42 protein-coding genes and 1 riboswitch (1 of these 43 running past the window's edge) are annotated in these 57,671 nt (G+C 62.7%); of the genes, 18 read left to right on the forward strand and 24 right to left on the reverse strand.

Annotated elements, in window-relative coordinates; genetic code table 11:
- Positions 1-993: hypothetical protein (locus tag HY962_07595; GenBank protein ID MBI5646781.1), on the reverse strand; the 993-nt coding region annotated here is incomplete at its 3' end.
- A 195-nt stretch (positions 994-1,188) separates the two neighbouring features.
- Between HY962_07595 and HY962_07600 the strand changes: the two genes are divergently transcribed.
- On the forward strand, positions 1,189-3,111 hold the full coding sequence (locus HY962_07600) for a PBP1A family penicillin-binding protein (GenBank protein MBI5646782.1): 1,923 nt from the start codon (positions 1,189-1,191) through the stop codon (positions 3,109-3,111).
- 61 nt (positions 3,112-3,172) lie between these two features.
- On the opposite strand, the gene HY962_07605 is transcribed toward HY962_07600, so the two are convergent.
- The 5 genes from HY962_07605 to HY962_07625 all read right to left on the reverse strand — a co-directional run bounded on the left by HY962_07605 (position 3,173) and on the right by HY962_07625 (position 9,717).
- The gene (locus HY962_07605) at positions 3,173-4,285 is read right to left on the reverse strand and encodes an alpha/beta fold hydrolase (GenBank protein MBI5646783.1); all 1,113 of its coding nucleotides are present in this window, start codon (positions 4,283-4,285) and stop codon (positions 3,173-3,175) included.
- A gap of 93 nt (positions 4,286-4,378) precedes the next feature.
- Entirely contained in the window at positions 4,379-5,443 is a 1,065-nt protein-coding gene (locus tag HY962_07610; protein ID MBI5646784.1) for a YncE family protein, read from the reverse strand.
- Positions 5,440-7,380, reverse strand: a complete 1,941-nt coding sequence (locus tag HY962_07615) for a TonB-dependent receptor (GenBank protein MBI5646785.1) — start codon at positions 7,378-7,380, stop codon at positions 5,440-5,442. The genes HY962_07610 and HY962_07615 overlap by 4 nt, the downstream gene beginning before the upstream one ends.
- Before the next feature lie 131 nt (positions 7,381-7,511).
- A riboswitch (cobalamin riboswitch) is annotated at positions 7,512-7,698 on the reverse strand.
- 171 nt (positions 7,699-7,869) lie between these two features.
- Positions 7,870-9,192 (reverse strand): HlyC/CorC family transporter, encoded by a 1,323-nt coding sequence (locus HY962_07620; GenBank protein MBI5646786.1) that lies wholly within the window; start codon positions 9,190-9,192, stop codon positions 7,870-7,872.
- A 279-nt stretch (positions 9,193-9,471) separates the two neighbouring features.
- Positions 9,472-9,717, reverse strand: a complete 246-nt coding sequence (locus HY962_07625) for an RNA-binding protein (GenBank protein ID MBI5646787.1) — start codon at positions 9,715-9,717, stop codon at positions 9,472-9,474.
- 252 nt (positions 9,718-9,969) lie between these two features.
- Between HY962_07625 and HY962_07630 the strand changes: the two genes are divergently transcribed.
- On the forward strand, positions 9,970-12,510 hold the full coding sequence (locus tag HY962_07630) for a DUF2339 domain-containing protein (GenBank protein MBI5646788.1): 2,541 nt from the start codon (positions 9,970-9,972) through the stop codon (positions 12,508-12,510).
- On the opposite strand, the gene HY962_07635 is transcribed toward HY962_07630, so the two are convergent.
- Both HY962_07635 and HY962_07640 read right to left on the reverse strand, forming a co-directional pair.
- Positions 12,511-13,476: a glycosyltransferase family 2 protein gene (locus tag HY962_07635; protein MBI5646789.1), complete on the reverse strand. Its 966-nt coding sequence runs from the start codon at positions 13,474-13,476 to the stop codon at positions 12,511-12,513.
- Positions 13,473-15,557, reverse strand: a complete 2,085-nt coding sequence (locus HY962_07640) for an Omp28-related outer membrane protein (GenBank protein ID MBI5646790.1) — start codon at positions 15,555-15,557, stop codon at positions 13,473-13,475. The genes HY962_07635 and HY962_07640 overlap by 4 nt, the downstream gene beginning before the upstream one ends.
- Before the next feature lie 406 nt (positions 15,558-15,963).
- Here HY962_07640 and HY962_07645 point away from each other — a divergent pair, with 406 nt between their 5' ends.
- The 3 genes from HY962_07645 (at position 15,964) to HY962_07655 (ending at position 21,793) form a co-directional block, all read left to right on the forward strand.
- Positions 15,964-16,752, forward strand: coding sequence for a C40 family peptidase (locus HY962_07645; GenBank protein MBI5646791.1), 789 nt, complete (start codon positions 15,964-15,966; stop codon positions 16,750-16,752).
- A gap of 303 nt (positions 16,753-17,055) precedes the next feature.
- Positions 17,056-17,841 carry a DUF4382 domain-containing protein gene (locus HY962_07650; protein MBI5646792.1) on the forward strand — a complete coding sequence of 262 codons (786 nt, stop codon included), beginning with the start codon at positions 17,056-17,058 and terminating at the stop codon, positions 17,839-17,841.
- A gap of 223 nt (positions 17,842-18,064) precedes the next feature.
- Positions 18,065-21,793, forward strand: a complete 3,729-nt coding sequence (locus HY962_07655) for a hypothetical protein (GenBank protein ID MBI5646793.1) — start codon at positions 18,065-18,067, stop codon at positions 21,791-21,793.
- A 277-nt stretch (positions 21,794-22,070) separates the two neighbouring features.
- On the opposite strand, the gene HY962_07660 is transcribed toward HY962_07655, so the two are convergent.
- Both HY962_07660 and HY962_07665 read right to left on the reverse strand, forming a co-directional pair.
- Positions 22,071-22,565 (reverse strand): DinB family protein, encoded by a 495-nt coding sequence (locus tag HY962_07660; GenBank protein MBI5646794.1) that lies wholly within the window; start codon positions 22,563-22,565, stop codon positions 22,071-22,073.
- A 704-nt stretch (positions 22,566-23,269) separates the two neighbouring features.
- Positions 23,270-23,956 carry a hypothetical protein gene (locus HY962_07665; GenBank protein MBI5646795.1) on the reverse strand — a complete coding sequence of 229 codons (687 nt, stop codon included), beginning with the start codon at positions 23,954-23,956 and terminating at the stop codon, positions 23,270-23,272.
- Positions 23,957-24,234: 278 nt separating this feature from the next.
- Between HY962_07665 and HY962_07670 the strand changes: the two genes are divergently transcribed.
- On the forward strand, positions 24,235-27,972 hold the full coding sequence (locus HY962_07670) for a T9SS type A sorting domain-containing protein (GenBank protein ID MBI5646796.1): 3,738 nt from the start codon (positions 24,235-24,237) through the stop codon (positions 27,970-27,972).
- A gap of 20 nt (positions 27,973-27,992) precedes the next feature.
- Positions 27,993-28,913, forward strand: a complete 921-nt coding sequence (locus HY962_07675; protein MBI5646797.1) for a hypothetical protein — start codon at positions 27,993-27,995, stop codon at positions 28,911-28,913.
- Between the two features lie 277 nt (positions 28,914-29,190).
- On the opposite strand, the gene HY962_07680 is transcribed toward HY962_07675, so the two are convergent.
- Positions 29,191-29,805, reverse strand: coding sequence for a hypothetical protein (locus HY962_07680; GenBank protein ID MBI5646798.1), 615 nt, complete (start codon positions 29,803-29,805; stop codon positions 29,191-29,193).
- 142 nt (positions 29,806-29,947) lie between these two features.
- Here HY962_07680 and HY962_07685 point away from each other — a divergent pair, with 142 nt between their 5' ends.
- Positions 29,948-30,970, forward strand: a complete 1,023-nt coding sequence (locus tag HY962_07685; GenBank protein ID MBI5646799.1) for a mechanosensitive ion channel family protein — start codon at positions 29,948-29,950, stop codon at positions 30,968-30,970.
- A gap of 57 nt (positions 30,971-31,027) precedes the next feature.
- Positions 31,028-31,843, forward strand: a complete 816-nt coding sequence (locus HY962_07690; GenBank protein MBI5646800.1) for a diaminopimelate epimerase — start codon at positions 31,028-31,030, stop codon at positions 31,841-31,843.
- A gap of 490 nt (positions 31,844-32,333) precedes the next feature.
- Here HY962_07690 and HY962_07695 read toward each other — a convergent pair whose 3' ends face one another.
- The 3 genes from HY962_07695 to HY962_07705 form a co-directional block, all read right to left on the reverse strand.
- A complete protein-coding gene (locus tag HY962_07695) occupies positions 32,334-32,867 on the reverse strand; it encodes a hypothetical protein (GenBank protein MBI5646801.1) in 534 nt (177 codons plus the stop codon).
- Positions 32,868-33,070: 203 nt separating this feature from the next.
- Positions 33,071-34,885: a hypothetical protein gene (locus HY962_07700; GenBank protein MBI5646802.1), complete on the reverse strand. Its 1,815-nt coding sequence runs from the start codon at positions 34,883-34,885 to the stop codon at positions 33,071-33,073.
- 70 nt (positions 34,886-34,955) lie between these two features.
- Positions 34,956-36,089, reverse strand: coding sequence for an ATP-dependent 6-phosphofructokinase (locus HY962_07705; protein ID MBI5646803.1), 1,134 nt, complete (start codon positions 36,087-36,089; stop codon positions 34,956-34,958).
- Positions 36,090-36,143: 54 nt separating this feature from the next.
- Here HY962_07705 and HY962_07710 point away from each other — a divergent pair, with 54 nt between their 5' ends.
- Both HY962_07710 and HY962_07715 read left to right on the forward strand, forming a co-directional pair.
- Positions 36,144-36,485, forward strand: a complete 342-nt coding sequence (locus tag HY962_07710; GenBank protein ID MBI5646804.1) for a hypothetical protein — start codon at positions 36,144-36,146, stop codon at positions 36,483-36,485.
- Positions 36,436-37,203: a hypothetical protein gene (locus HY962_07715; protein MBI5646805.1), complete on the forward strand. Its 768-nt coding sequence runs from the start codon at positions 36,436-36,438 to the stop codon at positions 37,201-37,203. The genes HY962_07710 and HY962_07715 overlap by 50 nt, the downstream gene beginning before the upstream one ends.
- 58 nt (positions 37,204-37,261) lie before the next feature.
- Here HY962_07715 and HY962_07720 read toward each other — a convergent pair whose 3' ends face one another.
- From HY962_07720 to HY962_07740, 5 genes are read right to left on the reverse strand one after another with little or no spacing between them, the layout of a single operon-like run.
- Positions 37,262-37,723, reverse strand: a complete 462-nt coding sequence (locus tag HY962_07720; GenBank protein ID MBI5646806.1) for a DUF1905 domain-containing protein — start codon at positions 37,721-37,723, stop codon at positions 37,262-37,264.
- Positions 37,724-37,746: 23 nt separating this feature from the next.
- Positions 37,747-38,994 (reverse strand): class I SAM-dependent RNA methyltransferase, encoded by a 1,248-nt coding sequence (locus HY962_07725; GenBank protein ID MBI5646807.1) that lies wholly within the window; start codon positions 38,992-38,994, stop codon positions 37,747-37,749.
- Between the two features lie 42 nt (positions 38,995-39,036).
- Complete coding sequence (locus HY962_07730) at positions 39,037-41,316, reverse strand: hypothetical protein (protein ID MBI5646808.1); 2,280 nt, start codon at positions 41,314-41,316, stop codon at positions 39,037-39,039.
- Positions 41,317-41,320: 4 nt separating this feature from the next.
- Positions 41,321-42,343, reverse strand: coding sequence for a chorismate synthase (gene aroC / locus HY962_07735; protein ID MBI5646809.1), 1,023 nt, complete (start codon positions 42,341-42,343; stop codon positions 41,321-41,323).
- On the reverse strand, positions 42,343-44,172 hold the full coding sequence (locus HY962_07740; GenBank protein MBI5646810.1) for a hypothetical protein: 1,830 nt from the start codon (positions 44,170-44,172) through the stop codon (positions 42,343-42,345). Before HY962_07740 ends, aroC begins: the two co-directional genes overlap by 1 nt.
- Before the next feature lie 122 nt (positions 44,173-44,294).
- Between HY962_07740 and HY962_07745 the strand changes: the two genes are divergently transcribed.
- From HY962_07745 to menE, 6 genes are read left to right on the forward strand one after another with little or no spacing between them, the layout of a single operon-like run.
- Complete coding sequence (locus HY962_07745; protein ID MBI5646811.1) at positions 44,295-45,608, forward strand: isochorismate synthase; 1,314 nt, start codon at positions 44,295-44,297, stop codon at positions 45,606-45,608.
- The gene (gene menD, locus HY962_07750) at positions 45,605-48,298 is read left to right on the forward strand and encodes a 2-succinyl-5-enolpyruvyl-6-hydroxy-3-cyclohexene-1-carboxylic-acid synthase (protein ID MBI5646812.1); all 2,694 of its coding nucleotides are present in this window, start codon (positions 45,605-45,607) and stop codon (positions 48,296-48,298) included. Before HY962_07745 ends, menD begins: the two co-directional genes overlap by 4 nt.
- 25 nt (positions 48,299-48,323) lie before the next feature.
- Complete coding sequence (gene menB, locus HY962_07755; protein ID MBI5646813.1) at positions 48,324-49,169, forward strand: 1,4-dihydroxy-2-naphthoyl-CoA synthase; 846 nt, start codon at positions 48,324-48,326, stop codon at positions 49,167-49,169.
- A gap of 54 nt (positions 49,170-49,223) precedes the next feature.
- Positions 49,224-50,144 carry a 1,4-dihydroxy-2-naphthoate polyprenyltransferase gene (locus HY962_07760; protein ID MBI5646814.1) on the forward strand — a complete coding sequence of 307 codons (921 nt, stop codon included), beginning with the start codon at positions 49,224-49,226 and terminating at the stop codon, positions 50,142-50,144.
- 11 nt (positions 50,145-50,155) lie between these two features.
- Positions 50,156-51,262: an o-succinylbenzoate synthase gene (gene menC, locus HY962_07765; GenBank protein ID MBI5646815.1), complete on the forward strand. Its 1,107-nt coding sequence runs from the start codon at positions 50,156-50,158 to the stop codon at positions 51,260-51,262.
- A 10-nt stretch (positions 51,263-51,272) separates the two neighbouring features.
- Positions 51,273-52,799 (forward strand): o-succinylbenzoate--CoA ligase, encoded by a 1,527-nt coding sequence (menE, locus tag HY962_07770; protein ID MBI5646816.1) that lies wholly within the window; start codon positions 51,273-51,275, stop codon positions 52,797-52,799.
- Positions 52,800-52,860: 61 nt separating this feature from the next.
- Here the strand turns inward: menE and HY962_07775 are convergent, their stop codons facing one another.
- Positions 52,861-53,550 carry a ubiquinone/menaquinone biosynthesis methyltransferase gene (locus HY962_07775; protein MBI5646817.1) on the reverse strand — a complete coding sequence of 230 codons (690 nt, stop codon included), beginning with the start codon at positions 53,548-53,550 and terminating at the stop codon, positions 52,861-52,863.
- Positions 53,551-53,608: 58 nt separating this feature from the next.
- Entirely contained in the window at positions 53,609-54,475 is an 867-nt protein-coding gene (gene aroF, locus HY962_07780; protein MBI5646818.1) for a 3-deoxy-7-phosphoheptulonate synthase, read from the reverse strand.
- 304 nt (positions 54,476-54,779) lie between these two features.
- On the opposite strand from aroF, the gene HY962_07785 reads away from it, so the two are divergent.
- Positions 54,780-55,313 (forward strand): YHS domain-containing protein, encoded by a 534-nt coding sequence (locus HY962_07785; GenBank protein ID MBI5646819.1) that lies wholly within the window; start codon positions 54,780-54,782, stop codon positions 55,311-55,313.
- Positions 55,314-55,367: 54 nt separating this feature from the next.
- On the opposite strand, the gene HY962_07790 is transcribed toward HY962_07785, so the two are convergent.
- The 3 genes in view from HY962_07790 to HY962_07800 are tightly spaced (at most 31 nt apart) and all read right to left on the reverse strand, a layout consistent with a single transcriptional unit that may run on beyond the window.
- On the reverse strand, positions 55,368-55,757 hold the full coding sequence (locus HY962_07790; GenBank protein ID MBI5646820.1) for a DUF3037 domain-containing protein: 390 nt from the start codon (positions 55,755-55,757) through the stop codon (positions 55,368-55,370).
- Positions 55,735-56,517 (reverse strand): aminotransferase class I and II, encoded by a 783-nt coding sequence (locus HY962_07795; GenBank protein MBI5646821.1) that lies wholly within the window; start codon positions 56,515-56,517, stop codon positions 55,735-55,737. Before HY962_07795 ends, HY962_07790 begins: the two co-directional genes overlap by 23 nt.
- Positions 56,518-56,548: 31 nt before the next feature.
- On the reverse strand, positions 56,549-57,671 hold the 3' portion of the coding sequence (locus HY962_07800) for an aminotransferase class V-fold PLP-dependent enzyme (GenBank protein MBI5646822.1). The gene runs 347 nt beyond the window's last position; only the last 1,123 of its 1,470 coding nucleotides appear in the window; its start codon lies off the right edge, out of view — the gene reads right to left on this strand; the stop codon is at positions 56,549-56,551.

Below are 57,671 nucleotides of genomic sequence, written 5' to 3' on the forward strand. Positions count from 1 at the left end.
AGTGCCGTCGAAGTCGGTTTGCCGGAGCCGGTACAGCGCCGATTCTGCGCCGGCGGGAATATCGGAATCGAGGAGTTTGTCGGAAAACGAATACCAGCGCGGCTGCATGGTCGTGCCGTGTCCTGCCACCGTCCCGCGTGTTTCCCAGGGACCGTCGGCCGACCAGGCGCGTTGCACCTCGAAACCGAAGTTGTTCGTTTCGGCCTCGGTTTTCCAAGCAAGATCGACCTTGCCGCCGACACGTTCACCGCGAAACACCGAAAGTTCCACCGGCGCGTTGAAGTTGCAACAGACACGCGCGCTCGCGATCCAGTCGACGGATTGTCCGACAACATTGGAAGCCGCCGTAAACGCGGTGTTCGATGTAAACGCAACAGAGCGAACCGGGGAGGTAAAATTCGAGGGTGTCGCAAAAGTCCAGTCGACCGTATGTGTTGCATCACCCCGGATGTAATAGCCGATGTACAGGTCGCGTTTCGGCTGCTGCATGATCGGTTTGGGGTCCGAAGGTGAGACCGGGGGCGGGTCGATTTCGATATAGCCGTTGTTCACTCCAGGCCGGGCCAGGATGTACGTTGTATAGAGCTGGTTATACGGAGCGGACACTTCCTTGATGAAAAACTGAATCGTATCACGGGCCGAGGAACTTGCGCCATTCAGCGTGAACTCCGCATAGACCGTCCACACCGTGCAAGGAGGAGCCACCGTGCTGACGCCCGGCGGGGTGTATCTGAACGCAAAGCGCGATGTGGGAACATTTTGCTGGAAGGTGATTCGTGTTGCGGTGGTATCGAAGTACTGGTAGATCGGGCAGATATGATGCATCTCCGTAGGTTGCTGCGGATCCGCCTGCAACGCGTCGACCATGCTTGCAAACGGGGAGTACACCGACATCACAGGATGTTCCGGATCCGGGCGCTGCTGCGCCACAAGCATTCCCGAGAGGAGAAGCACAAACACAAAGCCATCACGGAGTGTGGAGGAAGTACGCATAGGTTGTCCCACGATCAGAGGTCAGTAGCGCCCAAAATCGAATATGAAAAATACGAGTTGCATGGGAGGGTCGCAATGATGTTGGACGTATACAAGTCCATACACATTTTCGAGGGTGGAAAGGTGTGGTCGGAGTGATACGACCGCGGCGAGACGTTGCGCCCGTGCGCGGATGCGTGTAGATTGGCATGTACTATGCGTCGCGGTTTTGGAATACAGGGTTATGTGTTACTCGTTCTGCTGTTGAGCAGTATCGATGCCTCCGCGCAGGCGCTGCCGCCCATCGTGTTGAAGTACTCGCCCTGTATATTCAGCGCGGACGGGCAGGTGCTCGGGTACATCGGCGAAGAGCACCGCGTGGAAGTTCTGTCGCTCGCGCATGTCTCACGGCACGTGGTCGACGCGTTGATCGCGACAGAAGACCGGGATTTCTACGAACACGACGGCGTGTCGCTGTCGGGCCTCGGCCGCGCGATCCTCAACACGCTCACCGGGAAGACGCAAGGCGGGAGCACGATCACCATGCAGCTCGCGCGGAATCTCTTTTTGACGAAGGAGAAAACGCTGTCGAGGAAACTCGCCGAGATCGACCTCGCGCGTGATATCGAGAAGAAATATTCGAAGCAGCAGATACTCGTCCTGTACCTCAACACCGTGTACTTCGGCCGCGGGGCACACGGGATCTGGGCCGCCGCGCACGAGTACTTCGGGAAGGCCCCCGACAAGCTCACACTGAGCGAGAGCGCCATGATCGTGGGCTTGCTTCAGGCGCCCTCGGCATACGATCCGTCGCGCCATGCGGACAAGGCGTTACGACGACGCAACGAGGTGTTACACAATCTCGTCGAGACGCAGAAACTGACTGCGTCCGAATACGAGCGGGTGCGGCGCACCCCGCTCGGTCTCGCTCTGCGCGACAATCGGGGTCGTCAGGCCGTCGAATTTATCCGGCGCGAGGCGGCGGACATTCTCGCGTCGATGGGACGCTCGTTGCAGAGCGAAGATTACCGTATCACCAGCACAATCGATTTCATGGCGCAGCAGGCAGCAGAGCGCGCACTTGCGGCACAATGGGACCAATTCCCGAAGGCCATGCGCGAGGCGCAGGCCGGTATCGCGAGCGTCGAGGCGGCCACAGGGGCGATTCGTGTGATGATCGGCGGTAATCCGACGGCGAATCCGGCCGGACTCAATCGTGCCGCACAGATCCGCCGGCAGCCGGGCTCTTCCTTCAAACCCTTTCTGTACGGCGCGGTGCTCGAAGCCGGCCATACACTTGCGACACCCATTCTCGACGCCCCCGTCGTGACCGACAGCGGAACGGCGTGGGAATGGCGACCCGAAAACGACGACGGTACATACACAGGCGCCGTTGTACCGCTGCGCTACGCCGTGCGCCGTTCGTTGAATCTCGTGGCGGCGCGCGCGGCGACGGAACTCACGACACCAGCCGCGGTGGCCGCGTTTGCGCAACGCTGCGGCATCACCTCGACACTGCACCAATATCCATCCATCGCGCTTGGCACAGCCGAGGTGTCGCCTCTGGAAATGGCCGCGTCGATGGCCACCTTCGCATCCTTCGGAACACGCGCGCGACCGTACGCCGTGGTCTCGATCAGCGACAAAAACGGACGCCTCCTCTACTCGGCAAAACCGGACACCGCCATGGTACTCGATTCGGCTACGGCATTTCTGGTGACCGATGCGCTGGAAGCCGCCGTCGACAGCGGGACCGCCTCCTCGATACGGGCGCAGTATCGCGGACCCGCCGCCGGCAAAACCGGCACAACGCAGCGTTCGGCTGATGCGTGGTTTGTCGGGTACACTCCCGTGCTCAGCACTGCTGTATGGATCGGTTTCGACAACCCCGCGCGAGTTCTGACAGGCGAATACAGGTATGGCGGCAGCGCCTGTGCGCCGGTCTGGGCACGCTTCATGGCCGAACTGCAGAAACAGAGCCGCTACGGCACAGCGACACAATTCCGGAAACCGTCAACAATCTCCTACATCGATCTGTGCGTCGATAGCGGAGAACTTGCGGTGGAGGACTGCCCTCACCGCGTCCTCACACCCATCGACGGCATGCGCCCGCCGAACGTCTGTCACATACACGATTGACCATTCCGGGAAAAAATCCGCGCCGCGCGATATCCGCGTGACCACGTACGGATTGTCGCAGTCAGTCGGCGGGCGTGATGAATTGATCGAGCCAGCGGACAAGCTCCCCGCTCAGACCGTCCACAAATTCGGATTTCAGAGTCCGATATTCTGACGGTGCGCCGCTGCGCGCCCGCTGGAAGAGGTGGTTGGCAGAGGGCAGCGTGCGCACCGAGGTGCGGGAATCCGCGCAGAGGGCGGCGGCATGGGTGAGCAGCGGCGCGTTGAGAACGGCGGGCACCTGCAGATCGCGGTCGCCGAAGAGCGCGAGGAGAGGGCACGATACCAACGGGAGCAGGCGCGAGGGATCAAAGGCCGCGAGCGAGCGGAACCAGGGCGTGTCCATCATGGACTTCTGTTGCGTGAACAACAGATCGGCATGTGCATCAACATCGGTGAGGGCGCGCCTCATTGCGGCGGGCATTTCGGCGATATCCGCGGCCGCCTTCACACGGAAATCCGGCCGCACGACTTCAAAGGGCAGGCCGGCGGCGAGCGTTTCGAAAATGCGCCGAAGCAGGGACACTTCGCGTGCAATCTGTGTTTCTGGCAGACCGTTTGCACGGTGAATCAACTCGGTCTGCGCGAGGACATTTTCCCGGACGGGCGCTATCGGTCCGGCCAGCAGAATCAGAAACGGCACACCCGGATCGCGGGCTGCCGCGAGCAGCGCCACCGCGCCGCCTTCACTGTGTCCGAGTATGCCGGTCGGCACACCGGGGAAACGCGCGGCGAGCAGCGACCGCGCCACGAGCGCGTCCGAGGCAAACGTCTCGAGAGTCGCATCACTCATTTTTCCCTGCGAGCCCCCCACGCCGCGGTCATCCAAGCGGAGTGTCGCAATGCCGTCGAGCGCCAGTGCGTGCGCAAGCACACGGAAGGTCGCGAAGCCGCCTATCGTATTGTCGCGGGACTGTGCTCCGCTTCCGGTGAGCATCACACAGGCGCAACGCGGAGTGCCTGTTCCGGGCAGCGTGATCGTGCCCGCAAGAGTCACACCATCCGCGGAAAATACGATCTCCTCCTCCAGCGGCACGGAGGCGGACGAGTCGGTTTGGGCTTCGGACGCTGGGATCATTGTGAGAAGGAAGGCGAGTGAGATGAAGCAGGAGAACCAGGCACGGAATCGTGTCACGGATGTATCCGGGCGAGCCGCACACGGCATGAAGTCGCGCGAGGGAATCGGTTCCGGGTGATATGGATAGGCGGGCGGAATCACAACGCCATGTCAATCCACGATCACGATGTGGCCGGGAATGATTCCGACAGCATGCTCCGATTTTTTGCTGCCGCTCAGGTCGTACACGAGCAGCTTGCCCGGCTGCACAAAATCGAGAGGATCGGTCGCGTAGAGGACGCGGCGCCGGGCATCGAAGGCAAGCGAGTAGAACGTGCCGGGAATGAAGGCATCGGTCACCGCTTTCGTGGCGAGATTCACACGCTGGATGCCCGCACTTTGAACGGTGTAGAGATACCCCGCGTCGTCGAGGGCGATGCGCTGCGGGTGCCCGCCGAGCGTCACACTGTCGGTGACACTCATACGTTCCAGGTCGAGAAAAAAGAGCTTCCCGGGCGTGTCGTCATTTGGATCGTTGAAGTCGTTGTACGCACCCGTGCACAGCACCACCGCGGTGGCCGCGCCCAGCCGTGCAATATGGACGGGATAGTCGCCCACGGGAATAACCGCCCGGATCGAGTCGGATGGCAGCGCTACCACCGACACGGTGTTGTCGGCGCCAAAACCGCTATTCGCGACAAAAAGGCGGTTGCCGTGCAGCAGCATCCCCTCCGGATTTTTCCCCACACCGATGTTGCGCACCACAAGGTTCGACACCATGTCGTACAGCGAAACGCTGTTGCTGTACAGGTTCGTGATGTACCCCCAGCCGTCGTTTCCCAACACGATGTGGCGAGGACTCGCCACGAGCGGCGAGGTGATGGTTTTGGCCAGCGCTCCGGTGTTGAGATTCAGCACTTCGACCTTGTTGGATCCGTTCACCACCAGATACAACATGCCGTTGTGTACCGTGAGCGAATTGCCCGTGTCTCCGAGGTCCTTCCCGGTAAGCGCCTTGAAATAATCGTTCCGCACCGTGCCGGAATCGGGATTGAACAGACTCAGCGAGGCGTTCCCGCGCTGAAAGTTTCCCTCATTGAGCACGAGTACGCCTTTCACCTTCACGTCCGGCTGCGGCGGCGCCGTGCTTTCGTCGTCGGAGCAGCCGAGGATCAACAGCGAAAGAAGCAGTGAAGGCAAAACACGGAGTAGCGGGGATCCGAAGAATCGTATCATGGAATATCCAGTGAAAGTGTGAGACGGAAGGCGCGCGGTGGCATGGGATAGAAGGCAACCAACTGGTACTGCGCGTCGAGCAGGTTCAGCACCTCGGTCTTGACAATGAGGCGCGCAGGGGAGAGTGTAAACGCATACGATGCCGCCGCGTCCAGCGTGGCGGTGGATTCGAGGCGCGATTCCGGGGCGTTGGTTTCGAGCGTGTAGCGCGGACCAACCACATGCAGCGTCACTGCGAGACCCAGGCCGCCGAAAGCACCTTCGAACGCCGCACCGCCCGAATACGCGGGCGTGTAGGGAAGCTCGCGGCCTTCGGTCGCATCACCGATAAAGGACCGGTTCATCTTTTTTGTCGAGAGGATCTGCGCATGCGCGCGATATCGGAAGAGCCCGCCGGGAACCATGCCGTGCATGCGCAGCTCGAATCCACGCGAGAGCACGTGCTGTATGTTCTTCGGCGACCAGAACACACCGGCACCCGGCATCCAGACGATTTTGTCGGTGATGTCGTGCAGGAAATAGGACGCCTCGACATGCAGCACGCGGTCCAGCACGGAGGCCCCGAGGCCTGCATCGTAGGCCGCAGAAAATTCGGGGCGCAGATCGGGATTGCCGCCCTGCAGCCAATACCGCTGATTAAAGGTCGGGGCGCGGAAGCCGCGCGAGTAACGTGCGCGCAGAAAAAGCCGCTCGCCGTCGAGCGCGAGATTGGCGCCGAGACCGGGCGACCATACGGAGAGGCGGCGCGGACCCGGAGAGTCGGCAAGAACGTCGTACCGGAGTGAAGGGAACAGCCGCAGCGAAGGCAGGGAGGGCAGCAGGACCTCGGCGCTCGCAAAAGCTCCGGCGGCGCTGCGTGAAGGCACTCCGCGCACATCAAGGGATCGAAGCTGCGCGGCCACAAGATCGAAGCCCGCGAGGAAACGGAGCGACGGTCCGCTTTCGTGCTGTACCGACGCAGAAAGTGATGTGGCGGTGTTCTCGTATTTGCTGTCGATTGCGCGGCCGCCGAATTGCACCGCGGGATCGACGTAGTGCTGCGAATTGCGGGTGAAACCGGGCGCAAAACGGATGACCGTTTCCTGTGACATCTCGAACGCGGCCTGCAGTGTCACCGAAGCGTCGAGGTCCCGCTGCCGTGCCTGCGCGGGCGTGGTGGTGAGGAAGGCGCCCGGGGCGCCGGCGTCGTTGTCGCTTACCCGCGCATGGAGCGAGAGACGCGCGGAGGGCGCGACGTAGTCGGCATCGGCGGTCAACAGGCGGCGCGTATAGTCGGCATTCGCGCGTGTGAACTCGCCCGCGGGTTCGTGCGCTGAAGTGAAGGGGAAGTTATTGCGCGCATGCTCGGCGCTGCCCGCAAGTGCGAGACGCAGCGGGCCGATATCGGTGCGGCCGCTCAGGGATGCGGCGGTCCACCCGAAGGATCCTCCGCCCGCGCGCAGCGAGACGCGCGGCGCGGCGGCGGAGCCGCTGCTGATGTTCACCACACCGCCCAGCGCATCGGATCCGTACAACGCGCCGTATCCGCCGGCAGCCACCTCGAGCCGGTCCAGGCCAAGAAGTGGAAGGCGGCCCAAGTCCACCGTGCCGTTCTGCGCGTCGTTCAGCCGCACGCCATTGTAATACACCACGGTGTACTCCGGTCCGAGTCCGCGGAAAGAGAGCATCCGGAGCCCGTTCCCGTAGGAGCGCAACTGGGCGCCCGGTGTGGATTCCAGCACATCGGCGAGGGTCGTTGCCGGCAGCGCGTTCATCTCCGCGCGGTCGTAGCGTTCGACGGCCGAAGGTGCGCCGGCCGCCGCGAGCGGGAGACGCGTGGCCGTGACCACCACTTCCCGTCCCAGGAAAAACAGGAGCGAGTCGTCCGGTCCTCCCGCGAGGACCGACGGGCCCAGCGCGAGGCAGAGGAACATGAATATGGCGAAGCGACGGAGCATTGGCTGTGTATGCGGGCCATCGCTCGGGGAAGCGGCAACAAAAATCCCCGCGCATACAATGCGACGGGGGTGGGGACGACTAATCGTGCACACATGTGCAGATCGGTCTCACCAGTCCTCACCCGCGAAGGCCCTGTGTGAAGCGCCATGGCAGGTCTCCTGACTTGCAGCGACTCGCGTGGCAGCGCGCCTTCCCGGTGCGACCCAGTGGCATGTGCGCTGCCTCTCTACTGCTTACAGTTGCGGGGCAGTTGCCGATTTTCACGGCATTCCCGGTTTCATCCCCCGGCGGGGGGAACCATGGCGGCGATGGAAAAGAACAAGAACGCAGAACGAACGTACGCGCTCGGAGGGACAAAGGCAAATGTGCGCTGCGGAACCGCGTACGATCAATGTGAGGGATTCATCGAGCGACAGGGCCGTGTCGTTGCGTCCGTGCGATGTTCAGGTATGCCGTGAGGGAGCTGCAGCCGTGAGGGAGATGTTCGTCTATTCGTCGTCGTCGCTGCCGGACTCCGCATCGTCGTGCTGACTGACAACGCGCACGAGAATGATGGCGCTGCGGTTCATCTTCGTGATGGTGAACGTGTACCCGTCGGCTACCACCGTGTCGTTTGTCATGGGGACGCGGCCGAGTTTGTGCAGGAGATATCCCGCCAGCGATTCGTACTGGCCTTCCTTGAGGAGAGGATGGGGCAGTTCCTTGTTCAGGTCGTTAAGCGACGTCGAGGCGTGAATCGTGAACGTCTTCTCGTCGATGCGCTCAACCGCCTTCGATTCGAAATCGTGTTCATCCTGAATTTCGCCGACGATTTCCTCGAGGATGTCTTCCATGGTGATGATGCCCTGTGTGCCGCCGAATTCGCTCACCACCACTGCGAGCTGTTCACGTTTCACCTGGAAATCCTTCAGCAATTCCCCGATCCGTTTTGTTTCGGGTACAAACATCACCGGCCGCACAACCTCGCGGATATCGGTGAAGGGATCCGTGCGCAGAAAGATGAGCAGATCCTTCAGGTGCATCACTCCGACGATATTGTCGTGATTGCCCTCGTAACACGGGATGCGCGAGTAGCGCTCCGCGATCACCGATTCGAGCGAGGCCTCGTCGAAACTGTTGAGGTCGATGGCCACCACGCGCGAACGGGGAATCATGATCTGCCTGACCGTCCGTTCGGAGAAATCAAACGCATTGCGGATGATCGTGTAGTTTTCCGATTCGATCATGCCGCTCTCGTTGCCCTGCTGCACGAGGAATTTCAATTCGTCGCTGCTGTGCACTTCGGATCCGTGCAGAGGCCTGATGCCGAAGACGCCGAGCAGCACATTTGCGAGGCCGTTGAGCAGCCAAATCAAGGGACGGAACAGCACATAGAAGAAGTGCAGGGGATAGACCACGGCGAGCGTCGTCATTTCGGACCGTTGGATCGCGATGGATTTTGGAGCGAGTTCACCAAAGACGATATGCAGCACCGTGATTGTAAAAAAGGCGAACGGCAACGCGATGGCGTGCGCGGTGTCGGGGTGAATCGTCATTCCCACGAGACCCATGAGATCGAGAATGATGTTCGAGACAACCGACTCGCCGATCCATCCCAGGCCGAGACTCGCCAGCGTGATGCCGAGCTGTGTGGCGGCCAGATACCCGTCGAGATGCGAGACGATGTGTTTCCCCAGGACGGCGAAACGATTGCCCGTTTGCGCCTTCACCTCGAGCTGCGAATTCCGGACCTTGACAATGGCAAACTCGGCCGCAACAAAGAAGCCGTTTGCGGAGACGAGCAGAATGGTTATCAGGATGTCAAGAATCATAGTTCATCGAATCGGCGGCGTGGTCCTTTGCGCGATTGCGGGACCGCTTCGGATGCGCGGTGTTGAAGGATTCGGCCGCCCGATAATAGGGATGGTACCATGCAAGAGGCAAATGTACCGGAATTCGAAAAAAGAACCTTCCACCAAAATGCGCGGGAGAGGAAAGCCGTACAATGCACCGGGCCGGCACATCACGGTAGTGATGGCCGGCCCGAGTGGAAAGAGAGCGAGGAGCGCGCGCAATCTGCGAAGGGTGCGCCCCTTGAAGCCGAGAAAACGTTATGCGCGGGGACGCGCTTCGTTCACCGTCATGGTGCGGCCCTGGAGCGTCTTCCCGTGAAGGTTCGAGATCGCCGCCCTGGCCTGGCTTCCGTCATGCATCTCGACAAAGCCGAAGCCTTTGGATTCGCCGCTTATACGGTCTTTGATGATGGCGGCAGAGTCCACCGTACCGTATTCCTCAAAAGCGGAACGCAGTGCGGCTTCGGTGAGATCGCGTGACAGATTGCCAACGTAGATGTTCATTGAGTCCTTTGGTCTAAAAATGCGGGTGCGAGTGTTCACCGTGAACACCCAGCATCACATAGTGCACTTATTCCCACCGGGAAACAAGGTATTTCAACGTTTTGCGAAAATATAATTGTGTATGGCGAAATTGGGCGGAATACGCGGGAATCCGGCGCGTGTTTGCACCGCTCAGGCGCACGCAGTTTGATTTGGCCGTTTATCGCCGTAGGTTGGCGCACACGTTTCCCCATATGCCGGATCTGTTTTCCCATGGATGACATCGCCATTGCGTTTCTGCTCGGCCTGTTATTGCTGAGCCCGTTGGTCGTGCTGATCATACTCATCGTCAAGGTCAGTCAGGTCGGCACACGCATGAAACACGCAGAAACACGCCTGGACGAGCTGCGTGCCCGGCTTGACGCGTTGCAGGCCGGAAGCGCAGGCAGTGCTGCGCCCGCCGCGACAGAGAAAAAGATGGTGGTGTCTGATATTCCCGCGTCCGCCACGGCAGCGGCCGCCGGGACAACGGCATCTCCGACGATCTCCGTTGACGCAACACGCAGCGAGGCGGTTTCGACGGCAGCGGCGCAGCCGGCAGTCCCGGCAGAATCGCCGTCGACAACGCCTGCGGCAACACCAGAGGGCGCGCCGCCAACAGCGCCGGCCGGATTGCGGCCTCCGCCCCGCGTCGACAAGGCGCCGCTGCCGACCCGTCCGCCCAAAGCCGCGCCCGCTCCTGCAAAAACCAAGGCCGAGTGGGAGTCGCTGATAGGCGGTCGCTGGCTGAACCGCATCGGCGCGGTGGCCCTTATTATCGCGGTGGGATTCTTCCTCAACTACGCTTTCGACCGGAACTGGATATCGGAAACCGTGCGTGTACTGCTGGGTGGTGCGGCCGGACTCGGCCTGCTCGCCGCAGGCTGGCGCTTCGAGAAACGCGGGTACCAGGTGTTTGCGCAGGGACTGCTCGGATCGGGTATAGCGATTCTCTACCTCTCGGTGTACGCATCCTTCAACTTCTATCATCTCGTTCCGCAAATCGGCGCCTTCGTGCTCATGTCGCTCGTCACAGCGCTGACATTGTATCTGGCCGTACACTACGATTCGCTGGCCGTCTCGCTGCTCGGACTCGCGGGCGGCTTCCTGACACCGGTGATGCTGAACACGGGTGTTGCCAACGAAGTGGGGCTCTTCACCTACATCGCGCTCCTCAACGCGGGTGTCATAGCCGTGCTGCTGCGCAAGGACGCGTGGATCGTGCTCGAGCCGATTTCGCTGCTCGCGACATATCTGACCTACATCGCGTGGTACGACACGTATTACACACATCCGGACTTCGGAGCGACACTGTTTTTCCTCGTGCTGTTCTGGGGACTGTTCTTTGTCATGGAAACCGTCACCGCAACACGTCCGCCTACAAAGGACACGCCCATTCGGCATTTCATCGCTGCAACCAACGCCGGATTCTTTGCGGCCCTGCTTCATACACTGACAAGCACCACGTATGATGCATGGAGCGGTCTTGCATTACTTCTGGCGGGACTCTGTTATCTCGCCGCGTTTTTTGCGGTGCGCGAGAGGGTGCCGGAACAGGCGGACACACATGCGCGCATCCTCGTCACGGGCGCAGCGTTTATCGTCCTCGCGACGGGAACACAGTTCGATTCGTTCCGCCTCATCACCGCATGGTCTGTCGAGGCATGGGCTTTGACATGGATAGGTCTGCGCTTTCAGCGGCGCCACCTGTGGGTGGGCGGACTCGCGCTATACGCGGTTGCGTTCTTCACTCTGCTCGGCACAAATGGCAGCATGATCTGGACCGATATGCCGAAGTACACGTTCCTTATCAACGAGCGGACCATGGCCTTCACCGCGCTGGCGGCAGCACTCTGCCTCTCGTATCTCGGCTGGAGACAGTCGCCCGAGAAGGCGTCGCGCCATGCGGCTCCGGCCATGCTCTACGGCTTCAGTCTGGTGGTATTTCTACTGCTCACTTCCGAACTGTCGGATCTCTTCCGTTCCTACATGGAAGCGAGGGAGTGGGCGATGATACAGGGCATTGCCTACCAGCTCACGGTGAGCATCGCAGCGCTGTGGGCGGTACTGGCAGTGCTCTACGCCGCGGCCGCGCGGTACGCGCGAGCACCGCAGCTTCTTCATGCGGGTCTCATCGCGATGGTTCTGTCGCTGTGTATTGCATTCACCCGCGGCATCGCCTACGATCCTGTTTCCTGGCACACACCGCTCTTTAATCCCCGGCTCGCAGCCATGCTCGTGGTGCTCCTGGCTGTCGCGGCACTGCCGCGTCTGCTTCCCGCCGCCGATCGTGCGCGCTGGATCGAACAGACACACACCAGTCTGCGCGTTGTTTTTGTGCTGCTGCTCCTCACACTTATCACGGCCGAAGTGCGCGACTTCTTTGAACTCCGGCTTTTCACGCTGGCGGCGCAGGGTCCCGGCGCGGAGGTGACACGGATGATCGAGCAACTGGGGAACGAGAAGCAGCTTTCGCTCTCGGGCGTGTGGCTGTTCTTTTCGATTGTGCTCATGACGTTCGGACTGCTCCGAGGCCGGCGCGTGATGCGTGTGGTCGCGTTTGTCCTCTTCGGCATCTCCATACTCAAGATCTTCATCTACGATCTATCCTATCTCGAGACACTCTACCGTATCATCTCGTTCGCGGCCCTCGGTCTGATTCTGCTGCTCGTGTCGTTCCTGTTTCAGAGATACAAGGACGTGATCTTCGGCGAGGAGGAAGCACGAAGTGAGAAGAGGGAAGAGGGAAAAGAGAAGGTGGAAGAGGCGAGCTGACTACACCTGCGTTCTCAGGTGACGCGCGAGGGGCGTCCAGATACGGAGGAAAACAAAAAGACCCAGACGCGCCCAGGCGCGTGAGAGAGGTCCGGCCCGTCGATACGTGCGGTAATAGTACATGTCGCTCTCAAAACGCATGCGCAGGCGGCGCGCATTGTCGTGAAGCGTTGAGATTGTTTCACCCGCCTCGTGACGCACAACAACGGCTGCATCGAAGTACACGGATTTTTTCTGCGACCTGAGGCGCTCGGCCATGATGGCCTCTTCCGCGTACAGGAAGGTGCCCGCGTCGAATCCTCCGACACCGGCAAAATCGACGGATCGGAAAAGCATACAACAGCCCATGATCCGGTACACGGGACCGTGTTCGATCCCGTGCATGATTTCATCCGCAAAATATCGGCGCCGGCGTATATAGGTGAGAGGCGCCCAGAGCAAAGAACCGTAGCGCCGCCCCGCTCCCTGAAAGCGGTACGGACCCTGCGGCACGCCGCGGCTGTCGAGCACGCGTGGACCGACGCAGCCCGCCTCGGGATGCGCATCGAGCGTTTCGACGAGCCGTCGCAAGCCGCCGCGGGTTTCAAGATGGACATCCGGTGTGGCGATGAGGAGGTAGGGCACGGCTGCGCCGCCGCCGAGGCGGAATCCGAGATTATTGCCGCGAGCGTAGCCGAGATTCTCGTTGGTGAAATAGTAGGAAAAACGCGCGTCGGGTGGGATGGCGGGCGGCGTTGCTCCGGGGATCAGATCCACACAAAGTGCAGACGCGGGCGCCGCGATCCACTCCGCCCGGATGCGTTGTTTGTCGTCATGAGAATACCGCTCGAAGTTGTCCACCACCACCGCCCGCGCCTCGAGACCGTCGGCTTCGGCGTGTGCGAGCAGCTCGAGCGCGGTGTTGCGCGCGCGCGTGTCGCCTCCGTAGGCAACAAGGACAAGCAGGAGGGATGGCGATCCCGTCATCGTCCTGTGATAAGCAGCGTCCGCGCGGCGATGGTACCGCCCGCCGTTGCACGGAGCTGATACGAGCCGGGTGCCAGCGTGTGCACCGGGACGGTGATGACATGTCCACCCGCGGAGAAACGCGCATCGCAGGCGGTCAGCACCACGCGGCCAAGCGCATCAACAACGTCGACGCGAAGCGATTCGGACGCGGGCAGTTCGACGCGGAGAACCGCGCTCGACGCCGCCGGATTCGGATACGGTGCTCCGATGTTGAGGCGCGCGGGGATGATGGTTTCGACATCGGCCGGCATAAGCGGCGCGTGTCCCGCGTTTACGACGCTCCGCTGCGGCAGGTCGACGCCGTGCCGTGTCACAAAGGCCACAATTTCGACATCGCCCGTCTTCACATGTTCGGGCAGCGTGAAGGAGAACAGGCGTTCGTGATAGTCTCCGGCGGGCACGGATGTGGGAAGATCCTCGCCCCAGGTGCCGGTGAGAAAAGCGCGCGGCACATGCCGGTGTACAAAACCGAGAATCGGATTCGATTCTCCGTAATAGGGGTGATTCGGGTAGCTTGCGTTGCCGGAGTAGTAGTTGGACTGATCGTAGCCGCGTCCCGCCCCGGTCACACGATCCTCCACCACCACCACATTCAGGCGGTACGGATCGGGCGGCAGATAATCGATGAAATTCACGCGCACCTTCGCGGTGAGCAGCCGCGTCGTATTGTCGTACGATGGCGTGACCACAATATCCACCGGCGTTTCGAGCTGCGCCTGCTGCAGCGCACGATTCAGCCAGGCGGAGTTCGAACGGTTGATCGGCACCGTCGTCTGACCCGGAAACATCGTGCGGTCGATCATCGCCTGCGGATACGAGGGTTTGAAAAACGACGACAGCGCTGCCCCTTCGTCCACAATCATCGAATCGGTGCCGCCCGCATGGATGGCCATCAACACCGCCTCGGGAATCTGCGCCTCGATGGTGGCCATCTGCAATCCGCCGTCGGGGCACCATCCGCACCAGGCGCCCGTAAACTCCTCCACAAGCACACGTTTTGTACCGCTTCTGCCGAGCACGGTGAACACGGAGGCGGAAAGTGTATCGTTGGCCTGGTTGAGATCCGCCGCGCCGCCATTGACGTTCGAGATCCACATCCGGATTTGGTAGAGCCGTCCCGCTTCGGAGGGGGTCCAAGGGACCGTGTGCGTAAACGTCGCGGTGCGATTACTCTCGAGAGACAGGCCGCTGATGGTTTCGGTCTGCGGCGCAGCACCATCGACACTCCAGGACAGATCATAGGAGCCCACCGTCTGCGTGCCTGTGTTTTTCACCACGCCCTTGATGCTGACAGGGGTTGAGGCCTTGACTGTCGGCTGCAGGAAGTGTTGGTCGAGCGCAAGATCCGTTGCGCTGTTCGAGTATGAAAAGGCGTAGCTGATATCGTCATTGGGGTCGGCGGTGACGGCGGGGTATCCGAAGGTCGGGCTGCCGTCGAGCATCACGCCGGCCGTGCCGTCCGCATTCTGCGCGCCGACAGTGGCGTTCATTCGCACAGTCGACCGGCCGCCGACGAAGATCACGTCGAAGTCGCCGCCCTCGAAGAGCGCGATACCGAACGCGAGCGTATTGCTGGACGAGAACGTGACGCCCGGAGGCACAACACCCGCCCACATGATCAGCAGCACACGATTCGGTGCCGTGCCCCAGTCCAGCACGCGCACTTCGTTGGACCACTGCGAAAATCCCGCCTCCGTGTGCAGATCCTCCCAGAACGCAAAAATCGCGTTGCGCGGCGCGGTGGCCAGCGGGAGTGTGGTGTTCGCGGGAACACTGACGGTGGCAGCGTTGTCGAAGGTGATGTAGCCGTTGTCGCTTATATAGAAGCCGGTGACATCTTTTCCATAAAACTTCCACGGGAATGGGATCGTCTGCCAATCCGAGAGCACGTCATCCTTTGGCGGCGGATAGGCGAGGCGCGCGTTCGGGCGCAGCTCGAAAACAAATTGCCGGAGGCCGGTGGACACCGATGTGGTATAATTCTGCCCGTTCGACAAAACGGTCAGGACAAGAAACACAGGGAGGAGGAGCTTTTTCATGATCGACCCGGTGAGTGGAATGAATGGGATATAAAGATGCGGATTTGTGGATTGGGAAGGAAACGCTGGTGAGGGGGAGGAAAGTAGAAAGTAGAAAGTAGAAGGTGGGAAGGTGGAAGGTGGGAAGATGGAAAGAGGGAAGGTAGAAAGTCGTGGGAAGGAAACGCCGGTGAGGAGGGGGAAGGGCGGGAGGTTGGAAGGGGTGATAATTCGGGAGAAGCGGGTCCGGAATGAGGCGGATCGGCTGAAACGGGTCTGGCGACCCGGCCGTAAGCTGTTCATTGTATGGACTTATATGTCGAACAGTCAAAACATCTTGACTTGGGACGCCTGAATCCGTACTTTAAAAATCCTGAGTCTAACCGGATTCGGTTCATTGACAATTTTATTCACAATGGAGAACTCTATGACAAGGTTCCTTCGCAAGTTCCTGATCATGGCAGCGATCCTGATCGCGTCTGGACTTTTGATCCAGAACGGTCAAGCAGCCAGTCCCGCCCGGGGCGAGAACAAGCCGGCGGTTCATTCAAAAAAGTCGGCCTCTGCACACAAGAAACACACGAGGAAACACAAGAAGCACCGTTTCAAAAAGGTGCGTGCGAACAAACGCGTCAGCAAGCTGAAAGCGCTCACTGTGCTTCGCGAATACCTGCCCGAGATTGCAGATCTTCACGAAGCAAAGGCCAAAGGCCAGCCCTCGCCGTTTGTTCCGGTTCCCGACAACTTCGACACACGGTCGCCGTTTTCGGATCCGGGACTCCGCTATGATCTCGTCAAGAACATCGACACCTGGCTCGGCACCCGCTATCGGTATGGCGGCTCGTCGAAGCGTGGCATCGATTGTTCCGGCTTTACGTCCGCCGTCGTAAGTGCCACGCTGAAGCGCGCCTTCACGGGCTCGAGCCGCGTGCAGGCCGGACGGTTCACGCCGATTTTCGACACCGACAGTCTCCAGTTCGGTGACATGGTGTTTTTCACCGGACGTAACAAACGCGCTAACCGCATCGGCCATGTGGGCATCTTCCTCGGCAACGGCGTCTTTGCGCACTCGTCCACCGGACGCGGCGTGTTGTACTCGCACATCAGCGAGGGCTACTACACCGAGCGCTTCCGCTGGGGCGGACGCTTTATGAGTGAGGATTATCCCGTGGAGCGCATCGTACACGCACACGTGGAAGTGGGGCAAACCGACTAGGACACTGCTACCGGTTCCGCCACCGGCGGGACATCGAGGATACGATTGGAACCGGGAGCGTGATCGCTCCCGGTTTTGCTTTTACGCACACTGGAGTGCCGTGTTTTCACGTCCTGAAATTCGTACAGTGGGCGCGTGATTTCGGACAATGTGGGAAATAGCGCCGGAAAACGCGTTGATACCATTGCGTTTTCTGCATACCCGCGATGGTACGGTCCTTGCACAAGAGACGTTGACACGTGACATTTCCCCATGTCCTCGATCCTCTGCACCATCGATCGCCCATATTGAAGGAATTCCGCCATGATCTCACGCATGCTCGTTTCAGTTTTTGTACTCACCGTCGCAGCGACCTGGTTCGGCTGTTCCGACGATCCCGCAACGCCCGCCACCACAGGTCGACTGAAGGTGTATCTCACCGATGCTCCGGCCAACGCACAGCAGGTGAACATCACGTTCTCCGAGATAGCCGCGCATGTCGACGGCAACTGGGTGGTTGTTCGCGGCACGCCCATCACCGTCAATCTGTTGGAATGGAACAACGGGAAAACACTCGTGATCGGTGACGCCGAACTCGGTCCGGGGAACTACACACAGATACGACTCATCATCAACACCGCCAACATTGTTATTGACGGGCAGACGTATCCCTTGACGGTGCCCAGCGGTGCGCAGACCGGGCTCAAGCTCATTCACACATTCGATATTGAGGCGGGCTCCACGTACGAAATGGTGATCGACTTCGACGCGGAACAGTCGATCGTTGTGCGCGGACCAAAAAACGATCCGAACAGTTATTCACTGAAACCCACGCTCCGTGTTGTTGCCAAGCCGTTGACGGGTGCAATATCCGGCATTGTGACAAATCCCGGCACAGCCACTGTTGCGACAGCGCTCAACGAATTGAACGCCCCGGTGACATCGTCGCCCGTCGATCCCGCCACCGGCGCCTTCACGCTGGCCTTCCTTCCGCCTGCCGCCTACACCGTTCGTGTGGAGGACACAAGTGCAGGCAGCGCATCCAAACCTCTTATCATCGTGACTCCCGGCAGTACCACAAACGCGGGAGCGTTCACGCTGAGCAAGTAGTGCGCAGCGCTCGTCGCGGGGCATATACACGACCGCCGCGCGTCTGCACCGGGCGACCTGCCGGTCGCCCTTATCGGAGTGTCTGTGTTGGTTGCGGGAGAGGTGTGTAGAACGCGTACTCGAACGCGTTCTTGTCGGGCGGGAGAGTTCGCCGCGGCGGCGGCTACCCAACGTCGCGTCGAATGTGTACCTTTCGGTCCGCACGATTCGACCGAGGCCCCCCATGACTCTCCGTACTCTCTCTTCTTCCGTTGTGTTTTTCTGCTGCTGTGTGATGCTTCACGCGCAGGATCCGATGATCGCACAACCCGGCGATGGGCCGGCGGAGGCGGCGCACGGACTCAGCAACGCCGCGGCGCGGCGCGAGTTTTTCCACAACCGGCTGACGTATCCGGGCGGCGTGATTCCACGCGGCGCGCGCGCGCGGGCCTGGGAGTACGCGCAGAATACGATGCGTCTCTTCACGCCGAAATCCAGCGGCAGCACGCTGCAGGCGGCGCAGACGTGGAGGAATATCGGACCCTTCAACATCGGCGGTCGTATCCCCGCAATTGCGGTGAATCCAAAAAATCCGAACACGATTTTTATCGGTGCGGCCGATGGAGGCGTGTGGCGGACGAGGGACGAGGGAAAAAACTGGACCTCCGTGTCCGATGAATTTCCGACGCAGTCAATGGGCGCGCTCGCCATCGACCCGGTCGACACGAACATTGTGTACGCGGGCACGGGCGAGGCGAATTTCGGGATCAATCAATTCGACGGTGCGGGTCTGTTCAAAAGCAGCGACGGAGGCAACACGTGGCGGCGCGTGGGCGCGGGCACGCTGCCCGACTACGCGCGCGTGTCGGATCTGATCGTCGATCCGAAAAACACATCCACCCTCTACGCGGCCATCCCCGACGGCGTGCGCGCCGATACACTGAACGGACTCTACAAATCGACCGACGGCGGCGAGACCTGGCGCCTTGTGTTCCCGGGCATGATGACCGACGTGGTGCTCGATCCGCAGAATCCGTCCACGCTATACACGGTGTCGAGCGGCGTGAGCGTCGGAGTGCCCGTGCCGCGTCCCGGCATGTTCAAAAGCATCGACGGCGGAGCAACATGGACGCAGCTCGACGTGGGTGTGCCGCCCGAATCCATGGGCCGCACAAGCATCGCCATTAGCGCGAGCGATCCGCGTGTGTTGTTCATCGGCGTGTCGGAACTCTCGGGCGCCAACACACGCACATGGCTGCTCGGTGTGTTCAAATCCACCGACGCGGGCGCGACGTGGACGAAGTGTCCGGTGCCCTATGATTACCTCGTGGCGCAGGGCTGGTTCGACAACATCGTGGGCATACATCCGTCAAATCCCGACATCGTGTACGCCGGCGGAGTGAGTCTTATCCGCACAAGCGACGGCGGCGCCACATGGACGCGCATCCCGGACTGGTACACCGGCGCGGTGTTACACGTGGACCAGCACGCCATCGAGTACAATCCTCTCGATCCCGACCGCGTGTACATCGGCAATGACGGCGGCTTCTTTGTGCTGACGAACAACGGTGCCACCGTGGAGAAACGCGACCGCGGGCTCTCGATCACGCAGTTCGTGGGCGGAGCCATGCATCCCTCGAACGACGCGTATCGCATAGGCGGCACGCAGGACAACAGCACACAGATCGGATCCGAAGGATCGGACTGGGCCATCGTGCTGCGCGGCGACGGGGGCAACAGCGCCGTCGATCCGCAGCGGCCGAACATCGTGTACGGCATGCAGCAGAATCTGAGCTTCTGGCGTTCGGAGGATTTTGGCCGCACGTGGGCGCAGGCCATGAACGGCATCAACAACGACGGCTCGCTCTTCTACATCTCGTACGACATGGATCCCGCCGAACCGGCGACACTGTATCTCGGGACGTACCGGCTGTACAAAACCACAAACGGCGGACGACTCTGGACCATGCCGAACAGTTGCCTCTTCCCCTCGCCGAGCGGCGGCTGTTATTACATCAGCGCCGTAAGCGTCTCCACCGCCGATCCGCGCTACGTGTTTGCCGGATCCAACAGCGGCGCCGTTGCGATATCGAGCAACGGCGGGGGTGCGTGGACGGTGACAAGCGCGGGACTGCCGGCTGCCTATGTGTCGGCCGTGCGAAGTTTCGAACCCGATGTGGTGTACGTCACCTTCAGCCGCTACGGTGTGGACAAGGTGTGGCGGTCGTCGGATTACGGCGCAACATGGAACAGCATCAACGGCAATCTGCCCGATGTGCCCGTGAACGACATACTGCGCATCGATGGGAGACTGGTGATCGGCACCGAAGTGGGCGCCTTTGTGTCGGACGATGAAGGCACAACCTGGCAGCGGCTCGGCACGGGCCTGCCCGCCGTGGCGGTGTTCCGGCTGCGCTATAGCGCGAATACCGGCACGCTCCGCGCAATCACACACGGCCGCGGGATGTACGACCTGCAGTGGAAAATTCTGCCCGATGCAGCGCCCGTGTTTGTGTCGAGACCGGACACCACCATGCTCGAGATCGGACAGCCGTTTCTGTACGCGCCTGTGGTGACGGGTGCGCCGTCCCCGCGTCTGTCATTGGTGGACGGTCCCTCGGGCGCGGAGTTCGATCCGGTGTTCGGGCAGTTGCGTTGGAGCGGCGGCGCGCGAGTGGCGCGGTTCACGCTCGAGGCAACAAACAGCGCGGGCAGCACGCGGCAGGTGTTTCATCTGGTGAGCAACGACGCGCCGCTCACCGACTGGCGCATCGCCTCCACCGATCGTTTCCCCACACGGGTGCAGCGGCTGCGGGCCGTAGACGCGCGCACGCTGTGGGTGGCGCGCGATTCGGCCGGCGTGTCGCGTTCGACCGATGGTGCCGCAACATGGACACACATGCGTCTGCCGGGCACGTGGGCAAACGTCATGACCGTTTTCCCGCTCGACCGCGACCGCGCCTTCGCGGGCACCAACGGTGGTCAGTTGTACAAAACCGTCGACGGCGGAGCAAGCTGGACGCTGTCGCTCTCGGGCATCAACGCGTCGTTCGGCAACATCCACTTCTGGAACGAGAACGAGGGCATCACCATCACGCAGGGCGAGCGCGATTCGGCGGAGGTGTACTTCACGCAGGATGGTGGTACGAGCTGGCGGCGTGAAACGGGTCCGCGCTCCTATGCGCGGAGTCCGCTGTCGTCCACACTCACGTTCTTCGACCGCGCCATGGGTTGTTACGCGTCGGGCAACACGGCCGAGAGGCCGCCGAAGGACGCGTCGATACTACGCACGACGGACGGCGGCCGCAGTTGGCTGACAAGTTCCGCGGGTACACGCAGCGCGGCGGGCATCGGTTTCCTTTCGTCGACGAAGGGGTATCTGGTGGATCCGATACAGGGACGCGCGCGGCGCACGGTGAGCGGCGGAGCCGCGTGGAATTCGACGTTCTGGCCGATGAACGGGCAGCGCCTCATGGCCGTACACGCCAATCCGGCGGCATACCGCCTGTGGGTCGTGACCGATTCGGCCGCGTGGTGGAGCGTGAATGAGGGGAATGCCTGGACGCGCACGAGTCTCGCCTACATCGGCTCGATGCAGTCCGCCGACTTTGTCGATTCCACCTGCGGTTGGGCGATCAGCGCCGAGGGCATCGTGCAGACCATCGATCTGCGCACGCTCGACGCGTCACAGCCGCCGCATCCCGCGCGCGCATCGCTGATAATCGGACAGAGTTATCCGCATCCCGCGATGGATGCCGTCACGTTGCCAGTGACAACGGGCGCGCGCGGCCGTCTGCTCGCGGTGGCGCAGAACCTTGCGGGCCGCGAGGTGGCGGTGTTACACGACGGCGACCTCCCGGCGGGTCAACATCTATTGAGCTGGGATACACACACGCTCAGCCCCGGCACGTACTTCGTGACGATACGATTCGGAACCGAGCTTACCGTGCAGCGTGTGGTGGTGGCGCGGTGAACCGAAGTGGAAAGTAACAACGTAGCAAGGTAGCAAAGTAAAAGACGAGTGCTGGAGCCGCCTTTTCACTTGCTACCTGTCACGAAGTGGAAAGTAACAATGTAGCAAGGTAGCAAAGTAAAAGACGAGTGCTGGAGCCGCCTTTTCACTTGCTACCTGTCACGAAGTGGAAAGTAACAATGTAGCAAGGTAGCAAAGTAAAAGACGAGTGCAGGAGCTACCTTGCCACCTTGCTACTTGTAACGTGCAACGTGCAACATGGCAACGTGTAACGTTCTCACTGCCCACGCCGCACCCATCGCGGCGGTGTTGCGCCGTGCAGGCGGATGCGCTGATTGAGCTGCGCCGCATGATGCTGCACGTGGCGGAGGTTGTACAGGTGTAACTCGGCGATGGAGATGTCGAGCCAGTCGAAGCCGCAGTGTGCCGAAGCGTGTTCGGGTGTCAGCGCATCGAGTGTGGCGATACATTTGTCGCGGCCGTGGCGCAGGTAGGCGAGCAGCTCGTCGCGCGTGTACACACGATCGGGCAGCAGACCGCGTTCGTCGAGTTCATCGAGCGTGAAGGGCGGCGGCGGCGCGAAACCGTCGAGGGTTTCTGAGAGGTAGCAGTCGAGGTAGAACAAGGCGTGGAAGGCCGAGTACCAGAACTCGTCGGCGGTGACACGCGAGCCCCAGAGATCGGCGGGGCAGGACTCGATGGAACGTCCGAGCATGTCGATGGCGGCGAGGAATTGTCCACGCAGTGCGGTGGTGTAGGTGGTGTGGGTCATGGGGCGTCCGGGTTGGTGGGTGCGTCGCAGACTACAACGGGCGTCGTTTGCGTCAAAACGGGGGCATGGCAGGAGATCACCACCTCCGCGGGGATTCTCTTTGTTGCCAACGGTGGTGTATCAACATCAGCAGTGTATGGGTTCAACCCCAACGGTGTTGTGTTCCCGCGACTGCGGTGTATCGGGACACCATCGCGGAGTACTGTTCCATCGTCAAAGGTGTATCGGTTCAGCATCAACGGTATTGTGTTCCCGCGACTGCGGTGTATCGGGACACCATCGCGGAGTACTGTTCCATCGTCAATGGTGTATCGGTTCAACATCAACGGTGTTGTGTTCCCGCGTCAGCGGTGTATCGGGACACCATCGCGGAGTACGGTTCCATCGTCAAAGGTGTATCGGTTCAACCCCAACGGTGTTGTGTTCCCGCGTCAGCGGTGTATCGGGACACCATCGCGGAATACGGTTCCATCGTCAAAGGTGTATCGGTTCAGCATCAACGGTGTTGTGTTCCCGCGTCAGCGGTGTATCGGGACACAATCGCGGAGTACTGTTCCATCGTCAAAGGTGTATCGGGTCGACCACTGTGGTGCGGCGGATCTACGGGTGGAGAGCAGGGTTCCACACGCTGGGCGAGAATACTACAACTCGGGAACAGCAGGTCGTGGCACGTTGTGCGGCCATACTTCTCACACATGCACTGATCATAACATAAAGAGCAGGGTGAGACTCGCATACGAGCCGAGATTCCAGCGGCTTTCCTTGCTGGTCATCAACGGAGATATGTATAACTCGGGACGTGTATCCTTGGTCTCGCCCCACGTGTGATCGTACGACATCTGTAACCGATATTCCGCCGTCAGCATGAGCCGGTCTGATATCGCGAGGCCCCCTCCGACGCCGAATCCGACTCTTGCACCCACACTGTTTGCCGTCGTGTTCCTCGCGCCGTACGTGCTTCCGGTGTCGGTACTGCCCCATTCGGAATTGCGCTTGCCGTAGACGATTCCCACCATGGGACTTACAAAAACAAAGCCCTGTTTCGACTGATGCAGCAGCAACATCGGGGCGGCGAACAGCGTGGTCGAAATATCCGACGACGACTCTTGCACCAGTTCTCTCTGCCGATCAGGATTCTGATGTTCCCAGTCGTAACCGTACGTGGATACACCCACCGCCACACGCCAGTACATGGCATCGTTGTGCCGGAAGCCCAGGCCGACGCCGCCATCATAGTTCGTGAGACTCAGGTTCGTGACGTGAAAGAGCAGGGCGAGACGCGGCGATGTAAAAAACGGGAGCGTTTCCTCTGCGGGATCCTGCGCATACGAAACCGCATGGATTAAACACAGCGCCGTGACAAGAACAAAAACACAACGATGGAGTTTCATGCTGCTGTCCTGAAATGGTGTGATGCAACCCTTACCGTAATACAGGACAATATTATCCATATACTGAGCGAGTGTCAAGGCATTCCCCCTCGACCGTACGACGCCATCCCCAGGCTTCCCCGACGCTTCGACACTCCGGATCCTGTACCTTGCCACCTTGCTACCTTCCCACTTTGCTACATGACAACCACGAGGGCTGCAGTACCCGTGCGCCGCTGGACACTCTCCCGGCCCGGCAGTACATTAGAATGATTCGCAACAGAAACTCTGAGGACCGTATGTACAGCTTGGATACCATCCGCGTTTTTATCGTCGCAGCAGCGTTCCTGCTGCCCCTGGCAAGCTCCGCGCAGGATGCGGGCCAGGCCTTGCCCGAGAGAGACGGAAGCGCGCAGTATCCGTCGAAAGCCGAGGCGCGGCGCGAGTACTTCCACACACGCGTGACGTATCCGGGCGGCAGCGTGCCGGTGGGTGCGCGCGCGCGAGCCTTCGAACAGGCCCATTCCACGATGAGACTTTTTGCTCCGGACGCGAAACACGGTCTGCAGGCCGCCTATGAGTGGCGGAATATCGGACCCTTCAACATCGGCGGTCGCATACTTGCCGTGGCGTTGAATCCGAAAAATCCGAACACCATCCTCATCGGCGCGGCCGACGGCGGCGTGTGGCGCAGTTTCGACGAGGGGCGGACCTGGCACTCGGTGTCGGACGACTGGCCCGTGCAGGCCATGGGTGCGATCGCCTTCGATCCGGTGGATACCACCATCGTGTACGCGGGCACGGGTGAAGCGAACTTCGGCCAGCACATGTTCGACGGCGGCGGCCTCATGAAAAGCAGTGACGGCGGCACAACATGGACGGAGGTCGCGGGCTCGGCGCTGCCGCGCTACGCGCGCGCGAGCGACATCGCGATCGATCCCTCGACACCGCGGACGCTGTACCTGGCGATCCCCGACGGCGTTGAACCGCAAGAGGAGGGTATGTACAAGTCCACCGACGGCGGCGCTACATGGACGCTCATCCTCACGGGCCGCATGACCGACATCGTGCTCGATCCGCGCAATCCGTCGGTGCTCTACACCGCCTCCACCGCTCTCGGCGTCGGCGGCGCGTCGGCGCGTTACGGTCTGCACAAATCCGTCGACGGCGGCGCCACGTGGACGAAGCTGTCGCTGCCCGGTGTGGTGGATTCACTCATGGGCCGCACCGCCATCGCGATATCGGAGAGCAACCCCGACATCCTCTACGTCAGCGTGTCGCGCCTTTCGGGTTCGGGCGCGCCGGGCACACTCGGAGTGTTCAAAACCACCGACGCGGGCGCCACATGGCAGCGCTGTCCCGTGCCGATCGATTACCTGCTGCTGCAGGGCTGGTACGACAACATCATCGGCGTGCATCCCGCGAATCCGAATCTATTGTATGTGGGCGGCGTGAAGATGCTGCGCAGCGGCGACGGCGGCGCCACATGGACACGCGTGCCGGATCAGGGCATGGGCGGATTGTTGCATGTGGATCATCACGCGATCGCCTTCCATCCCACCGATCCCGACCGCGTGTACATCGGCAATGACGGCGGGTTCTACGTGCTGACCGACGCGGGCGCCACCGTGTACAAACGCGACCTCGGACTCTCGATCACACAATTCATCGGCGGCGCCACTCATCCATCAACCGACGCGTACGCGTTGGGCGGTACGCAGGACAACGGATCGATGACCAGCGGCGGCGACGTGGCGGCGTGGGATCCCGTGCTCTACGGCGACGGCGGAAACGGCGCCGTGAATCCGCAGAAACCCAACGTGGTGTACACCACGATGGAGAGCATCAAACTCTGGCGATCCGGGAATTTCGGGAAGACCTGGGTGCAGGCACTCGGCGGCATGCCGCTGCATCAGTCGCTGTTCTACATCGACTATGCGATGGATCCGTCGAATCCGTCCACGCTGTACCTCGGTTCCTACCGCATGTACAAGACGACCAATGAGGGGCGGCAGTGGAATCAGCTCCGCGACTGTCTTTTCCCCACGGGCACCTCGTGTTACTACGTGTCGGCCGTGAGTGTGGCCGAATACGATTCACGCTGGGTGTTTGCGGGCGCAACCGGCGGGCCGATCGCAAAGTCGTCGGACGCGGGCGCCACGTGGACCGTGGTGCAGGATTCGCTTCCCGCGGCATACTGCAGCGCGGTGAAAAGTTTCGAACCCGGCACGGTGTACGCCACGTACAGCCGCTACGGTGTGGACAAGGTGTGGCGCTCGACCGATTACGGCAACACCTGGCGCAGCATCGGCCGCGGCCTGCCCGACATCCCGGCCAACGACATCATCCGCCTCGACGGCAATCTGATCCTGGCAACGGATATCGGGACCTTTATATCCGTAAACGAGGGAGCCGACTGGCAGCGTTTCGGCAGCGGCATGCCGGCAGTTTCGGTACAGAAGCTGCGTTACAACAAAACCACCGGCACGCTGCGCGCCATCACACACGGCCGCGGCATGTACGATGTGACATGGACGACACCCGTGCCCGCGGCGCCGGTGTTTGTGTCGCGACCCGACACCAGTGTGCTCTCGCAGAAGCAGCCCTTCCTCTACGCGCCTGTCACAAGCGGATCGCCCGCGGCGACATTCACACTCGAGGAAGGTCCGCAGGGAGCGACCATCGACGCACGGCTCGGAGTAGTGCGCTGGACCGCCTCCGATCTCACGGCACGTTTCACCATCAAGGCCGTGAATACACACGGATCGGCGACACAGGTGTTTACACTGCGCACAAGCGACGTGGCGCTGGCCGATTGGGAAATCGTGCGGCGCGAAGCCATGTCGACCAAGGTGAACACGCTGCGGTACGCGGGCGAATCCACCCTCTGGCTCACGCGTGATTCCGCCCTTGTCTCGCGCTCGCTCGACGGCGGCGCGACATGGGAAGACACGCGCCTGCCCGGATCGCGCACCCGCGTCGTGGGCATACACGCCTTCGATCGCGACCGCGCACTTGTCGGCACACGCAGCGGACAGATCTTCAAAACCACCAACGGCGGCGCGCAGTGGCGGGAAGTGCTGTTCCGTCTGAACGCCTTCATCGACAACATCTGGTTCTGGGACGACAACAACGGCATCGCGATGAGTTACGGCTACCGCGATTCATCGGACGTCTTCTTCACGCAGGATGGCGGAGAGACGTGGACCGCGTCCCCGCAGCGATCGTTCCGTCAGACCTCGCTGTTCAACACCTGGCCCTCGTCGATGGTGTTTTTTGACAGGAACATCGGATGGGTCGCGATGTCGAACGAAGACAACAGTCCGTCCGCGAACGCCTCCGTGTTGCGCACGAACGACGGCGGACAGACGTGGACGGCGGTGAACGCCGGAACACGATCGGTGTCGGGCATCAGTTTCCTCTCGGCGCTCAAGGGGTATTGCGTGGATCCGCTTTCCTACCTCACACGTCGCAGCGTCAACGGCGGCGCCTCGTGGTCGTCAACCTTTTATCCGCTCAACGGATTACGCGCGGCCTCGGTGTTCTGCGACGTCTCGAGATACGTGGTGTGGATTGTGACCGATACCAGCGCGTGGGCAAGCAGGAACGAAGGAGGCGTGTGGACGCGCACACAGATGGTGCCTGCGGGTCCGATACAGCACGCCGCGTTTGCGCCCGACGGCCGCGCATGGGCCGTGACACGCGAGGGCATCGTGCAGCGCATCGTGAACAATCCGATGTCGACGGAGCGCGTGATACAGCCGGGCGAGATGACACTCGGTGTCACCTACCCGAATCCCGTGACCGGCGCGGATCAGGGCATGACCATACCCTTCACGCTGGCGCGCCGCGCGCGTCTGTCGCTCACCGTGTGTAATGCCGCGGGAAAAACCGTGGCGACAATCGCCGACGGCGAATTCGAAGCGGGCGAACACATGGCCACCTGGGACACATCGTCGCTGATCAGCGGTGTGTACTTCGCGACACTTGTCGCGGGCGATTCGCGGCTCGTGACACGTTTTGTTGTCGCGCGGTGACGCCCGCACGATTGTCGCACATGAATGGAATCGGGCGCGGGTGTGTCATCACACTCGCGCTCGTCTGTCTCATGGCGCCGCTGTTGCGCGCGCAAACGTGGATACATCCCGAGACGGTGATACCGTTTCGGCACAGCGGTGGCGGCGGCGACAGCGTTGTGTTTCTCGGCTCGACACAGTTCGGCGGGGAAGCGGCGCGGGTGTTTGGGAAGAATGAGGATCATCGCTGGATTGTGATGATAGGCGGTGCGGTGGAACTTGTGCGCCGGGATAACGTGAGACTGCTCTTCGAATCGGCGATAGCCCTTGTCGCCGATCCGGGCAACAACATCGGCTTTAATCCCCGCGCGTTGTTCTGGGAAGAAGGTATTCTGATCGGTCTGCGCGGCGGCAATACAGACTGGCAGTTCGGATTGCAGCACCGCTGCAAACACGACATCGACAACATCGAGCTGTTACGTGTCACGGGCCGCGAGGAAGAGCGCGCGCTGATCTACAGCAGTCTTATGCTGCGCTGGCAGCACGACGGCATCTCGCTGGGCGGCATCACCATACAGCCGCTCGCGGAGGCACATGCATACGTCTTTGTGCAAGATCAGCGCTTCCCGGTGAGTGCGCGGACTGCCGCGCCGAATGTGGAAGATCACCGCGCCGCGTCGCGTGTGCACCTCGACATCTCCGCACCGATTGTGTCGGCGATGCGCGCGGGAGTGCTGCTTGACGCGCGCGGCACGCTGCGGCGCGCGGCCTCGCGCGAATCGGGCACGACACACCTCGAGGGCGCGGCCGACGCCGCTCTCGCCGAGGTCTATGCCGAGATTCGCGGCAGCGCGGCAGCACTGCGTCTGTTTCTCCGTGCCGCGCATGTGCCCGACACGTTCATTCGTCCTGTGCCACGCGGCGCCACGCTGTACTCCGTCGGAGTGCGGATCGTACCCTGATTGGTTCAGTGCGCGCCGTCTCCCACACCTGACGGTGTGGGTTGGTGAATGCCGCCCGCTTCGCGGGCTCTAGTGACAGTAGAAAAGTAGCAAAGTGGCAAAGTGGCAATGTGGAAGGTGGAAAGTGGCAATGTGGAAGGTGGAAGGTGGAAAGTGGCAAAGTGGAACGTGGCTCAGCGAGACGCCGTGTCGTTGTTCCGCGTTCTGAATTCCCAGTTCCCAGTTCCTATCTCCTAGTTCCCAGTTCCTAGTTCCCAGTTCCCAGTTCCTAACTCCTCTACAAAAACACCGCCACGCCGACGAACAGATCGTTATTGTACCAGGTCTGTTTCGTGGTGTAGGTGTACTCGCTTTCGCGGGTAGTGTGTTCGTGTGTGGCCATCTGAAAGCGGTATTCGACACGGATGGCGCCGGAGCTTGTGATAAAAAACTTGGCGCCGATGCCGGCGTTGGCGAGGCGCACATCCCAGGGCTCATTGGTGGCGCGGTCGGAGAGGCGGCCGGCATGCGGCACGCCGTTGCCCGCGCCGTAACCGAGGAGGATAAACGGCGCAACGGGTGTGCGCGGTATCAAGTACATGAACGAGAAGTTTGCGCTGAGCGCGTGTACGGGAAGGGCGCCGTCGCGAGCCGAGACGAGAAACTCCGGTTCGAAGGACAACCACGGAGCGAAGAAGAATCCGCTGCGCATGGCGAGGATGCCATAGGCCTGTGACGATTCATACTGCGATGCGCCGCCATCACTCTCGACGCGGTACACCGAGCGGGTCTGTCCCGCCGCAAGCGAGAACGAGAGTTCGGTGGACGGTTTGAAGGCCGCGGCGCGGCGCTGCGCGGGCGCGGCGGCGGCGAGGACAAGAATCGCGCAGGCGAGAACGACACTGCTTCTCATGGTTGACTCCTGATACTTGCTGGGATGGTGCACGATGGCGAGCGCAAGATAACACCGCGGGCGACGCGGGTCCACCGCCGCCCTCGCGGTTCTTTTGCCGTGTGTGCACTACATTTGCTGCAGACACAGGAACGACTCTGCCATGCTTGATACCATCTACTTCGGAAACACCCTCGCGCGCTGGCTCATAGCGGCGGGCATCGTGCTGTCGATCAGCGTGCTGCTGAAAATCGTGCTGCGCTTTATCGTCCGCCGTCTTACACGTTTTGCGAAGAAGACCGCCACCACCGTCGACGATCTGGTGGTCGACGTGCTGCGGGCCACGCGGTGGTATTTCCTTCTCTCCGTGTCGGTGGACGCGGCGGCGCACACGCTCCATCTTCCCGCGCTGGCCGTGCGTGTGCTCGACAACGCCACGCTGGCCCTCGCGCTGTTGCAGGCGGGGCTATGGCTGAGCGAGCTGCTCCGGTACATGCTCGAACGCAGCGCCGCCACGCGCGAGAGCGACGCGTCCGCGGGCGCGTACTCGATACTCGGCGTCATCGGGCGTGTGGTGTTGTGGGCGGTGGTGGTGCTGCTCGTGCTCGACAACTTCGGGGTCAACATCACGGCGCTGGTGGCGGGACTCGGCATCGGCGGCATCGCCATCGCGCTCGCGGTGCAGAACGTGCTCGGCGATCTCTTCGCCTCGCTGTCGATCGTGCTCGACAAACCCTTCGTCGTGGGCGACGCCATCACCGTCGACACATTCAGCGGCACGGTGGAAAAGATCGGTCTCAAAACGACGCGTATCCGCGCGGCCACCGGCGAGCAGCTCATCTTCTCGAACACCGATCTGCTCAAGAGCCGCATCCGCAATTTCAAACGCATGGACGAGCGGCGCGTGATCCTCGTGCTGACGCTGGCGCACGGCACCACGCCCGAGGCGCTGGCATCAGTTGCCGGACTCGTCCGCAACGCGGTGGAACGTTGCGAGACCGCGCGTTTCGTGCGCGCGCACTTCCGCGACTTCTCGCTCGCGGGCCTCCACGTGGAGGCCGTGTACGACGTGCTCGGCAACGATTACACATTGTACATGGACACGCAGGAGCGCATCAACCTCGAGATACACACGCAGTTCCGCGCGGCCGGCATCGAATGGGCGCAGGTGGCGCCGCCTCGCTGAACACAGGCAGCGCGTGCGGCGGAATACAGGATCCGATCATCCGATAATATGACTCCCATGCATACCATACACTTTACGAAGGCCGAAGCGGCGTTAAACGACTTTCTGCTCGTGGAGGATTTCGACCGCGCGATGCCGGCGGATAAGCGCGCGGCGTTTGCCGTGGCGGCCTGTCATCGGCGCGCGGGCGTGGGCGCCGACGGTGTCATATTCTTCGAGCGCAGCGGCGAGCACGACTTTGTCATGGTGTTTCACAATCCCGACGGATCCACGGGCTCGATGTGCGGCAACGGCGGCCGCGCCGCAGCGCTGTACGCGCACACGCGCGGATTTGCGCCGCGCGACATGCGTTTCACCGTGCTCGACGTCGAATATCGCGCGATTGTCGACGGCGGTCGTGTCACGCTGCACTTTCCGCCGCCGCGCGAACTGCGCGCGCTCGACATCGTGACGTCGTTTCACACCACGCGTCCTCTGCACTTTGTCCATACAGGCGCGCCGCATGTGGTTGCGATACTTGCGGAGGATACAGGCGATATCGAATCGTTCGATCTGTCGAACGCGGCGTTTCCGCTTCGCTGGCATCCCGCGTTTCAGCCGGCCGGTGCGAACGTCAATGTCGTTGCGTTGCTGCCCGGCGGCGGCGCGCGCGTCCGCACTTTCGAGAAGGGTGTGGAGGCCGAGACCATGGCCTGCGGCACGGGAACGATTGCATCGGCGCTGGTGCTGCATCACGCGATGGGTCTGATGCCGCCGCTTCCACTTTTGACACAGGGCGGACATGTGCTCACTGTGGATTTTAACGCCACCGCGCCGTATGAGCAGCTCACGCTGGAAGGGCCTGCGCGGCTTGTGTTTGAGGGACGGTGGTAGATGGGGAGTTGGTAGATGGTAGCTGGGTAGATGGTAGATGGTAGATGGATCTGCTGGGTGTGAGTGAGGAGACAGGAGACAGGAGGCAGGAGTGGTAGTTGGTAGATGGTAGGTGGGTAGATGGTAGATGGATCTGCTGGGTGTGAGTGAGGAGACAGGATACAGGAGGCAGGAGGTCGCTAGTATGCGCGCAGCGCAGCGGAGGGCCGCACCACGAGCCCGGAGCGCAGCGGAGGGCGGCACATGTCAGCCCCGGCCGTGAGGCCGGGGGAAGGCGCGCCCAACGGATCTCGTGAGCCCGGAGCGAAGCGGAGGGCGGCACAATGCTCGTTCCACGTAACACGTAACACGTTCCACGTTGCTGCTCCGCCCACGGTTCCTAGTTCCAAGTCCCTAGCTCCCAGTTCCTAACTCCTAGCTCCTCAAAAAAAACGCCCCGACACGAAGCCGGGGCGTGGTCTATGTAAACGTCCGGAAGGGACGGGAACGGTCAGAGGATGTTTGCGGCGATGATGGATTTCGAGATTGCATTGAGCGCGATATCGTGACGCAGGCCGGTGGAGTCGCGGATCTCGATGCGATAGATCCAGGTGTTGTCGTCGGCGTTACGTTCGAAGCGCCAGCCGAGCACATTGCCGCGCACTTCACGCTGTGCGAGTTCGACGGCGAGGGACAGCGGAATGAAGTAGGGTCCGGGCGCGACGGAGGCCGTGTGTGTCGCCGCGTCGCCGCTCACCGCGGCAATCACGTTGTTTACGGCGTCGAAGGTGACGATGACACTGCCGCCCGAAGCGGGTGCAACAGTGACGGACAGGAGCGGTGTCTCTGCGTCGTTCGTCGACACGGAGGAGACGGAACCTGGAACGATCTCGAGAGCATTCCGGACGAGACGGTCTTCGTCGATTGCGGCGAGACGGGACTGTGCCGCGGGATCGTTGATGTTGGTGGAAGGCGACTTGTCGGAGCAGCCCGCGATGGCGAGCGCGCCGGCGACTGCAAGAAGGAACATTCTATAGCGTTTCATGATCGTGCCTCAGTTTTTGCGTATGACCGCGAGTGGGAGCGTGTGGTACAACCTGTCTGTCGTGTGAGTCTCGCGTCCGATCCTCAAGTGAGCGTGCATGCGCGTCTGAGATAATGATGCACAAGCCCCGCCGAAGGTTACACGGGGCGAATTTTATGCGGTCAGGAATTGGGTACTGCGCGAGGACGGCCGCGCGGGGCAGCTCAGCGGTGGGACTTGCTGCCGACGAAATATCCGTAGCCGGGGATTTTCATGCCGAGCCGATCTGTGTCGGTGCTGTATGCGGCGTTGCCGAAAAGACGCGTGAATCCCGCGAGGGTGGCGTCGGGCACGGTGACTTCGAGGGGAGATGCCCCCAGATTGACGGCGAAGAATATCTGCTCGCCATCGAGTTCGCGCAGACCGAGGTACAGCGACGGATACTTCTCCACACTCTTGGGAATGTGCACACCTCGGCGTAACGCCGCATGATCGCGGTGCAGCGTGTTGAGTTCTGTGTACAGGGCGCGGAAGCCGTGTGTGTCGCGCGACCAGTCGATCGGATCACGATCGAAAAGACCGAGCTTCGTCGTGCTGCCGACTTCCTGTCCGTTGTAGATCAACGGAACTCCCGGCAGACAGTGCATGAGAACGGCGGCGGCCTTTGCACCCTCGACGCCGTAACGCGTCACCGCTGGTGCATCGTAGGCGTGTTTGTCGTGATTGGTGGTGAAGCGCATGCGCAGCGCGCCGAGCGGCATCAGCAGACGCTCGCGGCGCAAGGCCTCGTCGATCGCCGCCGCCGCATCCCTGCCCGCGAAGATGCCGGGAAGAATGTCGTAGGTGTTCCATGCGTAGGTCATGTCGAACGCGTCAACATGCAGATCGGGCGTGGTGCCCTCGGCCAGGAGAAAGAGCGGCTTCTTCACGCGCAGCTCCGTGAACGCCTCCTTCCAGAAATCGTGCGGCACCATTTCGGCAACATCACAACGGAAACCGTCGAGGCCGACGGAGTCGATCCAGAACGCGAGCATGTCGGTCATGTAACGACGCAGCGCCGGCTTCGAATAATCGAGATCGGCAACGTCGTGCCAGTCGGTGTTCGGCGGTATGATCTCTCCCTTTGCATCGTGTGTGTACCAGTCGGGGTGCGTTTCGATGAGAGGATTGTCCCACGCCGTGTGATTCGCGACGATGTCGATGATCACCCGCATCTCCGCCGCATGCGCCGCGCGCACCAGCGAACGCAGGTCGTCCATGGTCCCGTGTTCCGGATTCACGCCGTAGTAGTCGCGGACGGAGTACGGACTGCCCAGCGAACCCTTGCGGTTCTTCTCGCCGATCGGATGTATCGGCATGAGCCAGAGCACGGTGACACCAAGCGCGCGCAATTCAGGGATGCGCCGCTCGACGGTGGAGAAACTTCCATCCTGCGAAAAATTGCGCGTGAAGATTTCGTACACCACGGCATCACGCACCCATGCGGGACTTTGCACCACGGGCAGGCGGTGCCAGTCGCTTTCAATAAGATCGTCCTCACTCGTGTACGCCATCACCTTCACGGATCCGATCATGCCGCCCGGACCCGCAAGATCCTCGACACGCGCAACCAGCACGTTGCCCTTCGGACGCAGCAGCGCCGTGATGTCGAAGAAGAACCGCTGTCCATACCCGCTGTGTGATCCGATGCGCACACCGTTGAACCAGATTACCGCGTTGTCGTCGACGGCGTCGAACACAACGGCGTAACGGACGTTCCCGCGCACCTCGATGTCGAAGCTCTTGGCGTACCAGCCGCGTCCGTCATACTGTGCGAGCTTGTGCGAGTCCCAATGCATCGGCACGGTGATGGTGTCCCACGACGCGCGGTCCGCCGTCATCTCGTACCAGCGCTGTGCTTCACCGGCATCGGTGCTGTCGACGCGGAAGGACCAGATGCCGTCGAGGCGCAGCGTGGTATCGGATGTGGAGTCGACGGGAGCGCCGCAGGAGGAGAGGAGGGTTGCTGTCATAAGTCCGAGTATAAAACACGCGCGCATGGTCGTGCGTCCTTGTGTATGAGATCTGTGTCGTGGTCTGTGTGTTGCTGCGCGTGTGTGATGGAAATGTTCAGTCGCCGAAGCAGATGCCGAGATCACGCGCGGTCAGCATGGTGTCGCTCTGCACGGGCACCGTCTTCATCCTGCGTGTGGCCTGCGCGAGGGGCACATAGCGCACGACGGGAGGATCGAGCGCCACCATCACGCCACTGCGTCCCTCGTCGAGCGCGCGCACGGCCGCGGCGCCGAAGCGCAGAGAGATGAGGCGGTCGGATGTGGTGGGAGTACCACCGCGCTGCAGATGTCCGAGCACCACATGGCGCGTCTCCTGTCCCGTCATTTCCTGCAGTTGTTTCGCGATGGTTTCGGCGGCGCCGCCGAGACGTTCGGCCTGGCCGATCTGTTTGCCGATCACCGAGTGTGTGCCGCCCACGGGTTTTGCGCCTTCGGCGACAACGATGATCGAGAAATGCCGTCCGGCGCGACGCCGCGCGACGGTTTTCTCCGCGACCTTCTGAATGTCGTAGGGGATCTCCGGAATAAGAATCGCGTCGGCCGTGCCTGACACGCCCGCGTGCAACGCGATCCATCCGGCGTAACGTCCCATCACCTCCACCACCATGATGCGGCGGTGCGCCTCGGCGGTGGAGTGCAGGCGGTCGAGACACTCGGTGGCGAATTCCACGGCGGTGTCGAAGCCGAAGGTGACGACGGTCTTGTCGAGATCGTTGTCGATGGTCTTCGGCACGCCGACCACGCGCAGGCCCTTCTTCGCGAGCGCGTTCGCGATCGACAGCGATCCGTCGCCGCCTATCGCGATGAGCGCGTCGATGTGATGCCGCGCGAAGGCGGCAAGCAGTTCGTCGGAACGGTCGGTCTCGATGTACGATCCGTTCCTCTGCCGCACGGGGAAGCGCAGAGGATTGCCCTTGTTGGTCGTGCCGAGTATCGTGCCGCCGAGATGCGTGATGCCGCGGACGGAATTGCGCGTGAGCTTCACGAGTCCGCCGCCCGCATATAATTTCGGAGCGAGGAGTCCGTTATATCCATCGCGTATGCCCACCACGTCGATGCCGCGATTGATCGCGCTAAGCACGACGGCGCGTATCACCGCGTTGAGACCGGGCGCGTCGCCGCCGCCGGTGTTGATCGCAATGCGTGCGAGAGGCGCGTCTTTGCCGCGCGCGGAAGTGGTTCGTGCCATGATGTGCCGTCTGTATGGTGTCGGGAGATACGCGGGGAGACCGCGCGGAGTCGCATGAAATCTACACGCGCGCGCCCCATGAAAAAAGCGGAGGCGACTGGTTGTGCCCGTCGCCTTCCGCTTTGCCTCCTTGATGTGGACATCAAGAACTATGTCAGTGCTGCGATTACATACAACGTATCGCTGCACAAAAATAATATGCGCAAAGAAGAAATGCGCAACCTCCGCGCATCATTTGAAGAATTTTTTTTCGCGCCATGCAATCTCTACCTTTGCGGTGTTGATCCCGATCGCCACTCCACTAACAGAGCTCTCTCCTATGGCAGACTACTCGAAACATCTGTACATGATCACTTTCCCGATCAACGCGCTCGTCTCGTCGCAGCTCGGACCTGAAGACTTCGCGCAGCACTACACCATCGGCAGCGCCCGCCATTACCAGGGAAAGGTGATCTTCGCGGAAATAGACGTCAACTTCCGCCACCCCTATTTTCCGATCGACGAGTTTCTCGCGAAGACGGTGCCGCATGAGGACGGCTCGCCCAAGCGCACGAAGTTCATCAGCTCGTATCGCGTGCTCGAGCACGTGCCGCTCGACATGTTGAAGGACATGTATCTCGTGTCGACGAGCGGACACGCGCTCCGGCTCACGGCGGCGGATTACACGGCCGAGAACGCGCCGGGTCTCATCCGTATCTATCAGGAGATCGCGCCTGTCACGAATCTTGTCGCGTCGCGTCTCGACCAGCGCGCCTTCGGACGCTACGTGACGATCGAGTCGCGCGCAAAGGGCGCGCCGACCGTCTGCTTCACGCAGATCGAACTCAACATCGACAAGTTCCTCAGCGACAGCAAGAACCGCGAGATCATCGCGTCGCCCATCCCCGAGAACAACGCGTACCATCTGCTCGACTGCCTGCTCGAACTCGAGCGCGACCGCACGAAGATGGTGAAGACGCTCAGTCTCTCCTCGGTGATGCGCGAAGTGTCGTACCGCATGCTGCGCCACGGCTTCTGGTTCTTCAATGAAGGGGGACACACGAAGTTCTACCCGATGCCGACACTCGAGGAACTCGAGGGCAAGTACTACGACTGGTGGAAACACGTGCGCTGAGTCAACACGTCCACCGCTGGAAGTATCCTCGTCCCGATGGTTTCATCGGGACGTTTTTTTACCGTCCCTTCTTCCCCTCGCGCAGCATCTCGAGCGCCTTCACGATGCGGCGCTCGCGCGTGTCGGAACGCTTGGCCTCCTCAATCCACATCACGTACTCGCGACGATGCGTGTACGAGAGCGCGTCGAAGAAATCCCGCGCGCGTGTGTCACGGTCGAGCGCGCGCGCAAAATCATCCGGCACCGCCACGTCGCGCGGTTCGTCGTCGCGCGTGATGGTGACGGTGATCGTGTCGCCCTCGCCCTTGCCGATCTTTGTGCGGATGTTCTTGAGCACAGGGATCATGAAGTTTGGCGTGCCCATGCGCAACACCGTGCCGCGATAGGGTTCGCCGTCGAAGGTGGCGCGCGCCGGCAGGCGCTTCACACCGAACTCCGCCTCGATGTCGTATGGCACGACGACATACATGCCGCCGCCGCCGGCGTGTGTGATGACCGCGTTGAACGTGAGTGTCTTCATGCCTCGACGCGCCTTTCCGGAAATCAGGATTGTGTGGGATGGAGGATGAGGAGGAGTTCGATGTCGTCGGTGCCGGGGAACATGTCGAAGGGTGTGATCGACGACACGGTGTAGCCGCTGCGCGTCCAGCGCGCGCAATCGGATGCGAGCAGTTCGATGTCGCACACAAGGTGCGCAACGCGCCGCGGCGCGCGCGAGGCGATGCTTTCGATGACACCGGGCGCCGCGCCGCCGCGCGGCGGATCGAGCACCACCACGTCGTCCGGCCCCGCGCGGTGCATGATCTTTTGCACGACCTCGGCGGTGACGTCGGCGCGGTGGAAGCGCGCGTTGGTGCGTCCGAGCCGCCGCGCGTTTGCGATGGCCGAATCGACCGCATGCGGCGAGAGTTCCACACCGATGCTGTGACGCACGCGCGGCGCAAGGATCAGCGTGAAGAAGCCGTAGCCGCAATAGAAGTCGTAGAGCGTCTGCGTCGGTCCGGGTTCGAGCTGCGCGGCAAGCGTCCCGGCGATGAGCACGGAGACGGCGGGATGCACCTGCGAAAACGCGAGGGGATGAAAAAAGAAGGAGACGTCGCCCAAGCGCTCCTGCACGTCGGCCTTGCCGTACACACGACGGAACTCGGGTTGTTTGCGCGGGTGTTTGGTGCCGAGATAGTGCGTGCCTCGCGATTCGTCGAGGAACAGGTACACGGCGACCACCGAGGGCAGTTCATGCGTGAGCGATTTCGACAGCGTGTTGAGCGCGTGCGCCACATCGCGCGATATTTCGTTGACGCTGAAGAGCACGGTCTGTTCCTCCTCGCCGCCTTTCACCACGACGTGCAGCAGCACCGCCGCCAGCGGCGAGGCGTAGGGCTTGTCGAGTTTCTCCTGCACGACGCGGTACACATCGCCGTGCGCGCGCGGCTCGATGGCGCAGCGCAGCACGGCCATGGGACGCGAGCGTCCGTCGGGCGCGCGGTCGATGAGGCCGAGCACGGCGTGGCGTCCGTTGCGGAAGGCCTTGCGTTTGGTGACGACACGGTAGCCGCGTCCCGTGCGCGCGGCGACCAGCGGCGCGAGCTGTCCGCGCAAGCGCTGCTTGCGCACATACTCCTCGAGCGCTTTCGTCCGCAGCGGTTTCTCGTCGGCGTACGAGACGGTGCTCGCGTGACAGATGGTGCAGACGCGTCCGCGCGCGTCGACACAGGCGCCCTCGGGTCCGGCCGCGGGCCGCGCGCCCGTCGCGCGCACACGCGCGGAAAGAATGTCAGCGAAAGTACTCATCCGTTTCTCCTTGTCCTCGACATTGCGGCCGATTCGTGTGTCTCACATCGTGTGTTGATCATGGATACTTTCGCGCACCGTCCATCCTGCCATCCGCGCGTGTTCCCAGAAGGCGGGGTAGGACTTTGCGACACACCACGGATCGGCCAGCGTTATCTCGCCGATGATCATGGAGAGCAGGAAGCCGGCCATCAGCAGGCGGTGATCGCCGAGCGGGTGAAACGTGCCGTCGTGCAGGCCGCGCGCTGCGTGCGCGGGCACGAGGAAACCGTCCGCCGCCGGTTGCAGCCGCACGCCGACCGCGGCGAGCGAGGCGATGTAGCCGTCGATGCGGTTCGATTCCTTCGCGCGCAATTGCGGCACGCCGGTGATACGTACGGGTTTGGAAGAGCGCAGCGCCGCGATGCCGAGCACAGGGACGAGGTCGGGCGTCTCCGCGCAATTCAGGACTATTTCATCCGATTTTTGTCCGCGTACGATCTGCTCGAGCATGGCGTCGATGGCGGCGTCGGGTCCGGCGCCGTCGTCGTCGACGCGCAACATGTGTTCGAAGAACGCGGCGGTTTTCCAGACGGCCGCGGCGCTGGAGTCGGACGGCGCGGCGAGCAGCACGGGCTCGCGCAGTCTCGCGGTGGGATTCAGCGCAATAAGATCGCCGTGGGCGATGGTCTCGACGCCCGCGGCCTCGAGCATACGTACGGTCATGTCGAGATACGATCTGCTCGCCACGTCGCCGAGAAGGCGCAGCGTGAAGGGCGTGTCGGATCCGGCCGCAAGCAGCGCGATGGCCGATGCGTACTGCGACGACTGCGCCGCATCGACGGAAAAGGACGCGGGCATGTCGTCCCAGCCGCGCACGCGGTAGAACGGACCGAGCGCGTCGGTCCCGTGTTCTATGGACGCGCCGCCCTTGCGCAGGGCGTGTACGAGCGCGTCGTGCGGCCGCGCGTCGAGCTGCGGTGAAATGCGCAGCAGCGTCTCCTTGACATGTGTCGCCGCAAGCGCGAGCAGAAAGCGGAACGTGGTGCCGCCGCTGCCGCAGTCGATCACACGCGGCGGTCCGCCCGGCTGCGGCGGATGCGCTGCATAGTCGACACGATAGCCGCCGGGGACGTCCTCGAGCGGCACGCCGAGCGCGCGCAGCGCGTCGCGCATGGCGCGCACGTCGTCGGCATCACTCACGCCCGTGATATGTGTGGCGCCGACGCGCTGCGCGGCGATCATCAGCGCGCGATTGAGTTCGGACTTGCCGGCCTCGGGCCGCAGCGTCACCATTTGCGCATCGCGCAACCAGGCGTTCACCGTGCAGGTATCGAAGGCGCGATAACAGACCTCGAACGCGTCCACCCATTCGCCGCGTCCCACCGCGTCCGTGACGATAGGCCGCCCCGCGTCCGACAGCAGCACCGAGCGCAATCCCGACACGCCGTGTTTTTTATCGAAGCCGAGCGCGCGCAGCAACTCGTCGCGTGTGGGCGGCTTTGGAAGCGGACGCAGCAGCGGGAAGAGCAGTGCCGCGAGCGCCGTGTGTACATCGGGAGGCAGACCCGCGCCCCGCGACACTTCGAGCATGACACGAAGACCCCAGGCCACCGCGTCGCCGTGCGGAATGCCGGCGCTGCGTTCCAGCGCGTGCCCGAGCGTGTGCCCGAGATTGAGCACGGTGCGTATGCCGCGCTCCTCGCGCGGATCCTCGGCGACGATCGAGTGCTTCACCGCGATCGCCGCGTGCAGCAGCTCGCCGAGACGCGGCGCGACGCGCGCGTAGGGGCGGTACACCAGTTCCTCGATCTCCTCGGGATGCAGGGACGTGACGCGCGCGGCGTCACCGAGCATCAGCGCTTTCAGAATCTCGACGAAGCCTTCGCGACGGAGCGGGTAGGGAAGAGTTCCGAGCAGGGATTCGACGATGTACACACGTTCGGCGGGATGAAAGGTGCCGAGCTGATTCTTCGCGGCGCCGAGATTCACCGCCGTTTTTCCACCGTGGGCCGAGTCGGCCATCGCGAGCAGCGTGGTGGGCACCTGCCACACAGGCACGCCGCGCCACAGTATGCTTGCGAGAAAACCCACGGCGTCTCCCAGCGATCCTCCGCCGACGGCAACAAGTACCAGCGGACGAGCGGCACGGCGCGCGAGCACCTGCCCGGCGAGCCGCTCCACCGCGGCGAGTGTCTTTACCTCTTCGCCCGACTCGACGAGTATCGGATCCGGCAGAGCATCGAGTACAACACGCGGCAGGCGCGCATCGGCAAGCACGAGGCACGATTCGTCGAAGGGAATATCGGCGAGGGAGGGTATGGTAACGACGGAGGGTGTCATGGTGTTATTCGTCGGAGCGGTCGAGGCGGCGCGCGAGATACAGATCGGCAAGCGCAAGCGCCGCCATTGCCTCGAGCACGGGGATGATGCGCGGCACGATGCAGGGATCATGTCGTCCCGTCACGGCCGTCGTGCCCACGGTGCTCACGGGTTTGATTGCGGCGCGCACGATGATGCGCTGCCCGTTGGTTATTCCGCCCTGTATGCCGGCCGCGCGCGGCGAGTACCCGCGCGTGTCGCCTTCCGCGTGGTATACGCTGCCGGGCAGCACCGTATCGGAGAAGCCGTCGCCGAATTCCACACCGGTCACGGCGCCGAGACTCGCGAATGCGGAGGCAAGGACGGCTTTCGTTTTTCGAAACACCGGCTCGCCGAGACCCGCAGGCGGATTGTCGATCCAGATTTCGGCCAGACCGCCGCGCGATTCGCCGGTCTCGCGGCAGCGCAGCAGATCCGCGCGGATGGCGGCGTCGGTCTCGGCGTCGGGGCAGCGCGATGTGAATGTATCGACAAAATCCGCTGTCAGTTCCGAAGGAATTTCGGGGACCTCGATCGCGCCGATGCGGCGCGAGAAACCGACGATACGTGTCGCGGCGGGGAGTAGACGCGACGCGACAACACCACCGATCACACGGCCGATGGTTTCACGACCCGACGCGCGGCCTCCGCCACGATAATCGCGCACGCCGAATTTATCCTCCCACACCGAATCGGCATGACCTGCGCGGTAGGTGTCGCGGCTGTAGTCGCCGCTCCGCGCATCGGTATTCCGCACCAGCACCGCGATGGGGGTTCCGAGTGTGGCGCCCTCGAACACGCCGCTCAGTATCTGCGGCGTATCGGCTTCATCGCGCTGTGTCGTGATGTCGGATTGGCCGGGGCGTCGGCGTCGCAGAGCGCGCGAGAAATCGTCGATCGAGAGCGGCACGCCGGCGGGGCAGCCGTCGACGACCGCGCCGAGGGCTTCACCGTGTGATTCACCGAAGGTGGTGACAACGAGCAGTTCACCGAAGGAGTTTCCGCGCATCATTTCCTCCCGTCGCGCAGCGCCGCTTCGGCACACCAGATGGCGCGCTGCGCCGCCGCCTGGGCCATATAAAACGTGCCGCCGTTCAGGTACACGCGCACATTGTCCGGAAGCCGCGCAATGCCGAGATAGGCGAGATCCACCCAGGCCTCCGACCGCGGAGGCGCCTCGTGCGGCGTGGCCTGCGGGCGGCCCGCGTTCACGACGAGCCGTATCGTGTCTCCCGACAGCACGCCCCAGCCGTCGCGCGCGGCGACCGTCACGACGGGCCGCCATCCGTCGCTCTCGAGTGTGTCGCGCAGAGCCGGAATAACACCACCACGTCCGAATATTGCGGCCGGTCCGGGTTCGATGCCCCGGCGGCGCAGTTCTTCGAGCGTCGCGCGCATGCCGTCGCGGTCGGTATCGTTCAGCAGCCAGCCGCCGTCGCGCAGCGTCAGCGTGTTGCCGATGTCGGTGCCGTCGGGACTGGTCACGAAATTCGACCGTATGACCGACGCCTTGTGCGGGGATGTGACCGAGAGGCCGAGCAAGTCCAGCTTCAGAAGGAAGTACAGCGCGTGTTCGAGTTCGGATTCGTGCACGGGGATTTTGATATACCCCAGCTTCGCGCCGCCGTCGATACGCGCGAGATGCCTGTGCCACATGTCGCCGATCGAATGTTCGACCGGATCGCCGATGATGCCGCAGATATAGTCGGGCGCCGGACCCGCGGCGTGCGGAATAAAATACGCCAGTCCGGGCGGCTGCGCCCCCTCGGGAAGTGCGCCGGGCCAGACGTAGTTGAGTTCGTTGAGCGACCACACGCGGAAAGCGCGCATCCAGTTGCCGGCTTTGCCTTGTGGCAGCAGACTCACCCGGCCCCCGCGCCGCAGGAACACCCTGCACAACTCATGCGCGGTACGTTGCTCTATCCACGATTTGACACGCGGCGCGTACTTGTACCGGAGGAAAGGGCGCCAGGCCGGATAGCGTGTTACCAGCGCTTCACCCGCGGCGACCATCGCGTCGAACGACTCCTGGTCCACATCGTTGGGATGTGTCGATACAATCAGCGGACGCGGGTCGAGTCCGTCGAGCAGCGCATGCTCGATGAAGCGCGCATCGCAGTCGTACATCGCGGCGCCGGGCGCGGCGGCGAAGTAGCCGGGATCCTCGGTCCGCAGCGAGACAAGGGCTGGACATGCAACAGTTGGTGGAACGGGAAACAGATCGCTGCGCAGCTCGAGGCCCGCGAGTCCGAACAGGTGCGCGTCGGCCGTGCAGCGCTGCAGCAGCGGTTCACTCGGCACAACCATCCAGGTTCTGGCCATGACCGGACTGCCGATCGCGTCGAGCGCCAGTTCGATCCACGCGCGCAGCAGCGCGTCGGCATCCTCGACCGAGGTGCCGCGGCCGATGGCGACGCGCAGATGCGCGACCGAGCGGTAGACGGGTTCGCGCGTCGCGCGCATCCAGGTGATTTCCTCGTCGAAACTCATCTCGGGCCTGAGCCGCGCGCGTTCGTCGCGCGCGGAATCTTCCCAGCCCTCGCGATCGATGTGTACGATGAGCGCGGACGAGGGGAAGGCGCGCAATCCGCCGCCCGCGGCGATGACCGAAGGTCCGTCCCCGCCGAGAAGTTCCGCAAGCATCTCCGCCTCGAGGCGGCGGAAACGTTCCTCGTCGTCGCCGACAAGCTCCGCGGCGCTGCGGCCTTCGCGCTGTTCGATACACGTGTCGATATCGGAAAACCGGAGCTGCAGCGACGCGGCCAGACGCGCGCCGAGAGTGGATTTGCCACTGCCGCGATGGCCGATGAGAAGGATGGTCGGGATGTGTGTGCGCATGGGGGAGTCGTGTGGGTACGTGCCCTAACCTACAAAAACCGGCGCACATTTGGGCCGCGCCGCGTGTGCCGTCCTTTTCAATTCTCGCACGATATCACGAACTTTCACCTTTCACCATACACATGCCCCACAAGACCGACATCTCCGCATTCTCCTCTCTCGCGACTCGCGCCATCGATGTGCCGCAGTGGCAGCATCCCGTGGCAGTGTTCGAATACCTTCGCGCGCACGGGCCGTACCCGGCGCTGCTGTGGATGTCGCCCGAAGGTGAGACCATCATCGCCGCGGGCGAGACGGCGTTTCTGTCCATCGAGACACATGCTGAATGGCGCGCCGGACTCGCGGAGGCAGCATCGGCGGCGCGCAATGCGCTGATCGATTCCCCCGCGCGCCTCTTCTTCTCGGTGTACTTCGACCCTGAACAGCCGCATGCGGAAAACTGGAACTCCTTCGCCCCGGTGTCGCTGCACTGTCCGCGTATCATGTTTGTGTGCGAGGGCGACGGCATGCGTGTTGTCACAGCACACAGCAACGGCGACACACTCGACGAGGCGGCTCTGCTTGCGGCGCTGCGCGTAGCGGACGCCGGTCCGGAACCCGAAGGCCGCGAGCCGCTGAGCGCGTTTATCGACTGGCAGGAAGTGCCTTTTCAGATCGCCGTCGAACAGACCGTCCGCACAATCCGGCGCGGCCAGGCCGCCAAGGTCGTCCTCGCGCGTTCTATCGCGGTCAAGGCCGAACGTGATATCGAGACACAACGCCTGCTCAACGCGCTGCAGATCTCCTATTCCGACTGCATCATCCACGCGCTCGCACCGAATGCGCGCGAATGTTTTATCAGCGCAACACCGGAGCGGTTGGCGCGTGTGCAGGACGGAGTTGTGCGTACAGCGGCACTTGCAGGCACGACACCCACCGGACGCACACTGGTCGAGGAACAGCAGAACCGGCGCCTGCTGCAGACGAATCCGAAACTGTGGCGCGAACATTCACTCGTCTCCGAGATGATCCACACCGCGCTGCTGACCATCTGCGACGACGTGAAGCTCTCGAATCCCGAAATCGTCCGTCTACGGAATGTGCAGCATCTGTCCACACCCATATCCGGACGTTTAAAACCGGGCACATCATTCACCGATGTCGTTCTTGCTCTGCATCCCACACCGGCCGTCTGCGGCACGCCGCGGCCCAAGGCGCTGGAGGTCATCCGACGTCAGGAGAAGACGCAGCGCGGCCTCTACGCGGGCGCGGCCGGATGGATGGATACCGCGGGCAATGGCGACAGCGCCGTGCTCATCCGCTCGGGCCTCATCCGCGGCGCCGAGGCGCAGTTGTACGCGGGCGCGGGCATCCTGCAGGAGAGCGTGGTCAAGACCGAGATGGATGAGACACGCGTGAAGCTGCAGCCCATGCTCTCGGCGCTGGCCGTGTCATGACGCGGGTGCCGCACGGCATGGAGACTCCGCTTCCGAACATCAACACGCTCTGGGCGCGGCTCACGGCCGACGAACTCGCGCGCGGCGGAGTACGCCGCGTGGTGCATGCGCCCGGATCGCGCTCCACCCCGCTCGTGGCCGCGTTCGCGCGGCATCCCGATATCACCCTGCACGCGGCTCTCGACGAACGTAGCGCGGCGTTTTTTGCGCTCGGACTCGCAAAGGGCGGCGGCGCACCCGTCGTGCTGCTCTGCACATCGGGCACGGCCGCGGCAAATTTGTTTCCCGCAGTCTGCGAGGCGGATCTCTCGGAAGTGCCGCTGCTGGTGCTGACCGCCGACAGGCCGGCGCATCTGCAGCACACCGGCGCGCCGCAGACCATGGATCAGTCGCAGCTCTTCGGCACCCACGTGCGCCTGTTTCACGACATGTCGGAACCGGCGGCGGACGAGGATCAGCTTCGCGCACTGCGCGCCATGCTCTGCCATGCGCTGCATCGCTGCATGGACAGGCCGCGCGGTCCCGTCCATCTGAATTTTCCCTTTCACAAACCGCTGGAAGAGACGCCGGCCGTCGAGGGGTCCGGGGCCATTCCCGCACACGTCCGTGTCGACGAAAGTGCGGCACTGCGCGGCCGCGCACACGGCGCGCCGTGGGTGAATATCGTGCGAGCGGACACGTCCGCACCGGACGCGGCGACGGACGTGCTGGAAGATGCCATACGTCGGCACGGACGGATACTTGTTTTCGCCGGACCCGACGCGGACGGAGAGGCATACCGCGAGAGTCTTGCGCGACTCTCGGCCGTTGCACGTATTCCCGTATGCGCAGAGGCGACCTCGCAGCAACGCTACACGCGCGCACACGAGGGAACCGTCCTTACCGCCACGGCCCTGCTGGCGCGTGATACACGCTACCGGGCTCTCGCGGCGCCGGACCTGGTGCTGCATCTGGGTGCCGCTCCGACGACCAAAGCACTGCAGGAACTGACATCGGCGTTTGCCGGCACCGAGTGGTTCGTGCTTTCGCCATCGCCGCTGCGGCACGATCCGACGAGCCGCGCGCAGACCGTACTCCGCGCGGATCCGGCGCGGGTGCTCGAGGCACTCGCGGTCAGATTCATCACGCGGCCGCGCGCCGTGTGCGACGACGCATGGCTGCACGCGTTGACAGAAATCGACCGCGCGGCGGAAGCGGCTTTACACGACACGCTGTCGGCATTGACGGAACCGTTTGCGGGAAGCGCCGTCCGGCATGTTGTCGAAGCGCTCGGCGAGGGCACCGCCGTCATGGTGTCCAGTTCCATGCCCATCCGCGATCTCGAGACGTACACGCGGGCCACCGGTGTTTCGCTCGACGTCTTCTTCAACCGCGGCGTCAACGGCATCGACGGCGTGACGTCGACGGCGCTCGGAATAACACGGGCGCGCGGCGCGCGCAGTGTGTTGATCACAGGCGATATCGCCCTGCTGCACGACACAAACGCGCTGCTGCTCGCGCGCGACGAAGCGGTGCCGCTGACAGTGGTGGTACTCAACAACGACGGGGGCGAGATTTTCGGAATGCTGCCTATCCGCAACTTCGAGCCGGTGTTCACCGAACATTTCGTCCGCCCGCACGGCATGGACCTCGGCGCGCTTGCGGCGGCGTACGGGATTCCGTACACACGCGTCGAATCGTCCGGCGGAATCGGCCCCGCGATCACAGCCGCGACGGGCACACACATTGTGGAAGTACACACCGATCTCCGCCGCTCGCTCGCCCTGCGCGGCGACATCGAGCGCACCGTGATCGAGGCGGTGTCGCCGCTGCTCGAAACCCATGCGGGACGCGCGCCGATCGCACAATCCGCGCGCACACCGCTCGCACAATCCGCGCGCGCGCCGCTCGCGTGGAGACGACTCCGCGCGTCGCGTTCCGACGAGGCAATACCCGTGGTGCTGCTGCACGGCTTCACACGCAGCGGCGCCTCGTGGTGCGATGTCGCCGCGGCGCTGCCCGCGGATCGTCCCGTGTACGCGCTGGATCTGCCGGGACACGGACAGTCGCCCATCCACGAAATACAGGGACTGATCACCATCGAGGACTGTATCACCGGCATACAGGAATTTCTGGATCGTCGCGGAATCGCGCGTGTGCACTTGGTGGGATATTCGCTTGGCGGACGTGTGGCGCTGCGGTATACACTCGCACATCCCGGACATGTGGAAACGCTGACGCTGATCAGCGCCGCGGCCGGATTGGAAGACGCGGCCGAGCGGTCGCGCCGTGCCGCCGCCGACGAAGCTCTCGCCTCCTCGTTGCTCGACCGGGGTCTGGAACAGTTCCTCGAAGACTGGAGCACACAACCGATCCTGGCGCGCGGATCCGCGGCCGATGCCCGCGCGGAACTCGCCGCGCGGCGCGATCGCTACACGGGTAGCGCGCACGGCTACGCGGCCGTGCTGCGCGGACTCGGCCAGGGCGTTCTGCCCCACGTCTGGCCGCAGCTCCCGTCGCTCGGGTTGCCCGTATTGCTCGTCGCGGGGGAACACGACATACAGTACCGCGCGCATGCGGACAGAATGGCGGCGCTGCTGCCACGCGCCACGCGCCGCGACATACCGGGCGCGGGACACGACGTGCCCGGCGACACGCCGTGTGAACTGGCGCGCGCCCTCGCCGATTTCTGGCCGATCGATACCCGTTGAACGAATCATCATCTCGAGAAATCCCATGAACACCATCACCTGGACCACGGTCAAGGAATACAACGACATCACGTTTCGGAAAAGCGACGAAGGCATCATGCGTATCGCCTTCAACCGGCCAGAAGTGCGGAACGCCTTCCGCCCCGAGACACTCGATGAAATGCTCGACGCGTTTAAAATCGCCGCCGACGATCCGACGGTGGGTGTGGTACTGCTCACCGGCGAGGGTCCGTCGAAGGACGGCAAGTACGCCTTCTGCAGCGGCGGTGATCAGCGCATACGCGGTGACACGGGATACTTGGCGGCCGCGGGCGGCGTGCCGCGGCTGCATGTGCTGGAACTGCAGCGGCTCATCCGTTCGATGACCAAACCCGTTATCGCACTGGTGGCCGGCTACGCCATCGGCGGCGGACACGTGCTGCACGTGGTGTGTGATCTGACCATCGCGGCCGAGAACGCCATATTCGGACAAACGGGTCCGAAAGTCGGAAGTTTTGACGGCGGCTTCGGCGCGTCGATGCTCGCGCGCCTCGTGGGCCAGAAGCGCGCGCGGGAGATCTGGTACCTGTGCAGGCAGTATAACGCGCGCGAGGCCTTCGACATGGGCCTTGTCAACGCGGTAGTGCCCGTCGATCAGCTCGAGGCCGAGGGTGTGGCCTGGGCGCGGACGATACTCGAACACTCGCCGCTGTCAATACGTCTGCTGAAGTCGGCCTTTAACGCTGAACTCGACGGACAGGCGGGCATTCAGGAACTGGCGGGCAACGCCACACTCCTGTATTACATGACCGAGGAGGCGCAGGAAGGCAAGAAGGCCTACGTGGAAAAACGCGCGCCGAATTTCAGGAAGTTTCCGTGGCTGCCGTGGTGAGATCCTTGCGCGGATATTCACACGGCAGGCGGCGGACCGGGAAGCGGCGCTGACATGACACGTCCCGAACGCACTGATCCGGAACCGCCCTCGCTCGTACATGCCTGGGTACTCGCGGCGCGGCCCAAGACGCTGCCCGCATCCGCCGTGCCCGTGTTTGTCGGCTCCGCGGTGGCCGCAGCGGAAGGGCGCTTCGCGCTTCTGCCCGCCGCAATCGCACTGGTCTGCGCGTTGCTTATCCAAGTGGGCGTGAACCTCGCGAACGACTACTTCGACTTTCTCAAAGGAGCGGACACCGACAAGCGGCTCGGGCCCGTTCGTGTGACACAGAGCGGACTCATCCCGCCCCGCACCGTGCGCGCGGCGATGATCCTCGTTCTCGGAATCACCTTTGTGCTCGGCCTCGTTCTTGTCGCCCGCGCCGGCTGGCCGATTCTGGTCGTGGGACTCGTCTCGATTTTCTGCGCCGTGATCTACACGGCGGGTCCTTTTGCCCTCGCCTACAACGGCCTCGGCGACATCTTTGTCTTTGTGTTTTTCGGCGTCGTCGCCGTCACATGTACACATTACGTGCAGGCCCTCGAGTGGTCGCGCGCCGCGCTGCTTGCATCGCTGCCGCTCGGCGCGATATCGACGGCGATACTCGTCGTCAACAACTACCGCGACATCGACACCGACACCGAGGCGGGCAAACGCACACTTGCGGTGCGCCTCGGCCGCCAGGGCACGCGGTACGAATTCAAGGGACTGCTGGCCTTTGCCTGGCTCGCGCCCCTGGCGCAGGTGTTGGGATCCGGCGCGAGCCACTGGCTGCTGCTGCCGCTGCTCTCCGTGCCTCTCGGTGTACGCATCGCCCGCGTACTCGACACACGCCCCGACGGCCCCGCCCTCAACCGCGCGCTTGCCGCTACGGGTCAACTGCTCGTCGTGTACGGCCTGCTGCTGGCCACTGGCGTGCTGGCCTCGGCCCGCTAGCGGGTGGGACGATGAGGGTCCGTATTCTCGCCGCCGACCTGCCGCTGCGCGTGCCGTTCAGCACGAGCGCATGGACGCTGCACGCGCGGTCGGTATACCTGCTCGAGCTGTCAGACGGAGAACACACTGTGTGGGGCGAGGCCGCGCCGCTTCCGTATTTCGGAACGGAGAGTGTGGACAACTGCCACAGCGCCCTGGTCTGCGCGGCCCGCGCGCTCACGACGATCGACAGCGCAGACGCCATCGAGGCGGCGCTCTCGGCACTTCCGCTCGAACTGCCGCACACTCCGGCAGCGCGATTCGCCGTGGAATGCGCCCTTCGCGATATGTATGCCCTCCACGCAGGACAACCACTTCACGCGGTGCTGTCGCCGCATGCGGCATTGGGGGCCCGCATCCGTGTGAATGCGATACTAGGACGCGGCAACGCGGCACGGATCGCAGCAGATGCCGAGGCGCGCGTCCGCGAGGGTTACACCTGCCTCAAGCTGAAAGTCGGCGCAGCCGCGCTGAATCACGATCTCGACACGCTTCGCGCTGTGCGCGCACGGGTCGGTCCCGCGGTTGCGCTGCGTGCCGACGCGAACGGCGCCTGGGACGAACGCGCTGCGCTCGCGGCACTGGAAGCATTTGCGGAATTCGACCTCGAGTATGTCGAACAACCGGTCGCCGCGACCGCTGCGAACGCCTTGCGGCGCGTGGCTGCGCGCTCGCCGGTACCTGTCGCCGCCGATGAATCGCTCACGTCACTCGCCGAGGCGCGTACCCTGCGCGACAGCGGCGCGGTGTCGGTGTTCATCCTCAAGCCGATGGCGCTCGGAGAACTGCTGCGCTGCGTGGATTTCGCGCGGGAGTCCGCATCACACGGCGCGAAGGTGGTGTTCACATCGCTGATCGATTCCGCCGTGGGCCGCCGCGCCGTCGCACACGCAGCGGCCGCCTGCGCCGGCACGCGGGATGTGCACCACGGCCTCGGCACCGGCTCCCTGTTCGAACACGACGTCGCGGACGACGGACTCGCGAACGGCGAGATCGTGCTGCCCGCCGCGCCCGGCCTCGGCCTTCGGCCCGATCTCTCCCGCTTCGTCGTGCTCCTCGATGTGCGGCACCCGTCCTGACCACACACCCATGTTCCTGCCCGACGCCCTCGCCCTCGCCGCCCCCGACGCGCTCGCTCTCGACGCGCCGGACGGCCGCCTCTGTTATGCCGATCTCGCGTCTCGTGCACGCGGAGTGGCCGCGCGCCTGCGCGACGATCTCGGAATCGGGGCGGGCGACATCGTCGCGACACTCTCCGGCAACACCGCGGGCCATGCGGTGCTGCTTCACGCGTGTGCGATACTCGGCGCGGTGTGCGCGCCGCTGAATCCGCGTCTCACTGCGCGCGAACTCGCTGAACGCCTTGCCATTGTTGGTCCGCGGGTGATTCTCGCAGAAGCTGCGCGGATGCCTCTTGCAGCAGCGGCGCTCGACATGTATTCATCACAAAATGCGGCGCAACGTTCCGAGCCACCGCAAGTATCACTGCCTGCACTCATGGACATCGATGCAGCCGCCGCTTCCGTGATGCGGGAGGGAGCACTGCCCGCGCACGAGTGGACGTCCGATGAAACGGCGTGGATCGTCTTTACCTCCGGCAGCACCGCCGTGCCGAAGGCCGTGCCGCTCACCTGCGGAAATATCCTCTCGTCCGCGCGCGCATCAACACGTGTGCTCGGTTCTCATCCCGACGATCTCTGGCTCAGTCCCATCCCGCTGTTTCATGTGGGCGGACTCTCCGTACTCGCCCGCTGTGCTCTCGACGGCACCGCCGCGCTCCTGCCGCCATCAAGCTCCGCCGAGGAACTGCTCTCGATACTCCGCAGCGAGCCGGTCACTCTCATGTCGCTCGTGCCCACAGTGTTCCGTCGTTTGCTCGATACGGACGCGTCGTTCACCGGTGCGAATTTTCCGCATCTGCGCGCCATTCTTCTCGGAGGCGCACACGCCGCGGACGATCTTCTGCACGACGCCGCGACCCGCGCTCTGCCCGTCCTCTGCACCTACGGACTCACCGAAGCCGCATCGCAGGTCGCCACCGTGCCGCTCCGCGATGCCGACCGCAAGCGCGGCAGTGCGGGCCTGCCGCTCGATGGTTTCACCGTCACGATTCGGGGCGGCGATGGTATCGTCGTGCCTGCAGGTGCGCGCGGCGAAATTTGTATCGCCGGACCGCAGGTCATGGCGCACTATCTCGGCGAAGTGATCACTCACCGTAACAGCGAGGGATATTTCCGTACCGGCGACCTCGGCCGTCTCGACGACGAAGGATTTCTGTACGTCGAAGGCCGTATCGACGACATGATTATCACAGGCGGCGAGAATGTGGCTCCGGCCGAGATCGAAAACGTGCTGCGGCAACATCCGCAGGTGCGGGATGTGTGTGTGATAGGCCTGCCCGACCGCGAATGGGGGCAGCGCATCGCGGCGGCAATTGTGGCGCGGGATGAAACACCCACACCTGCCGACCTCGAAGCCGTCTGCCGCGCGGCGTTGGCCTCGTACAAGATTCCGAAGCTCTGGCACTTCGTGGACGAACTGCCGCTGACTCCATCCGGCAAAGTGCGGCGTTCGGTTCTTGTCGAAATACTTGCGGCCGTATTCGCGCCACGTTGATCGCGCGCGTCACGCCTCACGTGTGAGGTCGCGGCGCGGGCTAGCCTCGGTGCTGCCGCCTTCAGGCGACCACGCCGATATACAGATACGCGATGCCGCCCGTCAACGGCACGACGCGGTGCGAGGCGAAGACGTCGGCCTCATCCATCAGCTTCAGGAAATCATCGCCGGTGGGGAAGGCGGCCGACGTGCGTGTCAGGTATTCGTACGCGTCGCGTTTGCCCGAGATAATTCCGCCCACAAGCGGAATAATGACCTTGCTGTAGAAGGTGAAGAAGGGACGCATCCACCACAGCGGTGTGCCGAATTCCAGCACCATGACACGGCCGCCGGATTTCACCACGCGTCCCATGCTGCGCAGCGCCGCGACCGGATCGTCCACATTCCGTATGCCGAAGGCGATCGAGGCGACGTCGAATCTATCGCTCTCGTAGGTCAACTGCATCGCGTCCTGAATTTCCCAGGCGATGTCCATGCCCTGTTGCTGTGCCTTGGCCGGAGCGAAGGCGAGCATCTCCGCGCAGAAGTCCGTGCCGACCACGCGCCCCCGCGCACCGACGGCGCGCTTGAATTCGATGGCGAGATCACCCGTGCCCGTGGCGCAGTCCACAACCGCGTCGCCCTCGCGCACGCCGCTCTCGCGCACGGTGCGTGTGCGCCAGCGATGGTGCACGCCAATCGAGAGGAAGGAATTCGCGCGGTCGTAGGTGCCGGCGATTTCGGCGAACATATTCCGGACGTGTGTGCTCACGTGTGCTCCCGTCGTCGCGGCCGGCGCACCTGCGCGGGGTGCCGTGTGCCGCGCTGTGTCACATCGAACGGCCGACAGTCGGCGCTATGGCGCGCAGGCGGCGCATCATGTCGGCAAACTGGACCGGACTCAACGCCTGATCCGCATCCGACAGCGCGTCGGTGGGATTCGGATGCACTTCCACCATCAGCCCGTCGGCTCCCGCCGCAAGTGATGCCGCCGCCAGCGCGGGTATGAGTTCCGGATTGCCCGTGGCGTGCGACGGATCGATGATGACGGGGAAGGGCGTCTGCTGTCGTGCCAGCACCGCACCCGCAAGATCGAGCGTGAAGCGTGTCTCGTTCGAGAACGTGCGAATGCCCCTTTCACACAGGATGATCTGGTCGTTGCCGCCGAGGTACACGTATTCCGCCGCGAGCAACCATTCCTTGATCGTCGCCGCAAAACCGCGCTTGAGCAGGACGGGTTTGCGCACCTGGCCGAGATCCTTCAGCAGGGCGGTGTTGTCCATATTGCGCGATCCCACCTGGAACGCGTCGACGTACGGCTCCATCGTTTCGATGTCGTGCTGCGAGAGCACTTCCGTCACCATCGGTATTCCCTGTGCATCCGCGGCCTCGCGCATGTAGCGCACACCCTCGAGCCCCAGGCCCTGGAATGCGTACGGACTTGTCCGCGCCTTGAATGCGCCGCCGCGCAGCACATGCGCCTGCTCGCGCGCCACAAGACCCGCCGCAAGCGAAATCTGCTGCGCACTCTCGACGGCACATGGCCCGGCAATAACCACGAAACGCTCCGCACCGAAGGCGACGCCGCCGATGTGAACGTTCTTCGCGAGCGTCGCACGCGTGGGTGTGTCGACTTTCAAAGCCGTTTCCTGCTCTTTGATCGCGTCTGGGGGTATATGAACCTGCTTCTCGCTCATGTGCTCCGTTTTCGTCCCTGACCGGGAGAAAAGCTGACTTGTCTCGTCGCTTCTGTCGTGCTATACTTGTGTTCGCCTCGGAATTCGGAGTCGGCGACTCCTGAAACGAATGAATCGAACAATATTCGTGAATTCCGAACAGTTTAACAAAGAAGCCCGGGTTTTTGTTCTCCGGGTGGAAAAAAACCGCATTCAGCCGGCAAATTGCGGCGCGTATCCGATGATACAGCCGCCGCGGATCGGTACTCCCGTACACCCATCAATAGACAATTTCTTTACACATCTCAGTCAGGAGATACGACGCATGAAACAGATTACACTCGCAGTGATGCTTTTTGCGCTCGCCCTCGGAACGGCGGCCGCGCAGGACGGGCACAAGGAAAAGGCCAAGGACGCATCCGCCACCACCGCCAAACTCATCTGCCCCGTGACCGGCGAGGATGCGGATCCCGAAGTGACCTATGATCACGAAGGAAAGACCTACTCCTTCTGCTGTGAAGGCTGCGTGTCGAAATTCAAGAAAGATCCGGCCAAGTTTATCAAGGCCAGCGCGAAGAAGCAGTTCGATCCCTGCGACCACCCCGAAGGCGAGAAGGAAGGCCATGCGCACGAGGCAGTTGCACCAGATAACGGCAAGGCCGTCATCAATACGGGCAAGGACCTCTCCGCAAAAATCGTGAACACCATCTGCCCCGTCATGAACGAGGAAGTGGATCCGAAAGTCACCACCGTGTCCTACAAAGGCAAGGTGTACGGCTTCTGCTGTAAGAGCTGCATCAAGAAGTTCGCGAACGACCCCGAGAAGTATCTCAAGAAAATGAAGGGCGAGCAGAGCTGATTCGCTCCCGCCCCGTGGCAACAGCCCGCGCAGCTCACGTTGCGCGGGTTTTTTTTATCCGATCCGCACCATGGTCCGCAGCAGGTGCTCGAGCGCGGCGGCGGGATCGGAACAGGACCCGGTGTGTACAGGAGAGGTCTGTATGATCGAACTGCGCGGAGCCACCAGCCACAAAAACCGTTCGCGCTGGGGAAGCAGGCCGATAGGACCGGCATCCGCGCCTCCGGCGCAGATGCGCGGCACACTGGCCAGGTGCAGACGGATCGCTTCGAGATCCGCCTCCGGATGCAGCCGCTGAAGGCGCTCCTCATCGAGTTCGATGCGCGCCTCGAGGAAACGGAGCGATGGGCACGAGAGTATCGCGCCGGCGTTCAGGAATTCTTCCCGGTCCACGCGCGGCACGACACGCACTATCGCGTAGTCATACGTGTGCAGCTCTGGCACGGCGTGCCTCCTCGATGAAACTACCTGGTTGTCTGCTGCGCTCGGAAAGAAAGGCGGCGTATTCGTGCCGCGCGCGCGCGCCGCGACCGGCGTGGTCGCCGCCCTCGAGCCACTCGTCCGGGACGGCGTCGAGTACCGAGGAGATCAGATCGGGCGTTATCGCAAGCTGGAGCATCGAGGCGGCCTCGTCGAGAGCGCTGGCAAAGGGCAGAAGGACGTGGTCGCGGATCAGCGCAAAAGGATCGTTCCACCGCTCCGCCAACGCCGTGTCGGCGTGATGCAGGTACAGCGCGGATCCATGGTCGATCAACCACAGGTTCTTGTGCCACAGCAGCATGTTGGTGTTGCGCGGCGTACGGTCGACATTCATCACCAGAGCGTCGAAACAGACGATTCGCGAGGCAAGCAGGGGATCGGGTCTTTCGGCGACGGGATCGAAGGTGACGGATCCGGGAAGATAATCAAGTGCGAGATTCAGTCCCGCACTCGCACGGATAAGGTCCTGAATCTCCGGATCCGGTTCGGTGCGCGCCAGATCCGGATCGAGCTGCACAAAGACGAGTTCGGGAACTCGCAGGCCCGCGGCGCGTGCAAGTTCACCGCCGATCAACTCCGCGATCAGGGCCTTCGCGCCCTGTCCCGCGCCGCGGAATTTGAGCACATACAGCCCGTCGTCGTCGGCCTCCACAATCGCGGGAAGTGAGCCGCCCTCGCGAAGCGGGGTGACGTAGCGCGTTGCCGCGACGGTGCGGAGTGTCATGTCCGCAAGGTCCGTGTCGAGGCGGTGTCGGTCATCCCGCCACGCCGCAGAGGGCCGAATGTCCGTGCGTGCGGAACGAGAAGTGCGGGAAGTACTCGCCGTACGGGTACTCGAATCCGTCGGGCCAGTACATGCCTGTGCGCGTATCGAGCCGGTACTCGCCGCGGTATTCTCCGCGCGCGATGATGTGCAGCATGTCGACGAGGCGGTCCACATCGGCAAAAGTGTTGTAGCAGCCGAAACTTGCGCGCACCAGGCCCGGCAGATTCGTCCGGTCGCCGGCGAGAATTTCCTCGGTCACCTTGCGCGCCATTTCAGGATCCACTTTCATCAGACGCTTCACGTAGGGATGCGCGCAGAAACAGCCGTTGCGCACGCCGATGCCGCCCTCGGCGCTCAGTATCGCCGCAATTTTTGCGTGCGGCATGTCGCCGATGGAAAAACACAGGACGCCGACCTTGTGCGCCAGATCCGCTTCGTCCGTCGGTCCGTAGAGCGCCAGACCCGGCACTTCACGGAGTTTGGGAATCGCGTACGACAGCAACTCCTGCTCGTGCCGTTCAATGTGCTGCATGCCCACGGACGTCAACACATGAATGGCCGCCGCCAGCGCGATGGCGCCGGGCACGTTCGGGCTGCCCGCCTCCTCGCTCGCCGGCGGCGCGGAGAAGGCGACAAAGTCCTCTTCCACCACATCCACCACGCCGCCACCCACCATGTCGGGATCGCCGCGTTCGAAATATGTGCGCGGACCCACCAGCACACCCACACCAAAGGGAGCGTACATTTTATGAGCGGAGTAGGCGAGGAAGTCGATATGACCCTCGTCGTCCACCGACCCCATCTCGATGCGTCGATGCGGCGCAAGCTGCGCGGCATCCACAAAGATCATCGCGCCTTCGCGATGCGCCAGCGCGGCGAGTTCGCGCACCGGATTCACTATGCCGGTGATGTTTGATGCACCCGTGACGGCCAGAAAACGCACATGGCCGCGATGCTCCGCAAAAGCGCGCTCGAGGGCGCCGAGATCGAGGTAGCCCGTGTCGTCGACACCCACATGCACCACCCGGGCATTTTTACGCCACGGCAGATCGTTCGAGTGATGCTCCATCTGCGTGGTGAGAACCACGTCGCCCGGACGCCAGTCGCAGCGG

This window comes from Ignavibacteriota bacterium (assembly GCA_016218045.1).
Lineage (GTDB): Bacteria > Bacteroidota > Ignavibacteria > SZUA-365 > SZUA-365 > JACRFB01.

Coding starts and splice junctions, on each gene's coding strand:
- HY962_07655 (MBI5646793.1), top strand. CDS start 18,065: ATGACTCTCCGTACTCTCTCTTCTTCCGTTGTGTTTTTCTGCTGCTGT.
- HY962_07745 (MBI5646811.1), top strand. CDS start 44,295: ATGCCCCACAAGACCGACATCTCCGCATTCTCCTCTCTCGCGACTCGC.
- HY962_07625 (MBI5646787.1), bottom strand. CDS start 9,717: ATGAACATCTACGTTGGCAATCTGTCACGCGATCTCACCGAAGCCGCA.
- HY962_07630 (MBI5646788.1), top strand. CDS start 9,970: ATGGATGACATCGCCATTGCGTTTCTGCTCGGCCTGTTATTGCTGAGC.
- HY962_07635 (MBI5646789.1), bottom strand. CDS start 13,476: ATGACGGGATCGCCATCCCTCCTGCTTGTCCTTGTTGCCTACGGAGGC.
- HY962_07665 (MBI5646795.1), bottom strand. CDS start 23,956: ATGAAACTCCATCGTTGTGTTTTTGTTCTTGTCACGGCGCTGTGTTTA.
- HY962_07615 (MBI5646785.1), bottom strand. CDS start 7,380: ATGCTCCGTCGCTTCGCCATATTCATGTTCCTCTGCCTCGCGCTGGGC.
- menE (MBI5646816.1), top strand. CDS start 51,273: ATGTTCCTGCCCGACGCCCTCGCCCTCGCCGCCCCCGACGCGCTCGCT.
- menB (MBI5646813.1), top strand. CDS start 48,324: ATGAACACCATCACCTGGACCACGGTCAAGGAATACAACGACATCACG.
- HY962_07685 (MBI5646799.1), top strand. CDS start 29,948: ATGCTTGATACCATCTACTTCGGAAACACCCTCGCGCGCTGGCTCATA.
- HY962_07710 (MBI5646804.1), top strand. CDS start 36,144: ATGAAATCTACACGCGCGCGCCCCATGAAAAAAGCGGAGGCGACTGGT.
- HY962_07600 (MBI5646782.1), top strand. CDS start 1,189: ATGCGTCGCGGTTTTGGAATACAGGGTTATGTGTTACTCGTTCTGCTG.
- menD (MBI5646812.1), top strand. CDS start 45,605: ATGACGCGGGTGCCGCACGGCATGGAGACTCCGCTTCCGAACATCAAC.
- HY962_07675 (MBI5646797.1), top strand. CDS start 27,993: ATGAATGGAATCGGGCGCGGGTGTGTCATCACACTCGCGCTCGTCTGT.
- HY962_07715 (MBI5646805.1), top strand. CDS start 36,436: ATGATCACTTTCCCGATCAACGCGCTCGTCTCGTCGCAGCTCGGACCT.
- HY962_07760 (MBI5646814.1), top strand. CDS start 49,224: ATGACACGTCCCGAACGCACTGATCCGGAACCGCCCTCGCTCGTACAT.
- HY962_07670 (MBI5646796.1), top strand. CDS start 24,235: ATGTACAGCTTGGATACCATCCGCGTTTTTATCGTCGCAGCAGCGTTC.
- HY962_07720 (MBI5646806.1), bottom strand. CDS start 37,723: ATGAAGACACTCACGTTCAACGCGGTCATCACACACGCCGGCGGCGGC.
- HY962_07700 (MBI5646802.1), bottom strand. CDS start 34,885: ATGCGCGCGTGTTTTATACTCGGACTTATGACAGCAACCCTCCTCTCC.
- HY962_07645 (MBI5646791.1), top strand. CDS start 15,964: ATGACAAGGTTCCTTCGCAAGTTCCTGATCATGGCAGCGATCCTGATC.
- HY962_07690 (MBI5646800.1), top strand. CDS start 31,028: ATGCATACCATACACTTTACGAAGGCCGAAGCGGCGTTAAACGACTTT.
- HY962_07620 (MBI5646786.1), bottom strand. CDS start 9,192: ATGATTCTTGACATCCTGATAACCATTCTGCTCGTCTCCGCAAACGGC.
- HY962_07660 (MBI5646794.1), bottom strand. CDS start 22,565: ATGACCCACACCACCTACACCACCGCACTGCGTGGACAATTCCTCGCC.
- HY962_07695 (MBI5646801.1), bottom strand. CDS start 32,867: ATGAAACGCTATAGAATGTTCCTTCTTGCAGTCGCCGGCGCGCTCGCC.
- HY962_07650 (MBI5646792.1), top strand. CDS start 17,056: ATGATCTCACGCATGCTCGTTTCAGTTTTTGTACTCACCGTCGCAGCG.
- aroF (MBI5646818.1), bottom strand. CDS start 54,475: ATGAGCGAGAAGCAGGTTCATATACCCCCAGACGCGATCAAAGAGCAG.
- HY962_07610 (MBI5646784.1), bottom strand. CDS start 5,443: ATGATACGATTCTTCGGATCCCCGCTACTCCGTGTTTTGCCTTCACTG.
- HY962_07640 (MBI5646790.1), bottom strand. CDS start 15,557: ATGAAAAAGCTCCTCCTCCCTGTGTTTCTTGTCCTGACCGTTTTGTCG.
- HY962_07730 (MBI5646808.1), bottom strand. CDS start 41,316: ATGACACCCTCCGTCGTTACCATACCCTCCCTCGCCGATATTCCCTTC.
- HY962_07725 (MBI5646807.1), bottom strand. CDS start 38,994: ATGAGTACTTTCGCTGACATTCTTTCCGCGCGTGTGCGCGCGACGGGC.
- HY962_07740 (MBI5646810.1), bottom strand. CDS start 44,172: ATGCGCACACACATCCCGACCATCCTTCTCATCGGCCATCGCGGCAGT.
- HY962_07705 (MBI5646803.1), bottom strand. CDS start 36,089: ATGGCACGAACCACTTCCGCGCGCGGCAAAGACGCGCCTCTCGCACGC.
- HY962_07795 (MBI5646821.1), bottom strand. CDS start 56,517: ATGACACTCCGCACCGTCGCGGCAACGCGCTACGTCACCCCGCTTCGC.
- menC (MBI5646815.1), top strand. CDS start 50,156: ATGAGGGTCCGTATTCTCGCCGCCGACCTGCCGCTGCGCGTGCCGTTC.
- HY962_07680 (MBI5646798.1), bottom strand. CDS start 29,805: ATGAGAAGCAGTGTCGTTCTCGCCTGCGCGATTCTTGTCCTCGCCGCC.
- HY962_07785 (MBI5646819.1), top strand. CDS start 54,780: ATGAAACAGATTACACTCGCAGTGATGCTTTTTGCGCTCGCCCTCGGA.
- aroC (MBI5646809.1), bottom strand. CDS start 42,343: ATGCGCGGAAACTCCTTCGGTGAACTGCTCGTTGTCACCACCTTCGGT.